General features: G+C 71.3%; 54 protein-coding genes, 2 tRNA genes, 1 pseudogene and 1 riboswitch (1 of these 58 running past the window's edge). Of the genes and pseudogenes, 21 read left to right on the forward strand and 36 right to left on the reverse strand.

Annotated elements, in window-relative coordinates; all coding sequences use genetic code 11:
* The 6 genes from ABZX11_RS42550 to ABZX11_RS42575 form a co-directional block, all read right to left on the reverse strand.
* Positions 1-599 (reverse strand): IS5 family transposase (locus tag ABZX11_RS42550; protein ID WP_354924204.1); only part of this gene is annotated, 599 nt, incomplete at its 3' end.
* A gap of 35 nt (positions 600-634) precedes the next feature.
* Positions 635-1,117: a hypothetical protein gene (locus ABZX11_RS42555; RefSeq protein WP_354924206.1), complete on the reverse strand. Its 483-nt coding sequence runs from the start codon at positions 1,115-1,117 to the stop codon at positions 635-637.
* Positions 1,118-1,132: 15 nt separating this feature from the next.
* A complete protein-coding gene (locus ABZX11_RS42560) occupies positions 1,133-2,008 on the reverse strand; it encodes a hypothetical protein (protein WP_354924208.1) in 876 nt (291 codons plus the stop codon).
* Positions 2,009-2,082: 74 nt separating this feature from the next.
* A complete protein-coding gene (locus ABZX11_RS42565) occupies positions 2,083-2,937 on the reverse strand; it encodes a ThiF family adenylyltransferase (protein WP_354924210.1) in 855 nt (284 codons plus the stop codon).
* Positions 2,934-3,371 (reverse strand): hypothetical protein, encoded by a 438-nt coding sequence (locus ABZX11_RS42570; protein WP_354924212.1) that lies wholly within the window; start codon positions 3,369-3,371, stop codon positions 2,934-2,936. The genes ABZX11_RS42565 and ABZX11_RS42570 overlap by 4 nt, the downstream gene beginning before the upstream one ends.
* The gene (locus ABZX11_RS42575; RefSeq protein ID WP_354924214.1) at positions 3,368-3,538 is read right to left on the reverse strand and encodes a hypothetical protein; all 171 of its coding nucleotides are present in this window, start codon (positions 3,536-3,538) and stop codon (positions 3,368-3,370) included. Before ABZX11_RS42575 ends, ABZX11_RS42570 begins: the two co-directional genes overlap by 4 nt.
* A gap of 680 nt (positions 3,539-4,218) precedes the next feature.
* Here ABZX11_RS42575 and ABZX11_RS42580 point away from each other — a divergent pair.
* The 3 genes from ABZX11_RS42580 to ABZX11_RS42590 all read left to right on the forward strand — a co-directional run bounded on the left by ABZX11_RS42580 (position 4,219) and on the right by ABZX11_RS42590 (position 5,699).
* Complete coding sequence (locus ABZX11_RS42580) at positions 4,219-4,590, forward strand: site-specific DNA-methyltransferase (protein ID WP_354924216.1); 372 nt, start codon at positions 4,219-4,221, stop codon at positions 4,588-4,590.
* Positions 4,587-4,796 carry a DNA-binding protein gene (locus ABZX11_RS42585; protein WP_354924218.1) on the forward strand — a complete coding sequence of 70 codons (210 nt, stop codon included), beginning with the start codon at positions 4,587-4,589 and terminating at the stop codon, positions 4,794-4,796. Before ABZX11_RS42580 ends, ABZX11_RS42585 begins: the two co-directional genes overlap by 4 nt.
* 546 nt (positions 4,797-5,342) lie before the next feature.
* Positions 5,343-5,699, forward strand: coding sequence for a tyrosine-type recombinase/integrase (locus ABZX11_RS42590; protein ID WP_354924220.1), 357 nt, complete (start codon positions 5,343-5,345; stop codon positions 5,697-5,699).
* 3 nt (positions 5,700-5,702) lie between these two features.
* Here the strand turns inward: ABZX11_RS42590 and ABZX11_RS42595 are convergent.
* A tRNA-Lys gene (locus tag ABZX11_RS42595) sits at positions 5,703-5,775 on the reverse strand.
* 165 nt (positions 5,776-5,940) lie between these two features.
* Between ABZX11_RS42595 and ABZX11_RS42600 the strand changes: the two genes are divergently transcribed.
* Complete coding sequence (locus ABZX11_RS42600; protein WP_354924222.1) at positions 5,941-7,128, forward strand: Ig-like domain-containing protein; 1,188 nt, start codon at positions 5,941-5,943, stop codon at positions 7,126-7,128.
* Here ABZX11_RS42600 and proP read toward each other — a convergent pair.
* The 3 genes from proP to orn form a co-directional block, all read right to left on the reverse strand.
* The gene (gene proP / locus ABZX11_RS42605; RefSeq protein ID WP_354924290.1) at positions 7,125-8,552 is read right to left on the reverse strand and encodes a glycine betaine/L-proline transporter ProP; all 1,428 of its coding nucleotides are present in this window, start codon (positions 8,550-8,552) and stop codon (positions 7,125-7,127) included. The genes ABZX11_RS42600 and proP overlap by 4 nt on opposite strands.
* 179 nt (positions 8,553-8,731) lie before the next feature.
* Positions 8,732-8,807 (reverse strand) — tRNA-His (locus ABZX11_RS42610).
* Positions 8,808-8,884: 77 nt separating this feature from the next.
* Positions 8,885-9,493 (reverse strand): oligoribonuclease, encoded by a 609-nt coding sequence (orn, locus tag ABZX11_RS42615; RefSeq protein WP_176175534.1) that lies wholly within the window; start codon positions 9,491-9,493, stop codon positions 8,885-8,887.
* 102 nt (positions 9,494-9,595) lie between these two features.
* Here orn and ABZX11_RS42620 point away from each other — a divergent pair, with 102 nt between their 5' ends.
* Both ABZX11_RS42620 and ABZX11_RS42625 read left to right on the forward strand, forming a co-directional pair.
* Positions 9,596-11,131, forward strand: a complete 1,536-nt coding sequence (locus ABZX11_RS42620; protein WP_354924224.1) for a helicase HerA-like domain-containing protein — start codon at positions 9,596-9,598, stop codon at positions 11,129-11,131.
* Positions 11,132-11,197: 66 nt separating this feature from the next.
* Positions 11,198-11,575 (forward strand): DUF3224 domain-containing protein, encoded by a 378-nt coding sequence (locus ABZX11_RS42625; protein WP_354924226.1) that lies wholly within the window; start codon positions 11,198-11,200, stop codon positions 11,573-11,575.
* Positions 11,576-11,689: 114 nt separating this feature from the next.
* Here ABZX11_RS42625 and ABZX11_RS42630 read toward each other — a convergent pair whose 3' ends face one another.
* Together ABZX11_RS42630 and ABZX11_RS42635 are read right to left on the reverse strand one after the other, a co-directional pair.
* Positions 11,690-12,700 (reverse strand): trypsin-like peptidase domain-containing protein, encoded by a 1,011-nt coding sequence (locus ABZX11_RS42630; RefSeq protein WP_354924228.1) that lies wholly within the window; start codon positions 12,698-12,700, stop codon positions 11,690-11,692.
* A gap of 98 nt (positions 12,701-12,798) precedes the next feature.
* On the reverse strand, positions 12,799-14,121 hold the full coding sequence (locus ABZX11_RS42635; protein ID WP_354924230.1) for a M20 family metallopeptidase: 1,323 nt from the start codon (positions 14,119-14,121) through the stop codon (positions 12,799-12,801).
* Positions 14,122-14,323: 202 nt separating this feature from the next.
* Here ABZX11_RS42635 and ABZX11_RS42640 point away from each other — a divergent pair, with 202 nt between their 5' ends.
* The 3 genes from ABZX11_RS42640 to ABZX11_RS42650 all read left to right on the forward strand — a co-directional run bounded on the left by ABZX11_RS42640 (position 14,324) and on the right by ABZX11_RS42650 (position 18,005).
* A complete protein-coding gene (locus ABZX11_RS42640; RefSeq protein WP_354924232.1) occupies positions 14,324-15,229 on the forward strand; it encodes a DNA-3-methyladenine glycosylase 2 family protein in 906 nt (301 codons plus the stop codon).
* A 367-nt stretch (positions 15,230-15,596) separates the two neighbouring features.
* Positions 15,597-16,382, forward strand: coding sequence for a M50 family metallopeptidase (locus tag ABZX11_RS42645; protein WP_354924234.1), 786 nt, complete (start codon positions 15,597-15,599; stop codon positions 16,380-16,382).
* 390 nt (positions 16,383-16,772) lie between these two features.
* Positions 16,773-18,005, forward strand: coding sequence for an aldehyde dehydrogenase family protein (locus tag ABZX11_RS42650; RefSeq protein ID WP_354924292.1), 1,233 nt, complete (start codon positions 16,773-16,775; stop codon positions 18,003-18,005).
* Between the two features lie 5 nt (positions 18,006-18,010).
* On the opposite strand, the gene ABZX11_RS42655 is transcribed toward ABZX11_RS42650, so the two are convergent.
* Complete coding sequence (locus tag ABZX11_RS42655; RefSeq protein WP_176175541.1) at positions 18,011-18,262, reverse strand: hypothetical protein; 252 nt, start codon at positions 18,260-18,262, stop codon at positions 18,011-18,013.
* An 86-nt stretch (positions 18,263-18,348) separates the two neighbouring features.
* Between ABZX11_RS42655 and ABZX11_RS42660 the strand changes: the two genes are divergently transcribed.
* Complete coding sequence (locus ABZX11_RS42660) at positions 18,349-19,440, forward strand: dihydrofolate reductase family protein (RefSeq protein ID WP_354924236.1); 1,092 nt, start codon at positions 18,349-18,351, stop codon at positions 19,438-19,440.
* Positions 19,441-19,452: 12 nt separating this feature from the next.
* On the opposite strand, the gene ABZX11_RS42665 is transcribed toward ABZX11_RS42660, so the two are convergent.
* From ABZX11_RS42665 to cobN, 5 genes are all read right to left on the reverse strand, one after another.
* Positions 19,453-20,664, reverse strand: a complete 1,212-nt coding sequence (locus ABZX11_RS42665) for a chitinase (RefSeq protein ID WP_354924238.1) — start codon at positions 20,662-20,664, stop codon at positions 19,453-19,455.
* A 79-nt stretch (positions 20,665-20,743) separates the two neighbouring features.
* On the reverse strand, positions 20,744-21,871 hold the full coding sequence (locus ABZX11_RS42670) for a HAMP domain-containing sensor histidine kinase (RefSeq protein WP_354924240.1): 1,128 nt from the start codon (positions 21,869-21,871) through the stop codon (positions 20,744-20,746).
* Positions 21,868-22,524 carry a response regulator transcription factor gene (locus tag ABZX11_RS42675; protein ID WP_354924242.1) on the reverse strand — a complete coding sequence of 219 codons (657 nt, stop codon included), beginning with the start codon at positions 22,522-22,524 and terminating at the stop codon, positions 21,868-21,870. Before ABZX11_RS42675 ends, ABZX11_RS42670 begins: the two co-directional genes overlap by 4 nt.
* A gap of 35 nt (positions 22,525-22,559) precedes the next feature.
* Complete coding sequence (locus ABZX11_RS42680; RefSeq protein ID WP_354924244.1) at positions 22,560-24,395, reverse strand: glycosyltransferase family 39 protein; 1,836 nt, start codon at positions 24,393-24,395, stop codon at positions 22,560-22,562.
* A gap of 39 nt (positions 24,396-24,434) precedes the next feature.
* A complete protein-coding gene (gene cobN, locus ABZX11_RS42685; protein ID WP_354924246.1) occupies positions 24,435-27,998 on the reverse strand; it encodes a cobaltochelatase subunit CobN in 3,564 nt (1,187 codons plus the stop codon).
* A 49-nt stretch (positions 27,999-28,047) separates the two neighbouring features.
* A riboswitch (cobalamin riboswitch) is annotated at positions 28,048-28,119 on the reverse strand.
* A gap of 142 nt (positions 28,120-28,261) precedes the next feature.
* Between cobN and ABZX11_RS42690 the strand changes: the two genes are divergently transcribed.
* Positions 28,262-28,435 (forward strand): hypothetical protein, encoded by a 174-nt coding sequence (locus ABZX11_RS42690; protein WP_354924248.1) that lies wholly within the window; start codon positions 28,262-28,264, stop codon positions 28,433-28,435.
* A gap of 3 nt (positions 28,436-28,438) precedes the next feature.
* Here ABZX11_RS42690 and ABZX11_RS42695 read toward each other — a convergent pair whose 3' ends face one another.
* From ABZX11_RS42695 to ABZX11_RS42710, 4 genes are read right to left on the reverse strand one after another with little or no spacing between them, the layout of a single operon-like run.
* Complete coding sequence (locus ABZX11_RS42695; RefSeq protein WP_354924249.1) at positions 28,439-29,446, reverse strand: NlpC/P60 family protein; 1,008 nt, start codon at positions 29,444-29,446, stop codon at positions 28,439-28,441.
* 7 nt (positions 29,447-29,453) lie between these two features.
* Positions 29,454-29,936, reverse strand: a complete 483-nt coding sequence (locus ABZX11_RS42700) for a poly-gamma-glutamate biosynthesis protein PgsC/CapC (protein WP_354924251.1) — start codon at positions 29,934-29,936, stop codon at positions 29,454-29,456.
* Positions 29,936-31,114 (reverse strand): poly-gamma-glutamate synthase PgsB, encoded by a 1,179-nt coding sequence (gene pgsB / locus ABZX11_RS42705; protein ID WP_176175551.1) that lies wholly within the window; start codon positions 31,112-31,114, stop codon positions 29,936-29,938. Before pgsB ends, ABZX11_RS42700 begins: the two co-directional genes overlap by 1 nt.
* 1 nt (position 31,115) lies before the next feature.
* Complete coding sequence (locus ABZX11_RS42710) at positions 31,116-33,398, reverse strand: HAMP domain-containing protein (protein ID WP_354924254.1); 2,283 nt, start codon at positions 33,396-33,398, stop codon at positions 31,116-31,118.
* 196 nt (positions 33,399-33,594) lie between these two features.
* Here ABZX11_RS42710 and ABZX11_RS42715 point away from each other — a divergent pair, with 196 nt between their 5' ends.
* The gene (locus ABZX11_RS42715; protein WP_354924256.1) at positions 33,595-34,497 is read left to right on the forward strand and encodes a hypothetical protein; all 903 of its coding nucleotides are present in this window, start codon (positions 33,595-33,597) and stop codon (positions 34,495-34,497) included.
* Here the strand turns inward: ABZX11_RS42715 and ABZX11_RS42720 are convergent.
* Genes ABZX11_RS42720 through ABZX11_RS42730 form a run of 3 tightly spaced genes read right to left on the reverse strand, consistent with a single transcriptional unit; the run spans position 34,494 to position 36,505 of the window.
* Positions 34,494-34,727, reverse strand: a complete 234-nt coding sequence (locus ABZX11_RS42720; RefSeq protein ID WP_176175553.1) for a helix-turn-helix transcriptional regulator — start codon at positions 34,725-34,727, stop codon at positions 34,494-34,496. The two genes, ABZX11_RS42715 and ABZX11_RS42720, sit on opposite strands and share 4 nt — an antisense overlap.
* Positions 34,728-34,730: 3 nt before the next feature.
* Positions 34,731-35,582, reverse strand: coding sequence for an ABC transporter permease (locus ABZX11_RS42725; protein WP_354924258.1), 852 nt, complete (start codon positions 35,580-35,582; stop codon positions 34,731-34,733).
* On the reverse strand, positions 35,579-36,505 hold the full coding sequence (locus ABZX11_RS42730; RefSeq protein ID WP_176175555.1) for an ABC transporter ATP-binding protein: 927 nt from the start codon (positions 36,503-36,505) through the stop codon (positions 35,579-35,581). Before ABZX11_RS42730 ends, ABZX11_RS42725 begins: the two co-directional genes overlap by 4 nt.
* A gap of 109 nt (positions 36,506-36,614) precedes the next feature.
* On the opposite strand from ABZX11_RS42730, the gene ABZX11_RS42735 reads away from it, so the two are divergent.
* From ABZX11_RS42735 to ABZX11_RS42750, 4 genes are read left to right on the forward strand one after another with little or no spacing between them, the layout of a single operon-like run.
* Positions 36,615-36,938, forward strand: a complete 324-nt coding sequence (locus tag ABZX11_RS42735; protein ID WP_354924260.1) for a DUF6191 domain-containing protein — start codon at positions 36,615-36,617, stop codon at positions 36,936-36,938.
* A gap of 4 nt (positions 36,939-36,942) precedes the next feature.
* Complete coding sequence (locus ABZX11_RS42740) at positions 36,943-38,016, forward strand: precorrin-3B synthase (RefSeq protein ID WP_354924262.1); 1,074 nt, start codon at positions 36,943-36,945, stop codon at positions 38,014-38,016.
* The gene (locus ABZX11_RS42745; protein ID WP_176175558.1) at positions 38,013-38,636 is read left to right on the forward strand and encodes a precorrin-8X methylmutase; all 624 of its coding nucleotides are present in this window, start codon (positions 38,013-38,015) and stop codon (positions 38,634-38,636) included. Before ABZX11_RS42740 ends, ABZX11_RS42745 begins: the two co-directional genes overlap by 4 nt.
* Complete coding sequence (locus ABZX11_RS42750) at positions 38,633-40,135, forward strand: precorrin-2 C(20)-methyltransferase (RefSeq protein WP_354924264.1); 1,503 nt, start codon at positions 38,633-38,635, stop codon at positions 40,133-40,135. Before ABZX11_RS42745 ends, ABZX11_RS42750 begins: the two co-directional genes overlap by 4 nt.
* Before the next feature lie 33 nt (positions 40,136-40,168).
* Here the strand turns inward: ABZX11_RS42750 and ABZX11_RS42755 are convergent, their stop codons facing one another.
* The 6 genes from ABZX11_RS42755 to cbiE are packed head-to-tail and all read right to left on the reverse strand — an operon-like array spanning position 40,169 to position 47,598.
* Positions 40,169-43,261 carry an arabinosyltransferase domain-containing protein gene (locus tag ABZX11_RS42755; protein ID WP_176175560.1) on the reverse strand — a complete coding sequence of 1,031 codons (3,093 nt, stop codon included), beginning with the start codon at positions 43,259-43,261 and terminating at the stop codon, positions 40,169-40,171.
* A gap of 18 nt (positions 43,262-43,279) precedes the next feature.
* Positions 43,280-43,939, reverse strand: a complete 660-nt coding sequence (bluB, locus tag ABZX11_RS42760) for a 5,6-dimethylbenzimidazole synthase (protein WP_176175561.1) — start codon at positions 43,937-43,939, stop codon at positions 43,280-43,282.
* Complete coding sequence (locus ABZX11_RS42765) at positions 43,936-44,655, reverse strand: cobalt-precorrin-6A reductase (protein ID WP_354924267.1); 720 nt, start codon at positions 44,653-44,655, stop codon at positions 43,936-43,938. Before ABZX11_RS42765 ends, bluB begins: the two co-directional genes overlap by 4 nt.
* The gene (locus ABZX11_RS42770; RefSeq protein ID WP_354924269.1) at positions 44,652-45,668 is read right to left on the reverse strand and encodes a Gfo/Idh/MocA family oxidoreductase; all 1,017 of its coding nucleotides are present in this window, start codon (positions 45,666-45,668) and stop codon (positions 44,652-44,654) included. Before ABZX11_RS42770 ends, ABZX11_RS42765 begins: the two co-directional genes overlap by 4 nt.
* Positions 45,665-46,426, reverse strand: a complete 762-nt coding sequence (cobM, locus tag ABZX11_RS42775) for a precorrin-4 C(11)-methyltransferase (RefSeq protein ID WP_354924271.1) — start codon at positions 46,424-46,426, stop codon at positions 45,665-45,667. Before cobM ends, ABZX11_RS42770 begins: the two co-directional genes overlap by 4 nt.
* Positions 46,423-47,598, reverse strand: coding sequence for a precorrin-6y C5,15-methyltransferase (decarboxylating) subunit CbiE (gene cbiE, locus ABZX11_RS42780; protein WP_176175565.1), 1,176 nt, complete (start codon positions 47,596-47,598; stop codon positions 46,423-46,425). Before cbiE ends, cobM begins: the two co-directional genes overlap by 4 nt.
* A gap of 68 nt (positions 47,599-47,666) precedes the next feature.
* On the opposite strand from cbiE, the gene ABZX11_RS42785 reads away from it, so the two are divergent.
* The 5 genes from ABZX11_RS42785 (at position 47,667) to ABZX11_RS42805 (ending at position 53,000) form a co-directional block, all read left to right on the forward strand.
* Positions 47,667-49,613 (forward strand): putative cobaltochelatase, encoded by a 1,947-nt coding sequence (locus tag ABZX11_RS42785; RefSeq protein ID WP_354924272.1) that lies wholly within the window; start codon positions 47,667-47,669, stop codon positions 49,611-49,613.
* A complete protein-coding gene (cobO, locus tag ABZX11_RS42790; protein ID WP_176175567.1) occupies positions 49,613-50,227 on the forward strand; it encodes a cob(I)yrinic acid a,c-diamide adenosyltransferase in 615 nt (204 codons plus the stop codon). The genes ABZX11_RS42785 and cobO overlap by 1 nt, the downstream gene beginning before the upstream one ends.
* On the forward strand, positions 50,221-51,552 hold the full coding sequence (locus ABZX11_RS42795) for a cobyrinate a,c-diamide synthase (RefSeq protein ID WP_354924273.1): 1,332 nt from the start codon (positions 50,221-50,223) through the stop codon (positions 51,550-51,552). Before cobO ends, ABZX11_RS42795 begins: the two co-directional genes overlap by 7 nt.
* The gene (gene cobC, locus ABZX11_RS42800) at positions 51,545-52,561 is read left to right on the forward strand and encodes an Rv2231c family pyridoxal phosphate-dependent protein CobC (protein WP_354924275.1); all 1,017 of its coding nucleotides are present in this window, start codon (positions 51,545-51,547) and stop codon (positions 52,559-52,561) included. The genes ABZX11_RS42795 and cobC overlap by 8 nt, the downstream gene beginning before the upstream one ends.
* A gap of 82 nt (positions 52,562-52,643) precedes the next feature.
* Positions 52,644-53,000, forward strand: coding sequence for a VOC family protein (locus ABZX11_RS42805; protein ID WP_176175570.1), 357 nt, complete (start codon positions 52,644-52,646; stop codon positions 52,998-53,000).
* On the opposite strand, the gene ABZX11_RS42810 is transcribed toward ABZX11_RS42805, so the two are convergent.
* From ABZX11_RS42810 to cobT, 5 genes and pseudogenes are all read right to left on the reverse strand, one after another.
* A complete protein-coding gene (locus ABZX11_RS42810; protein WP_254897212.1) occupies positions 52,984-53,670 on the reverse strand; it encodes a YafY family protein in 687 nt (228 codons plus the stop codon). The two genes, ABZX11_RS42805 and ABZX11_RS42810, sit on opposite strands and share 17 nt — an antisense overlap.
* 358 nt (positions 53,671-54,028) lie before the next feature.
* A pseudogene (locus ABZX11_RS42815) lies at positions 54,029-54,157 on the reverse strand (adenosylcobinamide-GDP ribazoletransferase); the annotation flags it as partial.
* Positions 54,158-54,235: 78 nt separating this feature from the next.
* Positions 54,236-54,352: an adenosylcobinamide-GDP ribazoletransferase gene (locus ABZX11_RS42820; RefSeq protein WP_354924278.1), complete on the reverse strand. Its 117-nt coding sequence runs from the start codon at positions 54,350-54,352 to the stop codon at positions 54,236-54,238.
* Between the two features lie 71 nt (positions 54,353-54,423).
* Complete coding sequence (locus ABZX11_RS42825; RefSeq protein ID WP_354924294.1) at positions 54,424-55,140, reverse strand: adenosylcobinamide-GDP ribazoletransferase; 717 nt, start codon at positions 55,138-55,140, stop codon at positions 54,424-54,426.
* Between the two features lie 23 nt (positions 55,141-55,163).
* Positions 55,164-55,670, reverse strand: the final stretch of a protein-coding gene (cobT, locus tag ABZX11_RS42830) for a nicotinate-nucleotide--dimethylbenzimidazole phosphoribosyltransferase (protein WP_354924280.1). It continues 507 nt past the right edge of the window; the window shows 507 of its 1,014 coding nt (coding positions 508-1,014); its start codon lies off the right edge, out of view — the gene reads right to left on this strand; the stop codon is at positions 55,164-55,166.

Raw genomic sequence — 55,670 nt, forward strand, 5'->3', positions numbered from 1 at the left:
ACCCGATCGGGCCGGGTGCGGGCCCGACCACGCCCGGCCCGGCGGATGCGCAGATGCCGCATCAGATGCGGGAACATCGGCGCGTCCCCGGCCTGGCCAGGACCGACCAAGGCCACCAGCGGCCGGCCGTTGCCGTCGACGAGGTGGTGCACCTTGGTGCTCCACCCGCCGCGGGAACGGCCGATCGCGTGATCAGGCGACTCGGTCAGCAGATCCGTGTAGTTCGACCCAGCCCCCTGTGGGACGAGTGATGTTGGTGGCGTGCTGATGCGCCCGAGCGATCGTGGAATCGACCGACACCGACCAGTCGACCAAACCGGCCGCATCAGCGGTGGCGAGCAGGCGTTGCAGCACGGTGTCCCAGGTGCCGTCACCGGCCATCCGGCGGTGCCAGTCCAGATCGTCTGCCACGGACCGAACACCGCCGGCACATCCCGCCACGCGATTCCGCACCGATACCGGTAAATGATCCCTTCGACCATCGCGCGTGCATCCGAGAAGGGTCTGCCTCGCTTACCGGTACGGACCGGCAGCAGATCCTCGATCAACGCCCACTGATCGTCTGAGAGCAACTGAAACCGCGACACGACCAGCAGCATCCCAGCAACCCACCGCAATGTTTGTCAGACGCGCCCTAGTCGTCGCGCACGGCGAATACGGAGTGGCCGTCGACAATGCCGAAAGTGTCGATCTTCCGCGGCTGCAGTCGTTCGCCGTCCGTCGACACCGATGCCACCACCGCCGCGAGTGCATTGGCCGGGAGGCTCACTTCGATGGCGGAATTGAGCGTGATCGGCTGCCAGCTTATCGCCGGTGGGTTGTCACCGTGCGCGTCGAGGATGATGCCGAGCACGCTCGTGTCGGCGTCGGTGTCACTTGCGAGGATGAATCGTCCCGGGATCGGTGCGATCAGCCAGTCGGCCGCGTCGATCGACGACCCGGACGCCGGCGGGTTGGGGAGCCGTTCGATGAAAACTGTCACGGGCTCCGCGGGGCTCTGCAGGGGGGTCGACGGCGGGCGTTTGCCAAAGCCGTCGACCACCCGTTTGGTGACGTGTTCCAGCACCTTGCTCTGCACGACGAATCCCCACACGATCGCCCACAAGAGATCCAGCATGCCGCTTCTTTCCGGTCAGGAGCGGTCGCGGGCGCGGCGCACAGCCGTTTCCAGGTCGCCCACCACCCGCAACAGCTCGGACGTCAATTTCCTCGCGCCCACGGTGTTGTGCACGCCGCTGGCGTCGTACTGCAGGGAAAGCTCCGGAGTCGACATGTTGACCGACAACGCGACATGCGGCTGCGCACCGGTGGTCATCGTCACGACGCCGAGGAATGGCGGACCCGATCTGCCCTCGACAACCCAGCTTGTCGATTCGCTGTCTTCCTGCCGCTCCCGGATGACGAAGGCGGTCGCCAGTGCGGATTCGAGCGGTGCCGGCCGTCTGCCGGACCGGAGTTCGTCCTCGGTCTGCTCGACGATCGCTTGCAGCGATGGAAAGCTGTCGTCGACGATGACCTGGTCGGTGGTCAGGCGCACCCGGCGGTGCGCTCCCTTGCGCGAGAACAGCTCGAAGAGCCCGAACGCCAGTCCGCGCTCGTCAACGCACAGTCCGGCGACGAAGTGATCGGGGCCGTGGTTCGGGTCGACGACGACGGACTCGTAGTGCCGAATGTCGCCACTGCTGAACTCGGACAGCCCGTTGGGGTGGTGGCTGTGCCAGGTCCCCAAGTGCTCGAGATCCGGTTCAAGACGTTCGATCGTCTGGAAGACCGCAGCCTGGAACTTGCCATCGGGTAGCAGGGATGTGTCTGTACAGCGAGCCAGGGGACCGGGCGAAATACTGCCGACCAGGAACAGACAACTGCGCCCCTTGGCGATCTCCTTGCTTATCCGGTGCCAGCGATCGGCCACCTGCTTGCCGTAGGTGGACCTGGGGGCCTTTGCCGGCGATGGTAGGACGTAGCCGATGAATTTCCCGCCCGTCTCCACGCGGCCGGCGTTCAGCACTTGACGTTGTGACACTTCGACGAGGTCACGGTGTACCACGACTAAGGGTGGTTCTCGGCCGACTCCGAAGGGACTCATGCGGAATTCCTGGTTGCGGCGGGGGCGACAGACTTTCCACACGAGACGCAACCGTCGATGGGGGGCAGCCGGATCTCGTCGACGTGCCAGTTCCACGTGTCCGGGAACCGGATGCGCACGGCCAGCCACGATGCTTCGAGCTGAGGAAGATTCGCGGTACCGCCGGTTTCCAGGGTGAGGAGTTCTGCGACGGTCAGCTGTGCGTGGAGTGCGGCCACCAAGCCGATGTCTGCGGACAGGCCGGCGGCGGCGTAGTCTTTGAGCCCGCGACCGTATACCATTTCCTGCTCGAGTCCGGTCACCGGCAGATCGGTGTCCGACGGCAATCCGTCCAGTCCTTCGGCGACGCTCTCCAGGCAGGCGTAGCATCCGGTGGACTCGGGCCGGTAGGTCAGCACTGTTCCGCCCGTGCCGCCTCGGTGCACGAGGCCGAGCGACATCGGCGAGGTAGTGGTGATGCACAGGTCGTTGACGAAGTGTCGCACGGCGTTTGAGTCGGTCGCCGAAACCACGTAGTCTGATTCTTCTGTGAGTCGGCGCAATTGGTGCCCGTCGATTTCCTCGATCGGTTGTCGGTAGGTTTCGACTTCGCAACCCGGTATCCGGTCGGCGAGCCAGTCGGCTGCGATGTCGACCTTGTGCCGGCCGATGTCCGAACGCAGGGCCGGATGCTTCACGAGGTTCTTCGCGTCGAGGGTGTCCGGGTCCACGAGTGCGAAGCGGCGCCAGCCTGACATCGCGATGTGCTGTAGGACAGGGAACCCGCCGGAGCCCAGCCCGACGATCAGTATCCGGCTCGTCCGTTCGCTGTCGCCGGTGAGGTGCCGTATCCGCTCGTCGTCGAAGGTCATGAGTGCCTCTGTTCGTTGCCTCGCCACGTCCCGGTGCTCAGATACTCCTCGTGTTTGTGGATCCACGTGAAGGTCTTCGCGACGGCGTAGGCCAAGGTGTGGTTCTTCTGCCACTGATTGCGTTGCCACAGACACATCTCGGAATCGCCCCAGCGGTGCGGACCGCTCAGCGTCCAGCCATGGGCGAACGCTTTCGGTGCTCCGTAGGGGTAGTTCGACGGAACGGTCAGGTAGAAGTCCCTGATACGCCCCGACGCCGTCCTGATCGACCCGGCGACGCTGACGATCAGGCCGCTGGACTCCCCGATCACGACCGTATTCCAGGCGGCGAGGAGTTTCGCCTTTTCGAGCTGATGGCGGTGGTGGGGGCTATGGACCGGTTCGTTGAGCCTGAACTCCGCCGAGTTCAGATCGGGGTCCCACGGCCACGTCACCGGGCGTACTCGCCCTTTGGATCGTGCAACACGGTGCGCTTGCCAGTGTGGCGCTGCGAGTCGGCCTTGCTCGCCAGGGAACCGTCGGCGTTGAGTTCGATCACCTGGCTGTTCTTCTGGCTTTCGAGGATCGCTCTAGCGCGCGCTCGCGCTTCCTCTGGTGTCACCCTCGTCCTCCTGCTCGCTTGCGGACAGCTCACGCCGGAGGGTCCGTCGCCGCAGTCCACGCCACTAGTCGTTGGGCAGCGAGGCGCTGTTACACCCAAAAGCGACGTTCAGTCGGAACGGGTGAGCGAACGGCGCAGGTTCGATGAGCGCTTCCTGAGAGCAATCGGATGAGCCGCAACCGCCGGCCGAGCCTGATCGATAAGCTCGTGAATCAGTACTATGGAGCGACCTCCAAGTCGGTTCGTGCTACTGACGCCACCGGTGCAGGACCGGTGATTCGGGTACTCGTCGGGACAGCCTTCTACGACGATGGGCAAGTCGCGCTCCATAGCGGTGACGCTGCGGGTGTCGTCGCGGAGTTGCCGGAGTCCTCTGTCGACTGCCTGGTGATGTCACCTCCGTGCTGGGGCCTGCGCGACTACCGGGTTACCGACCAGCGGGGTGCCGAACCCACTGTCGAGGCGTACGTCGATCGGCTCGCCCCGGTTTTCGACCTCGGAGACAGTTACGGCGGTTCGTGGGGTCACTACGTCGCAGCGGGATCGAGGACACGGACCGCGGCGAAGCGATCGCACACACGGTATGGAACGCATCGTCCGCCACAGGCTTCGCATCGGGCGAAGGATCTTGTCGGCGTGCCGTGGCGAGTCGCCTTGCTCTCCAGGATCGTGGTTGGGTGGTGGAACGCGAGATCATCTGGCACAAGCCGAACGCGCGGCCCGAGAGGCTCCGAGACCGGTTCGCGCGTCGACACGAGAACATCTTCGTCCTGCCCCGAGACCAGCGAGACCTACGCGAGACCAGCGAGACTGCCGTGTGGAGCATCTTGTCGGACCGTGGACAGCTCGGGCATCCGTCGAAGGGAACGCTCGAGGTGGCCCGCCGTTGTGTCCGGTTCGGGTGCCAACCTGGCGGGACGGTTTTCGATCCCTTCTGTGGTAGCGGCATCACCGGAATTGCCGCGCGAGAGCAACGTTGCCGATTCATCGGGATCGACCTCAATCCGGAGTGTCACGCGCTCGCGTTGCAGCGGCTGGGGTTGGACATATGACCGCTGAGCTGGGGCAAGAGATGACGCTGGCGGCGTTGCCGGCGGTCGTGGATCTGATGACGGTCGCGCGGGCGTTGGGTATCCGGCGCAAGGCAGCGTATGCGCTCGCCCGAGGTGGCTCTTTTCCTTGCCCAGTGTTCTGGGTCGGTGCAGGGAATCGGGTGCCGACGTCGGGCTTGTTGCGGTTGCTGGGTTTGGCTACCTGATCCGGTGATCTTTTCCCGGCCCGGGCTTCCCCGAGTGGTGGTCGCAGCGCGAGTATCGAGCCCGGAGAAGGCCCTGGTGGGTACTTGACGAACGAAGGCGCGACCGAGGCTGAGAAGGGCCTGCAGCGAGTGCGAGACCTGCTCGGGATCGTCGAGGAGGGCGACGACGAGACCGAAGCCGAAGTTGTGGACCCCGGGGCGTGTGGCGAAGTGGCGCCGGACCGGCGAGGTGCCCTACCTGGTGATGGTGTGGACGGCCGAGCAGACCGGGCAGTTCCTGGACTTCGTCGTCAACCACCGCTCTACGCGCTCTATCACCTCATCGCCTATACCGGTGTCCGGTGTGGCGAGGAATGTGGTCAGCGTCCGCTTCGATACCGATAGTCCCCGTCACCGGAAGGGATCGTCGCGCTCGACCTGGACACTGTTGGTCCTCGTCGCACACATCGCCCGTCAGGACCAGGCCAAGGCCCGCCTTGGTGCCGACTGGGTTGATCACGGCTTGCCCTTCACTGGGCCGGACGGCAGCCACTCCACCCGGCCGACGTGGCCGACGACTTCGCCCGGCCGATCAAGCTCGCCGGCCTGCCGCCGATCACCCTGCACGGCCTTCGCCACGGCGCCGCGACTCCGGCGTTGAGCGCCGTGGTGGACATAAAGGTGGTCCAGCACATGCTCCGACACTCGTCGATCAAGGTGACGATGGACCTCTACACAAACGTTGCCGAAGAAGTCGCCGCGGATGCGGCGCGGAGGGTAGCTGGGGCGATCCCGAGGAAGGCGTTGCACCCGGCTTGCACTCTCGGACTCAAAGGAGACCACAAAGGACAGTGTGGAAGTGGAGGCAATGATTCCAGATACCACAAATCCCCAGGCCGAAGAGATCTTCAACCTGGGGAGTGAGTGTGCGCCATCAGGGACTCGAACCCCGAACCCGCTGGTTAAGAGCCAGCTGCTCTGCCAATTGAGCTAATGGCGCCGGTGTCTGCCGGAGGCTTCCCTCGGCGACGTGGAAAAGATTAGCACCCCTCTCCGAGGCCGTTTCAGGGGGGTCCCCCAAGCCGGTTCCGGCATTGCTGCCCCGGCGTTGCGGCTGGTCGGGCACACTGTAGTCGGACATCGACGGCGAAACGGGCGGGTGGGCATGCGGGGTGTGACGGGGCGGCTGCTGGTGGTCGCCGGGGTGGTCGGGCTCTTCTTGGCCGGGTGCAGCAGTACCCCTTCGGGTGAACCTCCTCGGGAGACGGCGCCGCCGTCCAGTGAGAGCAAGCCTGCTCCGAAGCCCGCTGTGCTCGCGCTCACTCCAGCCAAGGATGCCAAGGACGTCGCGCCCGGGGAGCCCGTGAGCGTCACCGTCACGGACGGGAAGGTCGGGGACGTCAAGCTCGCCGGTGCCGATGGCAAGGTCGTCGGCGGGAAGGTGCGGGCCGATGGCTCCGGGTGGGATTCCGCCGAGCCGCTCGGCTACAACAAGACCTACCGGCTGACCGCGACCGCCACCGGGTCGGACGGCAAGCCGGTCACCGCGGAGTCGACGTTCAGCACCGTCAAGCCCGCGCGGCAGCTCGGCGTCTCGGTGAACCTCGTCGAAGGCGAGACCGTCGGGGTCGGGATGCCGCTGATCTTCACCTTCACCGGCAACGTCGCCGACAAGGCCGCCGCCGAGAAGGCGCTGAAGGTCACCGCGGAGCCGGCCACCGAGGGCGCCTTCCGCTGGTCCGGTGACAAGCAGGTCACCTGGCGGCCGAAGGACTACTGGAAGAGCGGCACGAAGATCAAGGTCGACGCCGCCGTCTACGGGAAGCCGCTCGGCAACGGCAGCTACGGCCGGGAAGACAAGGGGGCCAGTGTCACCGTCGGTGACAAGCTCGTCGCCGTCGCCGACGGGCAGACCCACCAGATGACCGTCACGATCAACGACAAGGAGGTCAAGACCATGCCGACCTCCATGGGCAAGCCCGGCCACAACACGCCGCAGGGCACCTACACCGTGATGAGCGAGCACACCGGCTACACGATGAACTCCGCCACCTACGGCGTGCCCGAGGACGCCCCGGGCGGCTACAGCACCTTCGTCCAGTACGCGGTCCGCCTGTCCTGGAGCGGCATCTTCTTCCACTCCGCGCCGTGGTCGGTGCGGCAGCAGGGGCACAGCAACGTCAGTCACGGCTGCCTGAACCTGTCCACCGAGAACACGAAGTGGCTGATGGACACGGCCAAGAAGGGCGACCTCGTCACGGTGCAGAACAGCGGCGGCCCGAAGCTCGAGCCGACCGACGGCTGGAGCGTCTGGCAGCTGTCCTGGGACGAGTGGCGGACGGCGGCGAACTAGCCCGAGTCGCGCACCAGCTCCCGGGCTTCGGCCTCGGTCGACACCGCGGGCCCCGAGCCCCAGAGCGGCTTGTTCGCCGTCTCGCGGCTGAAGTACACCGCGACGGCGCCGATCGCGCCCGCCGCCATCATGTACCAGGCCGGCCAGAAGTCGTGGCCGGTGGCGGAGATCAGCGACTGCATCACCAGCGGAGTGGTGCCGCCGAAGAGCGACACCGAGATGTTGAACGCGATGGACAGCGCGCCGTACCGGATCGCCGTCGGGAACAGCGCGGGCAGCGCCGCGGGCATCGACACCTCGAAGCAGAGCAGAAGCAAGCCGAGCCCCATCAGCCCGAGGAAGGTCAGGACGAGCCCGCCGTCGTGCACCAGCAGCATCAGCGGCCACGACAGCACGAGGAACCCGAGGCAGCCGGCCATCATCACGGGCTTGCGGCCGACGTGGTCGGTGATCCGCCCGCCGACCAGGATGATCAGCATCATCACGACCATGACGACGATGATCAGCAGCAGGCCGTGCGTGGCGTCGAGGTGCAGCTGCTCGGACAGGTACGTCGGCATGTACGACAGCAGCATGTAGTCGGTGACGTTGAACACCAGCACCAGGCCGACGCAGATGAGCAGCGCGGGCCAGTACTCGGTGAACATCTTCCAGAACGGCTCCCCGGAGCGCCCCCGCTTCTCGGCTTCCTCCGCGTGCTTCTGGAAGGCGGGCGTCTCCTCCAGCTTGAGCCGCATGTAGAGCCCGATGATGCCGAGCGGCCCCGCGACCAGGAACGGGACCCGCCACCCCCAGTCGAGCAACGTCTCGTGCGGCACCCAGGCCTTCATCCCGGTGACGACGGACGCGCCCAGCACGTACCCGGACAGCGTCCCGAACTCCAGCCAGGAGCCCATGAAGCCGCGCCGCTTGTCGGGCGAGTACTCGGCGATGAAGGTGGTGGCGCCCCCGTACTCGCCGCCGGTGGAGAAGCCCTGCACCATGCGGGCGAGCACGAGGAGGATGGGCGACCAGACGCCGATCGAGCTGTACGACGGGATCAGCCCGATGCACAGCGTGCCGATGGCCATCATGATCATGGTGACGGCGAGCACCTTCTGCCGCCCGATCCGGTCCCCGAGCGGCCCGAAGACGAGGCCGCCCAGCGGCCGCATCAGAAAGGCGGCCGTGAAGGCCCCGAACGTCCCGATCAGCCGAACCCCGGGAGACACGCTGGCCGGGAAGAACACCTCGGCAATGGTGTCGGCGATGTAGGCGTACACGCCGAAGTCGAACCACTCCATGGCATTGCCGAGCGCGGCGGCCCCCACCGCCCGCTTGAGCAACGACTGGTCGACGACGGTGATGTCCTCGTACCGCAGCTTCTTCTTACGACCCCGGACCTTCGGTGCTGAACGTGCCACCAGAACACCGTGCACCGGCATTCGGCGGCTCGCACGCTGAGCCATCCGGTCGTGAGGGTTGCCACCTACGGCCGAGGTGACCACGCGTGATGGGGGTCCGGGGGCTCGCCCCCCGGCGGGGGTGTGGGGGTTCGACCCCCACAAAAAGGCGAAACCCCAGCCTGCGGGAAGGGGCGCAAGCCCCGACCAGACTGGGGTGATGGGGTGAGCGACGGGTTTCGAACCCGCGACCTCCTGGACCACAACCAGGTGCTCTACCAGCTGAGCTACGCCCACCATCGCCGAGGGGATCCGCTTTCGATCACCTCGCTTGCAGTAATCGTAGCGGGTGCCCTCGACCGCTTTTCAGGGGGTCACCTCTGGTGGTGTTCCTGCACTTCAGCGGCAGCGGCCTTGGCTTCGTCGCTGGTCGGGCCGGGCTGGGGGACGAAGGCGACGCGCCGGTAGTAGTCGAGTTCGCCGATGGATTCGCGGATGTCGGCGAGCGCGCGGTGGGCGAGCCCCTTCTCGGGCTTGGCGTAGTAGATGCGCGGGTACCAGCGGCGGACGAGTTCCTTGACGGAGGAGACGTCGACCATGCGGTAGTGCAGGTGGGCGTCGAGGGCGGGCATGTCACGGGCGATGAAGCCGCGGTCGGTGGCGATGGAGTTGCCGGCGAGGGGCGCGGTGCCCGGTTCGGGGACGTGCTCGCGGATGTAGTCGAGGACGCGGCGTTCGGCTTCTTCGAGCGTCACCGTGGAGCGGCGGACTTCTTCGGTGAGGCCCGAGTGGGCGTGCATCTCGCGGACGACGTCCGGCATCCCGGCGAGTTTTTCCTCGTCGGCGTGGATGACGATGTCGACTCCTTCGCCGAGCACGTTCAGCTCCGCGTCGGTGACGAGGGCGGCGATTTCGATCAACGCTTCCTTGCCGAGGTCGAGCCCCGTCATCTCGCAGTCGATCCAGACTAGGCGGTCGGTCACCTGGTGACCCTAACCCGACACGGGGATGCGAAGGGCGTTACCTGCGCGTACGGCGCGTTACGCTCCCGGTGTGGTCCAGGACACACGATCGGGGAGCTGAGAGTGACCGAGCAGGGGTCGCCGGCGAGTGAGATCGCCGCTGGTTATGCGAGTGAAGGTGCCGCGCTGGAGCTGGGTGCGGTGGTGATCGACGGGCAGGCGGACGCGGCGGCGGCCGTGCGCCTGCCGTTGGCGACGCTGAACCGGCACGGCCTGGTCGCCGGCGCGACCGGGACAGGCAAGACGAAGACGTTGCAGCTGATCTCCGAGCAGCTGTCGGCGGCCGGGGTGCCGGTGGTGCTCGCCGACGTCAAGGGCGACCTGTCCGGGCTGGCCGCGGCCGGCGAGGCGAACGACAAGGTCACCAAGCGTGCGCAGGAGCTCGGCGACGACTGGGCGGGCACGGCGTTCCCGGTGCAGTTCCTCTCGCTGGGCACCGGCGGGAAGGGGTCGCCGATCCGGGCGACGATCACCAGCTTCGGGCCGGTGCTGCTCTCGAAGGTGCTGGGGCTGAACGAGACGCAGGAGTCGACGCTCGGGCTGATCTTCCACTGGGCCGACCAGCGCGGCCTGGCTCTGCTGGACACGAAGGACCTCCGGTCGGTGATCACGCACCTGACCAGCGACGAGGGCAAGGAGGACCTCAAGGGCATCGGCGGCGTCTCGGCGGCGACGGCCGGGGTGATCCTGCGCGCGCTGTCCAATCTGGAGGCCCAGGGCGGCGGGGACTTCTTCGGCGAGCCCGAGCTGGACGTGCACGACCTCATGCGGCAGGCCGGCGAGCTGGGCGTCGTCACGCTCCTGGAGCTGGACAACCTGCAGGCCAAGCCGGCGTTGTTCTCGACGTTCCTGATGTGGCTGCTGGCCGAGCTGTTCGAGGAGCTGCCCGAAGAGGGCGACCTCGACAAGCCGAAGCTCGTCTTCTTCTTCGACGAGGCCCACCTGCTCTTCTCGGACGCGTCGAAGGCGTTCCTCGAGCGCATCGAGCAGACCGTGAAGCTGATCCGGTCGAAGGGTGTCGGCGTGTTCTTCTGCACGCAGCTGCCCACGGACATCCCGAACGCCGTGCTTTCGCAGCTCGGCGCGCGGATCCAGCACGCGCTGCGGGCGTTCACCCCGGACGACCAGGCGGCGCTGGCCAAGACGGTGAAGACCTACCCGAAGACGAAGTTCTACGAGCTCGACACGGCGTTGACGTCGCTGGGCATCGGCGAGGCCGTGGTCACGGTGCTGTCGGAGCGGGGTGCGCCGACGCCGGTGGCGTGGACGCGGCTGCGGGCGCCGCGGTCGAAGATGGGCTCGATCGGGGACGAGGCCGTCGCCGCCGCGGTGTCCTCGTCGGACCTGCACGCGAAGTACGCCGAGACGATCGACCGGGAGTCGGCCTACGAGAAGCTGGCCGCGAAAGTCGCCGCTGCACCTGCTCCCTCGCCGTCGCCGTCGCCGGAGGCCGCTCCCGAGCCGCCGCCCGCGAAGGAGGAGCCGGGGTTCATCGAGTCCGCCATGAAGAACCCGGCCGTGAAGTCGTTCATGCGGTCGGCGGCGAGCGCGCTGGGCCGGGAGATCACGCGCGGGCTGTTCGGCAACCGGCGGCGGTGACAAAACCTGACGCAAGCTGTCAGGTATGGCTGGCAGGCTGGCGCCACCTTCGAAAGGAAACCAGTCATGACCAGCACTGCCACCGCGTCGTTCGTCGTCGACACCTGGGAACCGCAGGCGACCGACGAGGCCGCGGGCACCGAATTCGCCCGGGTGGCGATCGCCAAGACGTTCACCGGCGCGGTCGAGGGGACCAGCACCGTCGAGCTGCTCTCGGCGTCCAATGCGGCTTCGCGTGCGTACGTCGCCTTCGAGCGCCTCGCGGTCTCGGTCGACGGCCGCAAGGGCGGCTTCGTCCTGCACCACACGGCCGACGACTCCGGCCTGACGTTGAAGATCCTCGCCGGCTCGGGCTTCGGCGAACTCGCCGGGATCACCGGGACGGCGAACATCGGGATCGATGAGGCGAAGAACCACCACTTCACCCTCAGCTACACGCTCTGAGCAGCGCGAAGGCCGTTTCGAGAGCCCCCGATTGACTCTCGAAACGGCCTTCGCGTGTTCTCCCGCTCCCCGAAGCGGGGGGACGGGCCGCCCCGACCACGGCCCGTCCGCGTCCTAGTTGTTCACGATCTGGTCGACGATCTTCTTGGCGTCGTTGATCGGGATGGCGAACCCGATCCCGACGCTGCCCGCTGCGCCGTTGGCCGAGGCCGAGGGGCTGTACAGCGCCGAGTTGATGCCGATCACGTTGCCCTGGGAGTCGACCAGCGCGCCGCCGGAGTTGCCCTGGTTGATCGCCGCGTCGGTCTGGATCGCGGTGTAGCTGGGCGAGTCCTCGCTCTGGTTCGACGTGCGGCTGAACGGCGAACGCTGCTGCTCGCCCTGCCCGATGTCGGACAGGTTCCGGTTCAGCGCGCTGACGATGCCGGTGGTGACGGTGTTCTGCAGGCCCCCCGGCGAGCCGATGGCGACCACCGACTGGCCGACGACGAGCTTGCTGGAGTCGCCGAGGCTCGCCGCGGTCAGGCCGCTGGCGTTCTTCGCCTGGACCACCGCGATGTCGGCCTTGGTGTCCGCGCCGACCACGCCGGCCTGGTACTTCTTGCCGTCGGAGGTCGTGATGACGACGTTCTGGGCGCCGTTGACGACGTGGGCGTTGGTCAGGATCCGGCCGTCCGAGGTGAGGATGACGCCGGAGCCGATGGCCTCGCCCTGGTCGGTCGTGACGTTGATCTGGACGACGCTCGGCGTCACCTTCGCCGCGACGGCGCTGACGTCGCCGGAGGTCGGGTTCGCGACCGTCTGCCCGTTGGCCGCCGGCGTGCTGACCGAGGTCGTCGCGCCGTCCGCCGAGGTCGTCGTGAGCCCGACGATCGCCGCGCCGCCGACGCCGCCGACCAGCGCGGCACCGAGCGCGGTCGCGCTGACGAGCATCGCGACGCGGCCGCCCTTGCGCGGCTTGGCCTTCAGCGCCTGACCACCCGGAGGCTGCGGGGTGAAGAGCGGGTTCGGCGCCGCCTGCTGCTGGTAGGCGTACTGCGCGTACGGCCCGTACTGCTGGGTGCTCTGGTGCGGCTGGTGCCCACCGGGTGAGGCGGGGCCGGGCCGACTCTCGTTCTCGGTCATGTAGCAAGGTTCGCGCGCGCGCTTGTGAACAACCTGTGGAAACACCTCAGGCTTTGCTGAGAAGAATCAGCTGAGAAAACTCAGGAAATCCTCAGCTGTCAAACGAAGAACGACGGGACGTCGAGGGCACCTCCCGCCGCTTCGAACTCGTCGTGGACCGCCTGCCGCAGCTCGGCGTCGCCGAGGTAGTCGGCGGCGGTGAGGGCCAGGCCGAGTGCGCCGTCGCGGACTCCCGCGTCACCCGTCTCCGAGCCGGCCGCAGCCGCGAATTCCTTGGTGTGCAACGCCACCGTGGGACCGGAGATGGCCAGCATGGGGTGCAGCGACGGGACGCGGTAGGAGATGTTGCCGAGGTCGGTCGAGCCGGTGAGCGACTCCGGCACGATCCCCGGCGGGAGCGGCTTGCGGCCGGTGATCACCTGGTTGGCCGACCAGCGCCCGGCGAGCGCGGTGTTGAACCGGATCGGCAGGTAGGCCGGCTGTGCGTCCCAGATCAGTTCGACGCCGCAGCCGGTCATCGCCGCGGCGCCTTCGGCGATCGACGTCATGCGGGCGGCGAGGTCGCGCAGCGTTTCCGGGGACTGCGACCGGAGGTAGAACAGCAGCGCGGCGCGGGCCGGGATCACGTTTGGCCGGGCGCCGCCGTCGGTGAACACGCCGTGGACGCGGTCGCTCTGCGGGAGCTGCTGGCGGAGCGCCGAGACGCCTTGGTACGCAGCCACGGCGGCGTCGAGCGCGTTGCGGCCCATGAACGGCTGGGCGCTCGCATGCGCGCCGACGCCGTGGAAGACCATCTCCAGCTGGCGCCGCCCGAGGAACGGGTGCAGCGCGATGTCGTGGCTGAACGGGTGCAGCATGATCACCGCGTCGACGTCGTCGAACACCCCGGCGCGCGCGAGGATTTCCTTGCCGCCGCCGCCTTCCTCGGCCGGGGTGCCGATCAGGCTGACCCGGCCGCCGAGCCGCTCGGCGACGGTGGCGGCGCCGAGGAAACCGCCCGCGGCGGTGGTGCAGATGACGTTGTGGCCGCAGGCGTGGCCGAGCCCGGGCAGTGCGTCGTACTCGGCGAGGACGGCGATGTGCGGGCCCTCCTGCGGTGGCGTGCTGACGCGCAGTGCGGTGTCGAGCCCGCCGAGGCCGATCGTGGCTTCGTGGCCGTGGCGCTGCAGGAGGTCGGCCAGTGCGCGGACCGAGCGGTGCTCGGCGAACCCTTCCTCGGGGTGGGCGTGCAGATCTTGGCTCAACGCGACCAGGTCGGGCGAGCTGCGCTCGACCGCGGCGGTCACTTCGGCGCGCGTCGCCTCGTCCGCGCCGGTGTGCGGCGAGGACGGCGGTTCGGCGGCCGCGACGGCGTCGGCGGTGGCCTCGACCAGGGAGCGAAGGTAGCTGTCGTCGGGCGGGACGGGTTGCGCGTTGGTCATGGGGCGATGCTAACCGGGACCTCCGACAATTTGCGGTGCTCGGCGGCTCCTGTTCGGCTTTTGTCTACTGTGGACTGTTGCGGTGATGCTCCGCCTCGGCCACTCGATCGAGTGAACAAATCCGTGCTCAGGCGTTCGACGCCCGGAATTGTCGGTGCCCCTCCCTAACGTCGCAGCCAAGGTTCCGATCCGAGGAGGACAGATGACGACGATGGCCCGCCCGAGCGGCGAGATCACGGTGCCCGGCGAGTTCGACCTGGCCGCGGCGGCCCGCTTCCTGACCGGCTTCGCCCCCGCGGGGCAGCCGGACTCCGAGCCGGGAGCGCTGCGGGTGGCGTTCGCGCTCGACGGCGAATGGACGCCGGTGGGAGCGGTGCTGCGGCAGAGATCGCCGGGCGAGATCACGATCGAGGTCCACGGCCCGCCGGAGCACACCGAAGCCGTGGTGGCGCAGGTGCGGCGGATGTGCTCGCTGGACGTGGACGGCACGGCGTTCCCGGAAGCGGGCGAGCGTGATCCGGTGGTCTCACTGCTGCAGGGGATGCACGCCGGCCTGCGCCCGGTCCTGTTCGCCTCCCCGTACGAGGCGGCGTGCTGGGCGGTGCTGAGCCACCGGATCTGGATGACGCAGGCGGTCCGGCTGCGCCGTCGCTTGACCGAGCGCTACGGCACCGAGGTGCAGGTGGGCGGCAGCAGGCTGTGGACGTTCCCGGCGCCGGCCGTGCTGGCGAAGGCGGAGTACCAACCGGGGCTGCCGGGCCCGAAGCTGCCCCGCTTGCGCGCGATCGCCGAGGCGGCGGCCGAGGGGGCGCTGGACGCGGCGGCGTTGCGCGCGATGCCGGCCGAGGAGGCGCTGGCGCAGCTGCAGTTGCTGCCGGGAGTCGGCCGGTTCAGTGCGGAGCTGATCCTGATCCGCGGAGCCGGCCACCCGGACGTCTTCCCCCGAGCGGAGACGCGTCTCCACGAGATCATGCGGGAGGCGTACCACCTCCCGGACGCGGGAGTCGCGGAGCTGGCGGAGATCGCGGAGGCGTGGAAGCCGTTCCGGAGCTGGGTGGCGTTCTTGTTCCGGGTCGAGGGCGAGGCGCGGATGCGGGAGTCGCGATGACCTGATCCCACGAGCGCCGGCGGCACTCGGCGCTGGTTCGCGGCGGTGGAAGTCCCGAGGCCGGTTGGTCTTCGCCGGAAAGGAGGGCGGCCGCTCTGGAGCTAGTGACGCTCCTGTTCCCGGGCGAGGGCGAGTCGCCACGACTTGCTTTCGCGAGCACCGGTGGCGGTGCCTCCTCGCGGCCACAAGCCGTGGGCGGCACCCGGCGCCGGAAGGGGGTCCCCGTCGGTCGAAGTCCCGAGGTCGGCCGGCTCGCGCCGGTCGTCCAGACGAAAGGAGAACAGTCACGACCCAATACCGGAAGCCGTCAAGCGGCGAGCGTTGGGGACTCACAGTAGCCAGATGTCGCCTGTGGTGAGGTGTCCGGGTGAGCTCGCCCGTTCATCCCGCGCTCGGCGGCCCGGCCGGTGACGCGCTGTCAGCGTTCCGTGCGGCCGCCGCCACCGACAGTTCGACGGCCGGTTCGCTGCTCGAGCAGGCCCAGACACCCGCGGTGATCACCCTGGTCGCCGGCGGCGTGGCGCTGCTGGTGGTCCTGGTCGGCGGCACGCCGTGGCGGCGGGCGCGCAACGTCGTGACGATGGTGCACGAGGCCGGTCACGCGCTGGCGGCGGTGCTGGTCGGGCGGCGTCTGCAGGGCATCAAGCTGCACTCGGACACCTCGGGCGTCACCGTCTCGCGTGGCAAACCCGAGGGCCCGGGCATGGCGTTCGCCGCGATGGCCGGGTACCTGGCGCCGTCGGTGCTCGGGCTGCTGTTCGCGAGCCTGCTGGGCGCGGACCTGGTGGGGACGGTGCTGGTCCTGATCGCGCTGCTGCTGCTCGGCGTGCTGGTGATGGTGCGCAACGCGTACGGCGTGTTCACGGTGGTCGCCAGCGCGGCGGTGCTCGCACTGATCGCGTTCGTCGCGCCGGTCGAGCTGCAGGCGCCGTTCAGCTACCTGGTGACGTGGTTCCTCCTGTTCGGAGGGGTCCGCCCGGTGGCGGAGCTCCAGACCAAGCGCCGCCGAGGCCAGGCCCGCGACTCCGACGCGGACCAGCTCGGCCGCTTGACGGCGGTCCCGCCGGTGCTGTGGGTCCTGGTCTTCGCGGTGGCCACGATCAGCTGCCTGATCGCCGGCGCGCTCTGGCTCCTGGAGCCGGTGGCCAAGTAGGCCGTCGGCCCCGCGCGCGGACGAACGCCCGGACTTCGTCGATCGGCCACGGTCGAGCCATCCCGAGCTCGCCACGTGCGGCGATCGCGTTCGCCCTCGGCGACGGCTTCCACCCGGCCCTGGCCTGGCTCCGGCCGACCCGCTCCGGCCCCGCTCCAACCAGGCTCAGCGCTGCCCGGGCGCTCCTCACCTTGGCCGGGCCCTGCTCCGCCTTCGAGTCGGGTCGCGCGTCGCTTTGGTCTGGCCGGGCCCCGCCTCGCCCCGGTCTGGCCTGACCTGGCCCCGGTTCGGGTGGGCGGCCGGCACCTGCCGTGACCCGCGGTGGAGCCCGTGGCCGGTGACCGGCGTGCATGCGGCAAACTGGTGGTCCGCGTGGAGGGAGACGAAACGATGGACGAGGTCGCCAAGGCCGTTGAAGAGTGCGCACGGGCGGCGAAGCTGGCCGCGCCGTCGCTGGCTGCCGCGAGTGCCCAAGCCATCGATTCCGCCCTCACCGGGATGGCCGAACGGCTCCTCTCACACCGCGAGGAAATCCTCGAGGCCAACCAGGCCGACGTCGAGCGCGCCAAGGCCGACGGGATGAGCGCCGGTCTGCTGGACCGGCTCACCATCACCCCGGAGCGGCTCACCGGCATGGCCGAACAGCTGCGGCTGCTCGCCGGCGCGCCGCACCAGGAACGGTCCGTCGACGTCTCCACCCTGGACGGCGGGCTGCGGCTCGTCGAACGGCGGCGGCCGGTCGGTGTCATCGGGGCCAACTACGAGGCGCGGCCGAACGTCACCGTCGACGTGGCCTCGCAGCTGGTCAAGTCGCGCAACGCCGGCGTTCTGCGCACCGGCTCGGCCGCGCTCGGGTCGGCGCAGCGGCTGCGTGAGGTCGTCATCGCACCCGCGCTGTCCGAGGCCGGCATCGATGCCGACTGCGTTCAGCTCGTCCCGCGGGTCGAGCGGGAGGCCGCGTCCGCGCTCGTGCGGCTGCCCGACCTCGTCCCCCTCGTCATCCTGCGGGGCAGCGGGGACAGCACCCGCGCCCTCGCCACCGAAGCCGCCGTGCACGGGGTGCGGACCCTCGCCCACGCCGATGGCGGGGGCGTCCTCTACGTCGACCGCGGGGCCGATGTCACCAAGGCCCGCGACCTCGTCTACGCCAGCCTCGACCGGCTGGGCGTCTGCAACCGGCTGAACCTGCTGCTCATCCACGAAGACATCCACGACGACGTCTGGCCCGCGCTCTCGGACGCCCTCGCCGAGCGCGGTGTCACGCCGTCGCTGGCGCCGCACGAGCACCCCATCGGGTACGAGTGGGCGCTGGACTCCGACCGGGAAGCGACCGTCACCGTCGCCAAGGTCGGGTCGCTCTCCGATGCCGTCGAGATCGCGAACGAGCGCACCTCCGGCCTGGCCGCCGGCATCACCACCGAAGACCAGTCGGCCGCCGACGCCTTCTTCGACGGCTACACCGGCACCGGCGTCTTCTGGAACGCCCCGACCCGGCTCCTCGACGGCTTCAAGCTGCTCGCCGTCCCGGAAACCGGCATCAACCTCGACAAGGTCCCCGGCCCGCGCGGGCCGGTCACCTACACCGACCTCTACGTGCGCCAGTACGCCGTCCTGCCGGCCTGAACCGCTCAGCGGGCCGGCGGGACGCCGGCGAGCTTGCGGAGCTCCTTGACCGTCTCCGCGGCGTTGGTGACCAACTCGGTCGGCTCGCCGGCGTCGCCGGAATACCGGTAGATCGCCGTCGGGCCGTCGCTGATCGCGATCGCCGCGACCAGGCGGCCTTCGGGGTCGCGGGTGAGCCCGGTCGTCACCGACACCTCCCGGCCGACGGTGTCGACCGTGGTGAGCGTCCGCTCCTTGTACCAGCCTCGCGTGGTCATGTTCCGCAGCTCCGGGGGATGGGCACGACAGGGGGATACGTCTAGGACGCGGGGACCGCCCCCGGCGTTACGGCATACTGGGCCGGGTGATCTCCCGGCCGCACGTCCTGCTCTCCGCCGCGCAGTCGCTCGACGGCTACCTCGACGACACCTCGCCCGAGCGGCTCGTGCTGTCCACAGAGGACGATTTCGCGGTCGTCGACCGGTTGCGGGCCGAGGCCGACGCGATCTTCGTCGGAGCCGGGACGGTCCGGGCCGACAACCCGCGGCTGCTCGTCCGGTCTCCCGAGCTGCGGCAGCGGCGGCTGGAAAGGGGAAAGCCCGAACAGCCCGTCAAGGTCACCGTGACCACCCGCGGTCTCGACCCGGACGCGCAGTTCTTCACCGTCGGCGACACCGAAAAGATCGTCTACGCCCCGCCCGGCGCGGCGGACGCGCTCAAGTCCGTCGCCACCGTCGTGGACGCCGGGGACCCGCCGGACTTCGGGCGGATCCTCGACGACCTCGGCGCGCGCGGCATCGAGCGACTGCTGGTCGAGGGCGGCGGCGGGATCCACACGCGCTTCCTCACCGAAGGTCTCGCCGACGAACTGCGGCTGGCGATCGCGCCGTTCTTCGTCGGGCAGCCGGACGCGCCCCGGTTCGTCGTGCCCGGCCTGTACCCGCGGCCGCTCGTCCTGACCGCCGCGAACGCGCTGCAGGGAATGGCGATCCTCGAATACCGCGCCGCCGCCGAACCGACCGGCCGGGATGTCCAGCGCCTCAAGCAAGCTATCGCGCTCGCCGCCGAGTGCCCGCCCAGCCACACCTTCCGGGTCGGCGCGGTCATCACGGACGCCGACGGCGAGGTCGTCGCCACCGGGTACTCCGGCGAGGGCGAGCCGAACAACCACGCCGAAGAGGCCGCGCTGGCCAAGTGCGCCGGTGACCCGCGCCTGGCCGGCGCGACCGTGTACAGCTCCCTGGAACCGTGCAGCCACCGCAGTTCCCACCCGCGCAGCTGCACCCGGCTCATCCTCGACGCCGGGATCCCGCGCGTGGTGTTCGCCTGGCGCGAGCCGCCGGTCTTCGTCGACGCCCGGGGGACCGAGCTGCTGCGGCAGGCCGGGCGGCACGTCGTCGAGGTGCCCGCGCTGACCCCGGAGGTCCAGCGCGAGAACACCCACCTCGACTTCTGAGACGGCGGGGAGCTAGCAGGCGCCGTTGTCCTGCCAGACGCCCCATTCGCCGGTCGTGCCCGGCTCTTCGCCCTGCGTCCACCACTTGGCCGTCCACTTGTGGCTGTTGTGGGAGACGACGTTGTCCTTGACGTAGACCTTCGTCCGGTCCCACTCCGCCGCGGTGCACGAGCCGCCGCCCGGCGTGGTCGGGGTGGTCGGGGTCGTCACCGGCGGCGTCGTCTGCGGCGGCGTCGCACCGGCGAACCGGACGCTGAACTTCGTGAAGTCCCAGTCGTTCTGCGGGACGTTGCTGCAGACGCCGTTGTCCGTCGTGCCGACGCAAGCGCGGTCGCGGTTGACCGACCAGAACGTGAAGCGGCCGAGGCCGTGGCTGGTCGCGTAGTCGTACACCATCTGGAAGTCCGAGGTGTAGAACATCTCCGCCGCGTCGGACTTGCCGTTCATGCCGGAGAAACCTTCGTGCGCGTACGCCGTCGCGCTGTCCCAGCCCAGGTGCGACATCAGCAGGCCGTGCAGCGCTTCCAGCGCCGACACCTGCGACGAGCCGCCGTTGAACCCGCCGTCGAACGGCATGATCGAGAAGTTGTTCGGCGAGAAGCCGATCGACTTCGCCTGGTCGAGCAGCTGTGTGCCGAACCAGCCGGTGCCGGCCGCGGTGCCCGGCATGGTCACCGACACGAACAGGCCGGGGTTGTTGGCCTGCAACGTCTTCGCGGCACCCAGCTCGTTCGCGATCGCGGCGGTGTTCTCGTACTCGGGTTCTTCGAGGTCGAAGTCGATCGCCTTGAGCGAGTACTTCGTGATGACCTGCTGGTAGGCGGCGGCCGTCGCGGCCACCGTTCCGCAGGTCTGGCCGAGTTTCGTGCCGCCGTAGCCGCCGACGGACACCGAGACGTCGCCGCCCGCGCCGCGGATCCGCGAAATCACGTTCGCGACCGCGGTGTCGGAGGAGACCGCCGACGTGCCGTCCCAGGTCGGGCTGCAGCCGCCGCCGTTCGGCGCGAGGATGAACGCCAGCTGGAACGCCTTGAGCCCGGTCGCGTTCATCACGGTGACCGGGTCCGGCGGGTTGTTGCTCTGAGGCATCAGGTACGGCGCCGCGGCGTACCAGTTGTTGCTCAACGCCGCGGTGGCCGACGGTGCGCCGAGCACGAGGCTGACGGCGGTGGCGGCGAAAGTGGCGGCGGCGAGCCCGACGGCGGCCAGTCTGCTCCTGCGCATGAGCTGTCCTCCCGGTGGGGATCGAGGTGGACAGATCATTGGACTAGACCAATGCCGAAGTCAAGGCGCGAAAGTCGGTTCAGGGGGTACCGCGGGCGAAAAGCGCCGGAATATCCGAAATTCGTCCACGAGACAGGTCAGCCGGCAGTGACACGACCACCACCAGGCCGCCTTCCGCGCGGGCGGTCGCGGTCACGTCGCCGTCGTGCGCGTGCGCCACCGACCGCACGATCGACAACCCGAGCCCGGTCCCCTCCGCCGCCACCCGGGCCCGGCGGTGGAACGGGTCGAACAGCGCCGGCACCTCCTCCGCCGGGATCACCGGCCCGCTGTTGGCCACCTCCAGCTCCACCCGACCCGGCACCGACCGGGTCGTCACGCGCACCCAGCCGCCGGGCACGTTGTGGCGGAGCGCGTTCTCCACCAGGTTGCCTGCCAGCCGTTCCAGCAGGACCGCGTCGCCGCTCGTCACCGCTTCGGCCAGGGATCGCTCGACCTCCGGCGGCGCCACCTGCGCGGCCACCGCCGCCAGGTCCACCGGGCTCCGCGAGGTCAGCGCGCTCTCCGACTTGGCCAGCAGCAGCAACCCGCTGATCAGCTTCTCGTTCCGCGCGTTGATCCGCAGCAGCTTGCCGCCGAGCTCCCGGACGTCGGTGCCGCGGCGCATCGCCACCTCGACCAGCGACCGGTTGAGCGTCAGGGGCGTGCGCAGCTCGTGCGACGCGTTGGCGACGAACCGGCGCTGGGCGTCGAACGACCGGTCGAGCCGCTCGACCATCACGTCGAACGCGTCCGCGAGGTCCTTCACCTCGTCGTCGGGTCCGCGCAGGGCGATCCGCGCGTGGCCGCCCGGGTCGGCGGCCGCGGCGATGCGGCGGGCGGTCTCGGTGACCTGGCGCAACGGGGCGAGGGCCCGTCCCGCCACCAGCCACCCGAGACCGGCCGCCAGCACCGCGACCGCGCCGAGCGCGATCGCTCCCTGGGTCAGCAGCGACGTCGCCGCCGCCGCGCGCAGCTGCCGGGCCTGCTCGTCGAGCGCGTCCAGGGACGGCAGCGGCGGTGCCCCGGGCGGCGGGTCGCCGGTGAGGACCGCGACCCGCTGCCCGACCTGCCGGGTGAACAGCAGGTAGGTCACGCCCAGCAGGGCCACGCCGGCCAGCAGGAACAGGCCGCCGTAGAGCACGGTCAGCCGCAGCCGGAGGTTCACCGGAGCCGGTAGCCCACGCCGGTGACCGTCTTCACCAGCGGTGGCTCGCCGAGCTTGCGGCGCAGCTTGAGCACGGTGAGCCGGATCGCGCCGGTGAACGGGTCCGCGTGCTCGTCCCACACCTTCTCCAGCAGGTGTTCGGCGGAGACGGCGGCGCCGTCCGCGCGCAGCAGCTCGGCGAGCACGGCGAACTCCTTCTTGGCCAGCGGGAGGAGGCGGCCGTCGCGGAACGCCTCGTGCCGCGCGGGGTCGAGCGTGACGCCGGAGCGGCGCAGCACCGGCGGCGCGGCCGGACGGCAGCGACGGCCCAGCGACTGGATGCGCGCGGCCAGCTCGGGGAACGCGAACGGTTTCGTCAGGTAGTCGTCCGCGCCGAGCGAGAGCCCGGCGACGCGGTCGGTGACCGCCACGGCCGCGGTGAGCATCAGCACCCGCGTCGCCGCGTCGGACGCGACGACCTGGCGGCAGACGTCGTCGCCGTGCACGACCGGCAGGTCCCGGTCGAGCACGACGACGTCGTAGTCGTGCACCGCGATCCGCTCGAGCGCCGCGCCGCCGTCGTGGGCGATGTCGACCGCGTGGGCGTCCTCGCGCAGCCACTCCGCGATCGCGTCCGCGAGCATCGGCTCGTCCTCCACCACCAGCACCCGCATGCCCCGATGATCGCCGCGCCGGTGTTTCCTCACCGTTAGCGGCACCGGTAGAGCGTGTCCGCGCCGCCACCGCCGTAGGCCGCGGGGTCGACGGTCGTGCAGTGTCCCTCGATCCAGCGCTGCCGTCCGGCCTGGGCCGGGCTGGGTGGCGGTCCCGGCCGGGATCCGGCGTTGCTCAGCACGAACCGCAGCTTGCCCTCGGCGAGCCAGCGGTCGAGCTGCGCCACCGACGGCGCATCGTCCCGCCCGCCGAAGCCGCCCATGCCGATCACGGTCGCGTCCGAGTCGATCAGGTACGGCGCCACCGCGCCGGCCTCGGCGTTCACGGCCAGGGTGATCTCGGTGCCGTTGCGGCGGGCGTAGTCGAGGATGCGGCGTTGCCCGGCGGACAGCGTGGCGGCGCCGTCCCCGCCGGCGAGCATCAGCTTCGGCCCTGGTCCCGCTCCCGGCCCCGGCCTCGGCCCGCCGGGCGCCGGCGGCGGCAGGGCGCCCGGTCCGGCGGCGGGCCCGGCGGCGGGCAGCGTCCCGGCCGACGTGCTCTGCGCGGCGGCGTACGACCACACGGCGGGCGTGAGCAGCAGCGGCACCAGCGCGGCGACGAGTGCCCGTCGCTCCGGCGCGACGACCAGCCACGCGATCGCGCCGACGGCGGTGCCGATGACGGCCCAGCGCGTCCAGCCGTGGAAGGACGTGTCGCGTGAGGCCAGGACGAACGCCCAGACCGCGGTCAGCGCGATGACCAGCGGGAGCAGGGTGCGCCGGTACCGCCGCCACAGCAGCGCGAGCCCGGCGGCGGCGACCGCGGCGACGGCGGGCGCCAGCGCCGTCGTGTAGTACGGGTGCCAGATGCCGCCGGCGAAGCTGAAGACCGCGGTGGTCACGAGCAGCCAGCCGCCCCAGAGCAGCCAGCCGGCGTCTCGCCACCGGCGGCCGAGGACGGCCAGCACGACCAGGCACAGGGGCAGCAGCCAGGAGATCTGGCCGCCGACGACGTCGTTGAACATCCGGCCCGGGCCAGGGTCGCCGCCGAAGGAGCTCATGGTCTGCTGCCCATTGCGCATGATCATCACGCCGCCGCCCTCGCCGTTGCCGGAGAGGCGGCCGAAGCCGTTGTAGCCGAAGACGAGGTCCCACGCGGAGCCGTCGTCGCTGCCGCCCATGTACGGCTTGGCGCCGGGCCACCAGTCGTACAGCGCGATCCACCAGAACGAGGAGACGACGAGCACGAGCCCGGCGCCGAGGACGTCGAGCAGCCGTCGCCCGAGCGGCCCGGTGGTGCCGGCGAGGTAGGCGGCGACCAGGGCCGGGACGATGATCCACGCCTGCAGCATCTTGGTCAGGAAGCCGCAGCCGACGAAGAAGGCACACCACCACAGCCATTTCCGGCCGTCCCGCAGCGCGCGGGTGAGCGCGTACGCGGCGGCGACGAGGAAGAGCACGAGCAGGGTGTCGGGGTTGTTGTCGCGGTTGATGATCACGGTGACGGGCGTCAGCGCGAGGATCACCGCGGCGAGGAGAGCGACGTTCTCGCCCGCCCAGAGCCGGACGGTGCGGTGGAGCAGGAACACCGCCGCGACGCCTTCGAGGACCTGCGGCAGCAGCAGCGCCCAGCCGTGGTAGCCGAAGACCAGCACGGAAAGCGCTTGCGGCCACAACGCGAACGGCGGTTTGTCGACGGTGACGACGCCGTAGGGGTCGAAGGAGCCGAAGAGGAAGTTGGTGAAGCTCTCCGTCATCGACCGGACGGCGGCGGCGTAGTAGGTGTTCCCGACCTGGCCGTCGCCGATCTTCCAGGCGTAGAGGACGGCGGCGCCGAGGCAGACGAGCGGAAGCGCCCAGGGGCGGGTTCGCGGGGGAGCGGCGGTGATCATGCCCGCCACCCAACTCCGGCCCGCGTTTCCCGGGCGTTTCTACTCCGACTCGAGGTCGCCTTCCAGCGACAGGTACACCTCGCGCATCTTCTCCAGCAGCTCCGGATCCGGCTCGGCCCACAGCCCGCGGTCCGCCGCCTCGTTAAGCCGCTCGACGATCCCGCGCAACGCCCACGGGTTCGCCTGGCGCAGGAACTGCTGGTTCACCTCGTCCAGCACGTACGACTCGGTCAGCTTCTCGTACATCCAGTCGCCGACCACGCCGGCCGTGGCGTCGAAGCCGAACAGGTAGTCCACTGTGGCCGCCAGCTCGAACGCGCCCTTGTAGCCGTGCCGGCGCATCGCCGCCAGCCAGCGCGGGTTGACGACCCGCGCCCGGAACACGCGGGCCGTCTCCTCGCCCAGCGTGCGCGTGCGGACCGCGTCCGGGGACGTGCTGTCACCCACGTAGGACGCCGGGGCCGAGCCGGTCAGGGCGCGCACCGTCGCGATCATCCCGCCGTGGTACTGGAAGTAGTCGTCGGAGTCCGCGATGTCGTGCTCGCGCGTGTCCGTGTTCTTCGCCGCCACCACGATGCGCTTGTACGAGTTTTCCATGTCCTCGCGCGCCGGGCGGCCGTCGAGGTCGCGGCCGTACGCGAAGCCGCCCCACACCGCGTACACCTCGGCGAGGTCCTTGTCGTCGCGCCAGTTGCCGCTGTCCATCAGGGGCAGCAGGCCCGCGCCGTACGCGCCCGGCTTCGACCCGAAGATCCGCGTCGTCGCGCGGCGGTCGTCTCCGTGGGTGGCCAGATCGGCGGCCACGTGCGCGCGCACGTAGTTCTCGTCGAGGGGTTCGGCCAACCCGGCCACCAGCCGCACCGCGTCGTCCATGAGCGTGATCACGTGCGGGAACGCGTCGCGGAAGAACCCGCTGATCCGGATCGTGACGTCGATCCGGGGGCGGCCGAGTTCCGAAAGCGGGATGGCCTCGATGCCGGTGACGCGCCGGGAGGCTTCGTCCCACACCGGCTGGACACCCAGCAGCGCCAGGACTTCCGCCGCGTCGTCGCCCGAGGTCCGCATCGCCGACGTGCCCCACACCGACAGCCCGACCGAGCGCGGCCAGTCGCCGGTGTCCTCGCGGTAGCGCTTCAGCAGCGAGTCGGCGAGGGCCTGCCCGGTCTCCCAGGCGAGCCGGCTCGGGATCGCCTTCGGGTCGACCGTGTAGAAGTTCCGCCCGGTCGGCAGCACGTTGATCAGCCCGCGCAGCGGTGACCCGCTCGGCCCGGCCGGGATGTACCCGCCGTCCAGCGCGTGCAGCACCGAGTCCAGCTCGGCGGTCGTCCCCGCGAGCCGGGGCACGATTTCCTCGGCCGCGAAGGAAAGCACCTTCGCGACCTGCGCGTCCGGCGCCACCGAAGCGACCGCGGTCGGGTCCCAGCCGCGCATCTCCATCGTCCGGACGAGCTCGCGGGCCGTCTTCTCCACCGCGTCCACTTCGGACATCGGCGCGTCTTCCTTGAGTCCCAGCGCCGAGCGCAGGCCCGGCACCGCGCCCTGCTTGCCGCCCCACATCTGGGACGCGCGCAGCATCGCCAGCACCAGGTTGACGCGGGCCTCGCCGGTCGGCGCGGCCCCGAGGACGTGCAGCCCGTCGCGGATCTGCGCGTCCTTGACCTCGCACAGCCAGCCGTCGATGTGCAGCAGGAAGTCGTCGAACTCCGCGTCGTGCGGGCGTTCCTCGACACCGAGGTCGTGGTCCAGCTTCGCGGCCTGGATCAGCGTCCAGATCTGCTGGCGCACGGCGGGCAGCTTCGCCGGGTCCATCGCCGCGATGTTCGCGTGCTCGTCGAGCAGCTGCTCCAGCCGCGCCATGTCGCCGTAGGACTCCGCGCGCGCCATCGGCGGGATCAGGTGGTCGACGATCGTCGCGTGCGCCCGCCGCTTGGCCTGCGCGCCCTCGCCGGGGTCGTTGATCAGGAACGGGTAGACCAGCGGCAGGTTCCCGAGCACGGCGTCCGGCGCGCAGGACGCCGAGAGCCCCGCGGTCTTGCCCGGCAGCCATTCGAGCGACCCGTGCTTGCCCAGGTGGACGACGGCGTGCGCGCCGAACTCCTCCTCCAGCCACCGGTACGCGGCCAGGTAGTGGTGGCTCGGCGGCAGGTCCGGGTTGTGGTAGATCGCGACGGGGTTCTCGCCGAACCCGCGCGGCGGCTGGATCATGATGATCACGTTGCCGCTCTGCAGCGACGCCAGCACGATGTCGCCGTTGTCGACGTACAGTTCGCCCGGCGCCGGCCCCCAGTGCTCCTCGACGCCTTCACGCAGTTCGGCGGGCAATTCGGAGAACCACTCGCGGTACCGCGCGGCCGGGACGCGGATCGGGTTCCCGGCCAGCTGCTCCTCGGTCAGCCACTCCGGGTCCTGGCCGCCGGCGGCGATCAGGGCGTGGATCAGCGCGTCGCCGTCGGGCTGGTCGGTGCCGGTCGGGTCGACGCCGGGGAAGGCGTCCGGCCCCAGGTCGTAGCCCACCGCGCGCATCCGCCGCAGCAGCTCGATGGCCGACGCGGGCGTGTCCAGCCCGACCGCATTGCCGACGCGAGAGTGCTTCGTCGGGTACGCAGACAGCATCAGCGCGATACGGCGTTCCGCCGGCGGGGTGTGCCGCAGCCGGGCGTGCGCCAGCGCGATCTTCGCCACCCGGGACGCGCGTTCGGCGTCCGGCACGTACCGGGGGAGGCCGTCTTCGTCGAGCTCCTTGAACGAGAACGGCACCGTGATCAGCCGCCCGTCGAACTCCGGCACGGCCATCTGATTCCCGGCGTCGAGCGGTGAGAGGCCGTCGTCGTTGGCCGCCCACGTCTCGCGGTCGCTGGTCAGGCAGAGCGCCTGCAGGATCGGGACGTCGAGCGCGGCCATCTCGGCGACGTCCCACGCCTCGTCGTCCCCGCCCGCGCCCACCTCGGACGGCCGCGTGCCGCCGGCGGCGAGGACGGTGACCAGCAAGGCGTCGACCTGGCCCAGCTCGGCCATCATCTCCGGCTCGCGCGTACGCAGCGAAGCACAGTAGATCGGCAGCGCGCGCCCGCCGGCGGCTTCGATCTCGTCGGCGAGGGCGTGCACGAACGCGGTGTTCCCGGACAGGTGGTGCGCGCGGTAGTAGAGGATGCCGATGACCGGGCCGTCGCTCTTCGCGGGGCGCTCGAGGACGCCCCAGGCGGGCTGCTCGGCGGGCGGCTCGAAGCCGTCACCGGTCAGCAGCAGCGTGTCGGAGAGGAACCGGTGCAGCTGGGTGAGGTTGGCCGGGCCGCCCTGCGCGAGGTAGGCGTGGGCCTCGGCGGCGATCCCGGCCGGCACGGTGGAGAGCTTCATCAGCTCGGCGTCCGGCGTCTGCTCCCCGCCCAGGACGACGACGTGCGCCCCCGACGCCCGCAGCGTGTCCAGGCCGTCCTGCCAGCTGCGCGGCGTGCCGAGGATCCGGACGACCACGATCCGCACGTCTTCGAGCAGGCCCGGCAGCTCGGCGACGTCGATGCGCGACGGGTTCGCCAGGCGGAATTCCGCGTCGGCCGAACGGGCGCTGAGCAGATCGGTGTCCGAAGTGGACAGAAGCAGGATCACGAGGTTCCTCCTCGGGGTCCGCGCCCCGGGTAGACGGGCGCGCCGGCCGGAGTTCCTGGCTCCCGGGGATCACTCCCCGATGACAGTGGCGGGACCGCCCCGGACTTCCACCGGGTTCCTCCACCTGCCGACGCGTGGTATCGCACCCACTCTCCGGTGCGGCTGACCTGGCGTCAAGGTGACGTGTGCGGCTATCCTCGGAGCTGCGCAGTGACCGCCGCGCGGGGGGAGCATCCGGCAGCCGGGCGGTCGAAGGAGCTCGCGTGAGCACGTTGCCATGGGGGGCATGGCTGTTCCTGGTGGTGCTGATCCTCGGCTGGACCGCGAGCGTGGTCCTGCTGCTGGTGCACAAGATCCTGGCCGCGCCCGAGCGGAACATCCGGGTGCGGATCAGCGTCGTCCCGTGGCCGCGGATCGAGATCGAGACGCGCCGGTGACCGTCAGAGCCGCTTCGCCGCGCGGAACGCCTTCGCGTACGTCCCGGACCCGTCGATCAGCGACACCCCGCCGGCGTCGCCGAACGTCGGGCCGTTCGCGACCTTCCGGCTGGACAGCACCCGGTGGTGGCCGTCACTGTCGATGCCCAGGTAGATGCCCGTGTGCGACACCTGCGTGCCCAGCTGGGGCTCGAGGTTGAAGAACAGCAGGTCACCCGGTTGGAGAGCGCTGAAGTCCGTCGCCTGCTTCTTCTCGTCGTGGACGATCACCGTGCCCGGCCCGAGCTCCGAGAGCGCCCACGCGCGGCGCGGCAGGCCCGGGCCCTTCGTGTTCGTCCCCAGCAGCGGGTAGCCCGACCGGTAGCCGTACACCATCCGGACGAAGCCGGAGCAGTCCAGCGACCGCGCCCGCGCCGGCTCCGCCGCCTCGCGGACGCCGCCCGGGAAGTCCCAGCCGATGCCCAGGTAGTCGTAGAAATCCGACTTCTCCAGCCTGCCCTCGGCGCTGTCCGGGCCGAAGTCGGCGTCCCCGGCGATCCGCAGCTTCCTGGCGGTCTGGTCGGCCGCGCCGTCGGTGTACTGCAGGGCGATCGCGAGGATGTCCGGGTCCGGGTCGCCGACCGCCTTGGGCAGCCAGTCGGTGAACCACTCCTCCTTCTCCGCGCCCGCGTGCCACGCCTGCGGCGCGAGCCGGATCCAGGCCGTCGAGGTGATGCTGACCTTGGTGAACCTCGGCTCGGTGAACGTCCGCGAGCGGCCCGTCAGCATCGCCGTGCGGGAGCCGTCGGTGAAGGACGCGAGCTGCGCGCCCGCGCCGTCGCGGACCACCGTGCGGGCCGGGTTCTCCAGCCGCTCGTAGGTGTAGCCGCCGGTGACCGCGGCGCCCGAGGGCGCGGCCGACGCCGAGATGGCCGTGATGTCCTGCCGGTCCTGGGTGGCCACGTAGACCGCCGCCGTGCCCGACACGCCGATGACCGCGGCCAGCACGCCGATCCGGAGCGACTTGCGCATCGTCACCTCACACCGTCGGGACCAGCCCGACCAGCACCCCGCTGATCAGGACCGCGTAGCTGGCCAGGCTCACCCCGCCGGTGGCGAGCATCGTGGCCACCGGCTTCTGCCGCACCAGCTGGTAGGCGACCAGGCCGGGCACGACGAACCCGAGCGTCTGGTGCACGAACAACAGCGGGAAGTCGGCCTGCAGGAAGATCAGCAACGTCGTCTGCAGCACCACGCCGAGCAGCACGACCGCCGCGAACAGCCGCTTGCCGTACAGGATCACCATGCGCTGCAGCAGCTTCGTGCCGCCGAACGTCAGCGCCGTCATCAGCACGATGATCGCCGCGCGGCGGTAGTCCTCGACCATGGTCAGCGCGATCCAGCCGGGGGTGATCATGCCGCCCGGCGACAGGTTCGTCGTCAGGTAGCAGACCAGCGACAGCAGCAGGCCGATGGCCAGGCCGACGGTGGCGACCTCGGGGGCGAGGGACGTGGTGAGCATCAGGCGACCGGTTCCAGTTTGGCGAGTTCCTCGATGAGCAGTTCCCCCTGGCCGTGGATGTTGCCGATGGCGATCAGCGACGCCTGCCGCCCGACGCCGCCGACGATCCCGCGCAGCAGGTCACGCGGCGACCGCGAACCGCCCAGGTCGACGACGCGGTCGTGCCACTCGCTGGGGATGGCGGCGCGGGCACTGCGCGTCGGCTCGCCGATCAGCACTACCCGTTCCGGGGCGATCTTCGGGATGAGCGCGCCCATCTGGCCGTTGCGCTCGACCCGGTCGGGGCGGCAGTTGATGATCACGTGCAGCGGGTCGGTGATCGCGCCCTGGCGGCGGAGCTGGTCGATGTTCATCAACGTCGATTCGGGGTCGTTCGCGGCGAAGACGTTGGCGAAGCGCAGGAGACGGCGGCCGGCGCGGTACTGGTGGACCTGCAGCACGCCCGGGTCGGGCGGCGCGGCCCACATGCCTTCGAGCGCGAGCTGCCGGTTGACGTTGAGCAGCTCCGCCACGGCGAGGGCGATGGCGACGTTCTCCTTGAACGTGATCCAGCTGAAGCGGCGCATCTCCGCGTCGGTGACGGATTCGGGGTCGACGGCGATGAGCTCGCAGTCCCGCTTGTCGGCCTCCTCCTGCAGGATGTGCAGCCGGTCCTGCTCGGCGGTGAGGCAGATCCCGCCGACCGGCATCGACCGGCTCAGCGACCGGGCGACGTCGTCGAGCGTCGGGCCCATCTCGGCGAGGTGGTCTTCGCGGACGTTGCACAGCACGCCGATGGTCGAGCGGATGAGCTTGCTCTGGTTGATCTCCTGCAGGTCCGGCATGACGGCCATGCACTCGATGACCAGCGCGTCCGGCCGGTACGCCGCGGCGCGGCGGACGATCCCGATCTGCTCGACGACGTTGGCGATGCCGAACTTGCGGTAGACCGGCTCCTCGCTGCCGTCGGGGTGGATGAACCGGGCCGCGGTGCCGGTCGTCTTCGCCGTCGTGACGAGCCCGCCGCCGCGCAGGGCGCCCGCGCAGAGCCGGGTGATGGACGACTTGCCGCGGATGCCGTTGACCAGCACGCGCGTCGGGATGCTGTTCAGGTGCCGGTAGTGCCGTCGCTGTTCGGCGATCCCGGCGGCCAGCATCGCCGCCGACGCTGTGAGCAGCACGACGTAGAGGAACGTCACGTCAGACCCCGGCCCCGTCCAGCCAGCTGAGGTAGTCGTTCTTCGCCTTCTCCTCGGGCGTCCGGGCGGGCCGCCGCCGCGGCTCCGGCTCGTCCACGATCCTCTGGATCAGCTCGGTCTCGTCGGTCGCCGCGCCCGTCGGCCGCCGGACCTCGCCGAGCCGGTCGCGCCCGTCGGTCAGGGCTTGGCGGCAGATCTCGACGCAGGAGGCGATGGTGCCGATCTCGTCCTGGCGCTGCGGGTAGACGACGGCGCCGGTGTCGCCGGCCGCGATCCGCCGTGCCTCGTCGCCGACCCGCCGCAGCGGGCGCACGACCACCAGCAGGTGCCAGGCGAACAGCAGCAGCGCGACGACGGCGGTGAGCAGCGCGGCGACCCGCGCGCCCGAGCGCACCGTGTTGTCCGCGACCCCGAGCGAGCCGACCGGCTGCTCGGCGACGACGACCCACTTCAGCGCCGCGGCGGGACCCCGCTCGGCCAGGCGCTGCGCCGCGACCAGCGCGGACGCCGTCGTCTCGCGGGCGTCCTTGCCGGACTGCGCGGCATCGACGTTCTTGATCAGCGTCGCGTCGGTCAGCGGGGAGAACGCGAGGTAGCCTTCGGTGTCGGCGATCGTGTGCTTGCCTTCGTCGACGACCCGGACCCGGCCGCCCGCGGAGCCGAGCAACTCGGCCATCCGCGGCACGTCGTACTCGCCGACCAGGACGTTCTTCGAGTCCGGCAGCGGCGTGAACGCGTAGACGATCGGGACGCGCCCGCTCGTGTTGTGCTGGCGGAGGCCTTCGCCGTCGGGCAGCTTCCCGGGCTCGCGCAGCGAATCGCGACCGGCCTGCAGCCGGACCGCGCCTTCGGCGTCGGCGACGTAGACGCTGCGGAACCGGCTCTCGCTGCCGGCGAGCCGGTCGAGCATGCCGCGCAGCTGCTCCGGCTCCTTGCCCTTGCCCAGCCGGGCGACGGACTGCAGGTCGGAGAGGCCTTCGGCGAGGCTGCGGCGCAGGGTGTCGGCCGAGCGCGTGATGCGGACGCCGTGTTCGCTCAGCATGGTCGGCGACACCTCGGCGTGCTGACGGCCGAGCGTCGCGGCGACCGTCCCCGACCAGCCGAGCAGGGCCAGCGCGACGGCCCCGATGACGAGCTGGGCGGAGAGGAACGGGCGCAGCCTCGGCGCGGGCTTGCGGCGCCGCAGCTTGGACCGGGAGCGTTCGAGGGCGGCCGTGACGCGGTTGACCTCCCGGATCCGCGACTGCCGGACCGGCTTGCCGAGCACCCCGGCCGCGACGGCGAGGGCGTCGGTGCGCAGCCGCCGGATCGGCGCGACCACGGTCCGCCGCAGCAGGAGGAAGCCCGCCACAGCCAGCGCGAGCAGCGTGGCGGCGGGGACCAGGCCGGGCCAGCGCACCGGCACGGCCTCGACGGGGAAGCGGCCGAACGCCACGACGGACAGGCCGAGACTGCCGCCGATGCCGGCGGGGGAGACCGGTGCGTAGGCGACGACCGGGGCCCGTTCCTTCCCCTTCTCGGCGACGGCAGCCCCGGTGAGGACGCCGGTCTGCCCGGCAGCGGCCGCCGTGGCCGCGCGGGCGAGCAGCTCCTGGGCCGGGGTGTCGGTCGCGGCGACGTCGGAGCCGTGCGTGTGCAGGACCGCGCCGTCCGCGGTGACCAGGCGGATCTGCTGCTGGGTGTCCTTGTCGAGCTCGCGGGCGGTGGTGCGCAGGGCGGTCGAGACGACGAGGACCCGGCCGGCGCGGGGACCGGTGAGCGGGAGCGCGGTCAGCACGAGCGGCGTGTCGCCGGGACGGGCGACCGGGCGGACGGTGAGGTTCGCGACGGCGACCCCGCGCAGCGTCTCGACCGGCACCGGTTCGCCGCGGGTGGCCACCACCTTCTGCGCGGCCGGGTCGTAGACGGCGAGGCCGCGCCAGTCCTCGTAGGTTTCACCCAGGCGGGTGAGAAGAGCGTTGTCGTCCGTGGTGTCGAACACGCCGGATCCGGCGGCGACCTGGAGGTCAGCCGCGGCGGCCGTCGCCGAGGTCGCGACGCTCTGCGCGAGACCGGAGGCGATGCGCTCCCGGCCCGCGGTCACCTCGTCGGGCACCCGGCCGGCGTTGTCGTTTGCGCGGATCAGGGAAAGCGGGCCCGCGGTGGACAGGTACAGCGCGGTGAAGGCGGCGATGAGCAGCAGCAGGACGAACGCGGTCGCCGAGGCGACCCCGGCGCCGCGGGGGAACCCCGCTTCCGGGATCTGCGCGCGCAACCGCGCCGTTCTGATCTCGTCCTGTGTCAAGAGGGTCTCCCCAGGCCCGTTCGCCTCACGCGGTCCCGAAGGACTGCCGGCCACTGCGGCCGCCGCGAAGGACCCACCCGTTCGTGTTACGTGAAGGTATCAATGAGGTCAGCGGTGACGTTACAACTGTCCCCATTGGGGGACAAATGGCGCCTAGGACTCACCAATGGGTGACATCAGTACACTCCGGATGGTGATGAGCCGACCGCGGATGTTGCTCAGCGTGGCCGGCTTGGTCCTCGCGCTGGCCCTGGTCCTGACCTTGGTGCTGACCCTCGGTGACGACGCACCGCCGAAACCCGCCACGGAGGCCGGTGTGGATTCCCTGGTAACGGCCTTCGTTTCGAAGCTGTCCGCGGACCAGGAGTACCGCTCACCGAAATCCGACGAACGTCGCACGGCGGCGGCCGGATTCGCGGCGGTCCTGGACCGCCGGGGCGCGGCGGACCTCGAAAAGCTCGGGTTCTCGGTCCGGGACGGCGTCGACCCGGCAACCGGGCGGCCGTACACCGTCGCCGTCAACGAACCCGGCACCGAACGCGCGTGGGGGATGTACGTGATCGACCGGTCGGCCCCGCCGTCGCTGGCCGTCGAGGTGCCGCACCCGGCTTTCGACCTGCGGACGGAGCTGTTCGGCGTCGACCTGTTCCGGCGCACGCCCGGCGCGGTGCTGATGGTGGCGGGCGCGCACCGCAAGGCCGACGACAGCAAAGCCGATGTCGCGCACGAAGAGGATTCCGTGTTCCACGTCGTGGCCTCGGCGCTGGCCGGGCGCGGGCTGCCGCAGGTCCAGCTGCACGGCTTCCACGACGAAAACCTGCCGTCGACGGACATCGTGCTGTCGTCGGGAGCATCGGTGGCCGGCGACGCGGCCCGCCGCACGGCGACGCGCTTGACGGCGGACGGCTTCGCGGTCTGCCGCGCGTGGGAGGAACGCTGCGGCGCGCTGGAGGGGACGAAGAACGTCCAGGGCAAACTCGCGGCGGCGGACGACACGGTGTTCCTGCACGTGGAAATGAGCCGGACGGTGCGGGAGTCGCCCGAACGACGCGACGGCGTCGTCCGGGCGCTCACCGAGGCCGAGCTGGCCAAGCCCTAGGCGGACCGCTCACCCAGCCGCGGGAAGGGCTTCGTGGAGAACAGCACTTCCACGGACACCTCGAAGAACTCCGCGATCCGCAGGGCCAGGTACAGCGACGGGCTGTACTCGCCGCGTTCCAGGTAGCCGATCGTCTGGTAGTGCACGCCGAGCGCCTCGGCCAGCTCCCGCCGTGAGATCGACCGCTCCGCGCGCAGCATCGCGATCCGGTTGTAGACGACCTCACTCATTTGCTACCCCACACGCTGCATGGCCTTCTCCCGACGCTGGGCCACCGACGAACCCGCTTCCCGCCGCGCCATGCGGCGGAGCAGCACCGGGGCCAGCGCCAATCCGATCACGGACCACGCGACGAGCACCGCCAGGGTCGGCAGCGGACGCCACGACTGGCCGATCTCGACGACGACCGCGCTGTCCGGCAGCAGCGCCGAGCGCATTCCGAGGCCCAGCCAGTACATCGGGAACACCTGGGCGATGCCCTGGACCCAGTCGGGCAACGCGGTGATCGGGTAGAAGATCCCCGAGATCGCGCCCAAGCCCATCACCGGCAAGGTGATCAGGCCGACCGAGCGTGCACTGTTGGTCAGCGACCCCAGTGCCGCGCCGATCGGCATCGTCGCGAAGAAGCCGATCAACAGCACCGCGAGCAGGTGCAGGTACGACCAGACGCCACCGGGCGCCAGCGTCGGGAACAGGAACAGGCACGGGATCAGGACTGCGAGCAGGCCGGTGAGCTGGGCGAGCGACAGCGTCGTCGTCTTCCCGATCAGGTACGCGAGCATCCCGTTCGGGGTCGCCTTCGCCCGCAGCAGCGTGCCGTCCTCGCGGTCGATCGCGAGGTGGCCCGCCGCGCCGGTCAGGCCCTGGAACACGATGCCCGCGCCCAGCACGCTGGGCACGGTCGCCGCGCCGAGCGAAAACGACGTCCCGGGCAGGGTTGCGTTCCGCATGAAGAACAGGGTGCCGAGGAAGAGCACCACGAAGACGCACTGGCCGACGACGTCGTCGGCGTTGGTCCACGTCTGCTTGAACTCGATCCAGCCGCGGGCCAGCCCGGAGCGCAGGGCGGCGGTCCTGGCGTTCATCGCGCACCCGCTTCCTGGAGGCCGAGCTCCGTCTCGCCGCCGGTCTCGGCGCGGTGGACCAGCGTCATGTAGGTGTCCTCGAGCGAAGCGCGCCGGACCTCGAGGTCCGCGACGGCCTCGCCGTGCTGCTTGAACAGCTCGTACACGTACTTCGTCGCTTCGGTCGTCAAGTGCACGAAGCGCTGGCCGTCGATGCTCCAGCGGACCTCGGCCTCGCCGGAGATCTGCCTGCTCAGCGCATCGGCCGAGCCGTCGGCGACGATGCGGCCGCCGTTGAGGATGAGGATCCGGTCGGCCAGCTTCTCGGCTTCGTCGAGGTCGTGCGTGGTCAGCAGGATCGTCGTGTCGAGCTCGTCGGACAGCCGGTGCACGAGGTCGTGGAACTCGCGCCGTGCCTCCGGGTCGAAGCCCGCTGTCGGCTCGTCGAGGAACAGCAGCTCGGGCCGCCCGACGATGCCGATGGCGACGTCGAGCCGCCGCCGCTGGCCGCCGGAGAGCTGCTTGAGCTTCTTGCCCGCGTGCTCGGTGAGCCCGACCGTTTCGATCAGCTCGTCGGCGTTCCACGGCCGCGGGTGGGACGCCGACGAGTACGGCGCGTAGTACCGGCCGAGGTGCGCGAGCAGCTCGCGGACCCGCCATTTCCCGTGGTCACGCCAGGACTGGAGCACGACCCCCAGCCGTGCCCGCCAGTCCTCGCCGCCGTGGGCCGGGTCGGTGCCCAGCACGCTGACCTCGCCTGCCGACCGCATGCGGAAGCCCTCGAGGATCTCGATCGTCGTCGTCTTGCCCGCGCCGTTCGGCCCGAGCAGGCAGACGACCTCTCCCCGGTACGCCTCGAAGTCGACGCCGTGGAGCACGTCGTTGGTGCCGTACCGCATCCGCAGCCCGCGCACGCGGACGACGGGATCGTCCGGATCTCTCATCGTGGTTACCCCCATCTGACTGGTGCGATGAAATGTAGCACACCTACTACATCTCACGAGAGTTCTGCTGCCCCGGGAACTTGACCCGCGGTCACCCGGTTCGCCGGGCATGGGAACTTGGCTGGGGCTCGCCCTCCCGGGCGGCGTGGTGGTCCTGCTGATCATGGCGGCGATCGAGCTGCGCCCGCGCAAGGACGGCTCGCGCTTCAAGGCGCGGCTGTCCGCCACCTACATCGAGGAGACCACCGCCTTCCTCTACGGGACCAAACGGCGTGAGCTGGAACACCGGGAAACGATGTCGATGCTCGTCGAGCAGGACGCCGAAGGCGCGCCACCCTGGCGTGACGTGGACCTGGACGCCGGAACGGCCCGGATCCGGCCCCGTTCGGACCCGCCGGACCCGCCGGACCCGCCGAACCGCCAGCTACAGTGACCCCATGCCGACCCCAGCACGTGTGCGAGCCGACGCGTGCCCCGGTGTTTTCGCAACGCACGACGCCGCCGACGGGCCGTTGGCCCGGGTCCGGCTGCCCGGCGGCACGATTTCCGCAGTGCAGCTGCGTGCGCTGGCCGACGCCGCCGAAGCGTGCGGCGACGGCGACCTCCACCTCACTTCGCGCGGCAACGTCCAGCTCCGCGGCGTCACCCGCCCCGGTCTCGCGGCCCGGCTGACCGACGCCGACCTGCTGCCGTCGCCGTCGCACGAGCGGGTCCGCAACGTTCTCGCGTCGCCGCTGAGCGGGGTGCGCGGCGGCCTCGCCGACGTCCGCGGTCTCGCGGCTTCGCTGGATGCCGCGCTGTGTTCGACGCCGGAGCTGGCGGCGCTGCCCGGGCGGTTCCTCTTCGCCTTCGACGACGGCCGCGGTGACGTAGCCGGCGAAGGCGCCGACGTCTGCTGGCTGGCCACCGGTCCGGCCGAGGGAACACTGCTGCTCGCCGGCGGTGACACCGGACGGCGGGTGGCGCGTGCCGACGCCGTCGCGGCGCTCGTCGAGGTCGCGCTGGAGTTCGGCCGGGTGCGGGGTTCCGCGTGGCGCGTCGCCGAACTCGACGACCCGGCCTGGCGCGGGACACCGGTGCCGCATGCCGACGCCCGGGTCCCGGCCGGGCTGATCGAGCGGGACGGCGGCTTCGCGGCCGGTGTCGTGCCGCGCTTCGGGCAGCTGTCCGCCGCGCAGGCGCGGGCGCTGGCGGAGTTCGGGACCGCGGTGGTCACGCCGTGGAAGTCCGTGGTGCTGCCGGACGTGCCCGCCGACGTCTTCGCGCGGCTGGGCTTCGGCGGCGAGGCGTTGGGGACCACCGCGTGCACCGGCCGTCCCGGCTGCGCGAAGTCGCGCGCCGACGTCCGGGCCGACGCGGTGTTCCGGCCGGGTCTGCGTGCGCACTTCTCGGGCTGCGAACGGCGGTGCGGGAAGCCGTCGCAGTCCCATGTGGACGTTGTCGCCGAAGCGGGGGGCTACCGCATCGACGGCCGCTGGGTGCCGCTCGACGAGATGGAAGGGAAGCTGTGATCGACTACCTGCGGGACGGTGCCGAGATCTACCGGCACTCGTTCGCCACGATCCGCGAGGAGGCGGACCTGGCGATCCTGCCCGACGACGTGGCCGGCCTGGCGGTCCGGATGATCCACGCCTGCGGCATGGTCGATCTGGTCGACGACCTGCGCTACACGCTCGACGTCGTCGAGTCCGGCCGCGCGGCACTGGAGGCCGGCGCGCCGATCCTGTGCGACGCGCAGATGATCGCCAGCGGCGTCACCCGCCGTCGCCTGCCTGCGGACAACGAAGTGCTCTGCACGCTGTCGGACCCGGCGGTGCCCGGGCTGGCCGAACGCATGGGCACCACGCGTTCGGCCGCGGCACTGGAACTGTGGCGCGACAAGCTGCCCGGTTCGGTGGTGGCGATCGGCAACGCGCCGACGGCGTTGTTCCGCCTGCTGGAGATCCTCGACGAAGGCGTCGGCGCGCCCGCGGCGATCATCGGCGTCCCGGTCGGTTTCGTCGGCGCGGTGGAGTCCAAAGTGGAGCTCGCCAAGCGGGCGCCCGCGCCCTACCTGGTGGTGCACGGCCGCCGTGGCGGCAGCGCGATGGCCGTCGCGGCGATCAACGCCCTTGCGAGCGCAGAGGAATGACCGGCACGCTCTACGGCGTCGGGCTCGGCCCCGGCGACCCGGAACTGATGACGGTCAAGGCGGCACACTTGATTTCCGAGGCGTCGGTGATCGCGTACCACTGCGCGCGGCACGGCCGGAGCATCGCGCGTTCGGTCGCCGAGCCGTACCTGCGCGAGGGGCAGATCGAGGAGAAGCTCGTCTACCCGGTGACGACGGAGACGACCGACCACCCGGGCGGCTACGAAGGCGCGATCGCGGACTTCTACGAGCTGAGCGCGAAGCGACTGGCCGAGCACCTCGACGCGGGCCGCGACGTGGTCCTGCTGTGCGAAGGCGACCCGTTCTTCTACGGCTCGTACATGTACATGCACGAGCGGCTCGCGGGCCGTTTCGACGCGGTGGTGGTCCCGGGCGTGACATCGGTGAGCGCGGCGGCATCGGTCATCGGCCGCCCCCTGGTCCAGCGCGACGAGGTGCTGACGGTCCTCCCGGGCACGCTCCCGGCCCCGGAACTGGCCCGCCGCCTGGCGGACACCGAGGCGGCGGCGGTGCTGAAGCTGGGGCGGACGTTCTCGTCGGTGCGAGAGGCGTTCGCGGAGGCGGGAAAGCTGGACGACGCCGTCTTCGTCGAGCGGGCCACGTGGGGGCAGCAGCGGATCGAGCCACTGGCCTCGGTGGACCCTGCGTCCGTGCCGTACTTCTCACTGGCGTTGCTGCCTTCGCCGGCTTACGCGTCCCGGGTTGCTCCGCCTTCGCCTGCTCCGGTCCCTGCTTCCGGTGTCCCTGCGTCCGGTGGCGAGGTCGTCGTCGTGGGCCTGGGCCCGGCCGGCCCCGAGTGGCTGACCCCCGAGGCGGCCGCGGAGCTTTCGGCGGCCGAGCACATCGTCGGCTACGGGCCGTATGTGGCGCGGGTCCCGCAGAAGGCGGGCCAGCAGCGGCACGCATCGGGCAACCGGGTGGAAGCGGACCGCGCGCGCGAGGCGTTGTCGTTGGCTGCCGCCGGGGCCCGGGTCGCGGTGGTGTCCTCGGGTGACCCGGGGGTGTTCGCGATGGCGTCGGCGGTCCTGGAGCAAGTCGCCGCGGGCCACGGCACCGGAGTGCGCGTCCGGATCGTCCCGGGCGTGACAGCGGCCCAGGCGGCGGCATCCCGGGTGGGCGCGCCGCTGGGCCACGACTATTGCGTGCTGTCGCTGTCGGATCGGCTGAAGCCGTGGGAAGTCATCGAGAAGCGCTTGGAGGCGGCGGGCGCGGCGGACCTGGTGCTGGCGTTGTACAACCCCGCTTCGCGTACCCGGACGACGCAGCTGGCGGACGCGCGTGAGGTTCTGTTGCGCCACCGCGCTGCTTCTACGCCGGTTGTCGTGGCCCGGGACGTGGGCGGCCCGGAGGAGGACATCCGCATCACGACACTGGGTGAGCTCGATCCGTCCACGGTGGACATGCGTTGCTTGCTGATCGTGGGCTCGTCGCGCACCCGAGCGGAGAACGGCATCGTCTGGACGCCCCGCAGTTACTGACGTGAGGCCGGGCCCCGGCCCGGCCTCACCTCGTCAGCGCGTCGGGTCCTTGCCGTTCGGCTGCCGCGGCCCCGGACCCGGCGACCACCAGCCCGGCACCGTCTTCTCCCCGTGCACCACCGTCGGCGCGATACCCTCGGTGAACGGCTCGATCTGCAGCAGCTGCCCCCACGACTGGCTCGGCTGGCCGATCAGGTAGCTCGGCACCTCCGGCTCCTCCGCCAGCTCCTCCAGCCACCCGATCGGGCCGCCGTTCGTCGAGGACGCCCACTGGGCCTCGTCCGCCAAGCCCCCCGCCGTGATGCGGTAGTCCGGGACCTGGGAGATACCGTCGTGGGACGTCACCGGCTGGACGCACGGGTACACGAACGACGCCGGCCAGTCCACGTACACCGGCTTCGAGCCGATGCGGTCGGTCAGGGTCGTGAACGTCGGGACGCGCGGGGCCGACGCCGCGATCCAGCCGTCCTCCGTCAGGTCGTTGTCGACGATGTTGATGCGGACCGCGTTCGTCTCCGGCGGGAGGTCGCGCAGGTTGATGCGGGTGTCGTTCCAGCCGTTGGTGCCCGCGCCCGGCGGGAGCATGAACTGGCTGCGCAGGACCTTCACCCCGTCCGGGGTGTCGACGCCGTAGTCGAGGCTGACCGACGTCGGGCGGCGGGCCGCCCCCGCCGTCGCGACCACGATCTGGCCGTCCGCCGGCTTCTCCGTCAGCGCGTACCAGTCGCTGCGCAGCCGGCCGGCGCGCGTCTCCGGGTCGAGGTAGCTCGACCACATCGGCACCTTCTCCGGCGTGAACCCGTGCGGCGGCTCGGCCAGCGGGTCCTTGTCGTCGACCGGGCGCGTGTGGAAGCCGGTCTGGACGCGGCCGTTGTCGGAGTCCGGGTTCGGCAGCGGCGAGTCGGTCTCCTTCGGCTTCTCCGCCACGGTCCGCTGCTCGGCCTGCGGGTGCAGGATGCTCGTCGCCGCGTCGCGCTCGACCATCACGTGGTCGGAGAGGTTGCAGCTCTTGCCGAACAGGTGCCCGACGTTCGCCGCGCCCAGGCTGTAGCTGCCGGACTGGTTGTGGATCGCCCACGCCATCGTGACGAACTCGCCCGCCGCGACCAGGCCGCAGACCACCACCAGCGACAGCGACCCGAGCCGCAGCGCGCGCAGCCGGCCTTCCTGGGGCTGGGCCGGCAGGCCCGGCCGGTGCGCGCGGACGTTCTCGACGAACGCGTATATCCCGGCGATCGCGGCCGCGGCCAGCAGGATCGTCGACAGCGGGATGCCGCCGATCGACGGCGCCACGTTCGTCCACTGGACGCCGAGGCGGGAGACGAACCAGTAGGTGTTCGGCCCGGTCGCGGCCAGCGCGGCGACCACCAGCAGCGCGGCGAGGAAGGCCGCGCGGTTGCGCTGGGACCGCAGCACCGTCGAGCTGGTGGCGAGCGCGGCCAGTGCCGCCATCGAGGCGCCGACCGCGGCGAACGCGCCGAAGTGGTGCGTCCACTTCGTCGGCGTCAGGGCCAGGAGCAGGAAGAACAGTGCCGTCGTGCCGATCAGCCGTCGCGCCGGGCCCAGCGCCGCGCCGGGGATCCGGCTGCGGCGCAGCAGCACCACCAGGCAGGTGGCGGTGCACAGCACGACCAGCAGCACCGGGAACCGGCGTGGCGCCGAGCCGTCCGGCAGGTCGGCGAACAGCAGCTGGTAGCGCGCGAGTTCCTGGAACCACGACAGGTTCGGGCCCACCTGGGTGCGGATCCGGGTGGCTTCCTGGACGGTCGCGAACGTCTGGTCGGCGAACACGACGACCAGCACGAGCAGCCCCGCGGCGGCGACCGGCGCGAGCACCGGCAGCCAGCCGCTTTCGTTCGCGCGCTGGCGGACCAGCTTGAACAGCGGGCGCGCGGCGACCAGGAACGGCGCCACCGCGATCAGCCCGGTCGGCGTCGCGGCCAGGGTGAACCCGGCCGCGGTCAGGCCGAGGCACAGCGGCAGCAGCCGCCGCGTCACCAGCGTGCGCTCGACCGCGCAGATCGCCAGCAGCGAGCCGAGCGCGGCCACCGGTTCCGGCCGGACGCCGTTGTTGTAGGGCATCCACCAGATCAGGAACACCGTCGCGGCGGCCCAGCTGGCCGGGCGGCTGGTGCGGATCTGGCTGCCCAGCCGCGGCATCACCTCGCGGCTGATCAGCAGCCAGCTGAGCACGCCGAGCAGGAACGACGGCAGCCGGATCCACGGCGGCACCGTGCTGACGTGCGTCATCAGCTCGTAGACGTGGTAGAACCAGCCGAACGGCGCCTCCGCGACGCCGAACCAGCGGTGGTAGTTCGTCAGGTAGCCGGTCGCCTCGGTGACACGGGCCATGGTGAGGATGTAGCCGTCGTCCGAGGTCACCGGCCCGATGAAGACCCACGCGCCCAGCGCGACGATCACCGTGGCGTCCCGCGCGGTCAGCCGCCACCAGCCGACCGGCGCCCAGCGCGGCGCGCGCCGGGCGAAGCCGGAGTCGCGGCGCCAGACCGCGATCAGGCAGCCGATCAGCGACAGCACGGCGAGCACGCCGACGACGATCTTCAGCGCGGTCGGCGACGTCTGGTACCGCGTGTCCGGCACGACCGAGACGTGCAGGCCGGTGATCGGGTCCTTGCTCGAGTTGATCGACGAGTAGATGCCGACCAGGCGCGGGCGGACGTCGCCTCCGGTGTGGAAGATCGGCGTCCCGGCCACGGCCAGTGTCATCTGCGTCGCGTCGACGTCCAGCTCGACGTCGCACTTTTCGGCGGGCAGCGGCTGCTGGGCGATCTGCTGGCCCTGGCTGGAGGCGAACAGCACGCCGTTGTCGATGCGCAGCTGCAGGCCGACGCCCTTGCCGGCGTTCGGGTCGGTGCGGCCGTCCGGCACGGTGGCGAACAGCAGGCCCGGACCGTTCGTCCGGGCGTCGACCGAACGGATGGTCGCGCACGGCAGCTCGGCACGCAGGTCCTGCGCCCAGTACCCGGTCAAGGGCGCGTTGACGGAGCGGGTGTCGCTGCCGGTCGGCCAGACGACCTCCGCCGTGTCCTGCACCACCGGCAGGAAGGGGAAAGCCAGCGCGCACAAGGCCGAGAGCAACCCCAGCGCTACGGCAATCAGACGCATCGGCGCAACGCTAACGGGTCAGACGTCGGCGGCTGACGCAGCCCCCGGGTCACGCGGGGTGAACCGCCCGTGGTGTATCGCCGCGGACAGGGGACGGCGGCTCCGCCAACCGTGGCGCTCCAGGTCGGGCACGGTCTCCAGCTTGCTCACCGGTCCGGCGCAGAGCCACGCGACCGGGCGGACGCCGTCCGGGATGCCGAGCAGCTCGCCGAGGAACGGCTCGCGGTAGAAGCTGACCCAGCCGACGCCAAGGCCTTCCGCGGTCGCGGCCAGCCAGAGGTTCTGGATCGCCAGGCACACCGAGTAGAGGCCGGCGTCGGCGATGGCGTGCCGTCCGAGCACGTCGGGCGCGCCGCGCGCCGGGTCGTAGGTGACGACGATGCCGAGGCTCGACTCGAGGATGCCCTCGATCTTGATGTTCGCGAAGGTGCTCGCCCGGTCTTCGGCGAGCTGCCCGGCGAAGACCTCGCGCTCGTCGTGGACGTGCTTGGCGAACTTCTCCCGCGTCGCGACGTCGTCGACCAGCACGAAGTCCCACGGCTGGGTGAGCCCGACGCTCGGCGCGGCGTGCGCGGCCTCGAGGATCCGCGTCAGCGTGGCTTCGGGGATCGGCTCGCCGGTGAACTCGCCGCGGACGTCCCGTCGCTTGCGCAGGACTTCGTAGAACTCTTCGATCATCGGTGCAGGACCCATTCGACGGCGGCGGGGACGGTTTCGGCGGTCTCCGTCCGCGGCCGCGGCGGCCGCCGGACCACCAGGACGGGCTTCCCGAGTTCGCGGGCGGCGGTCAGTTTCGCGCTGGTCTGCGCGCCGCCGGAGTCCTTGGTGACCAGGACGTCGACCCGGCCGAGCAGCTCCCGCTCGGCGGCCACCTCGTACGGTCCGCGGGCGAGGATCAGCTCGTGGTGCCGCGGCAGCGGCGGCTCGGGCGGGTCGACGCAGCGGATCAGGAACCACAGGTCGTCGAGGTGCGCGAAGGCGGGCAGACCCTGGCGGCCGCTGGTCAGGAACACGCGGTTGCCCAGGTGGGGGAGCTGACGGGCGGCGTCGGCGAGGTCGTCGGCCCAGTGCCAGACGTCCTGCGGACCCGGTTGCCAGCCCGGCCGTGCGAGCCGGAGCAGCGGAGTCTTCGTCAGCTCGGCCGCTTTCGCCGCGTTCGCGCCGATGCGCTCGGCGAAGGGGTGGGTCGCGTCCACGACGGCGTCGATCCGGTTCTCGCGCAGGTACGCGGCGAGACCTTCCGGGCCGCCGAAGCCGCCGACGCGCACTTCGCCGACGGGCAGCTTCGGCCGCGCGACACGCCCCGCCAGCGAAGACACAACGCGCACTTCGCGCGTGGTGAGCGCTTCGGCGAGCTGCCGGGCTTCGCCGGTCCCGCCGAGGATGAGGATCACGAGGGACGCCCGTAGCCGACGGCCTCGCGCCAGCGGTCCAGCGTACGCAGGTTGGCGAGGGTCTCCGCCCAGGTCAGCTCCGGGGCCTGCCGGTCTTCGACGTGCGCGGCGACGTGGTCGGCTTCGCGCGCGAAGACGCCCTGGGTGGCTTCGACTTCGATGACCTCCGGCTCGCCGCCGGCCGGGGTCAGGATGATCTCCGAGACGCCGGGCTTGCGCAGCGGGTGGATCCACGCGGGCTGCGGGATGTGGATCTGCCCGGCCGAACCGAAGACGCGGATGCCGTCCTCGCGGGTCAGCCGGATGCCGCAGGAGATGGTCGCGAGGATGTCCCCGGGCAGCCGCAGCAGGCCGGTCGCCCACTCGTCGACGCCGGTGGCGGACAGGTGCGCCATCCCGCTGACCTCGGACGGCTCGACGACGTCCTGCCCGGTCGCGGCCTGCGCGACCAGCCGCGCCAGCGACGTGCAGTAGCAGCCGACGTCCAGGATCCCGCCGCCGCCGAGCGCCGGATCGCTCAGCCGGGCGGTCTCCTCCGGGTTGCTGTCGAAGGAGAAGGTGGTGTCCACCGCGCGGACCTCGCCGATGGCACCGGAGGAGATCAGCTCGGCCAGCCGCCGCGTCTGCGGGTGCAGCCGGTACATGAACGCCTCCATCAGGAAGACGTCGTTCGCGCGGGCCGCGGCGATCACCTCCTCGGCATCGGCGGCGGTGATCGTCAGCGGCTTCTCGCACAGCACGTGCTTCCCGGCTTCGGCGGCGGCGATGGCCCACTGCTTGTGCAGCGCGTGCGGCGTCGAGACGTACACGGCGTCGACGTCGGGGTCGGCGAGGAGCTCTTCGTAGCTGCCGTAGGCCTTCGGGATGTCGAAACGCGTGGCGAACTCCCGCGCGCGCCCGGCGTCCCGCGCCGCGACGGCGCCGAGGACACCGTGCTTGCTTTCGTCGACGCCCGCGGCGAAGTGGGCGGCGATCGTCCCGGCGGCCAGCAGGCCCCAGCGCAGTTCCGTCACAACGACTCCGGTTGGTTCGCCCGGTCACGGGCACTCGAGTAGAGGAAGCTGTCGGGGAAGTCCGTGGCGGCGAGCACCCGCCCCACGAAGATGGTGGCGGCGCGCGTCATCCCGGCTTCGCGGACCAGCGAGGGCAGCTCGCCGAGCACCCCGCGCACGACCGTTTCCCCGGCTTGGCTCGCCAGCGCGACGACGGCGACAGGGCAGTCATCGCCGTAGTGCGGCTTGAGTTCCCCGGCCACCCGCTCGACGTGGTTGATGGCGAGGTGCAGCGCGAGCGTGGCCCCGGTCGCGGCGAAGGCGGCGAGGGTTTCGCCGGACGGCATCTTCGTGGAGCGCGCCTGAACCCGGGTGATGACCAGGCTCTGCCCGATTTCGGGCACGGTGAGCTCCCGCTTCAGCACGGCGGCGGAAGCGGCGAAGGCGGGCACGCCGGGGACGACGTCGTAGGGAACCCCGGCCGCGTCGAGCCGCCGCACCTGCTCGGCCACGGCGCTGTAGAGCGACGGATCGCCCGAGCACAGCCGCGCGACCTCGTGCCCGGCCCGGTGCGCCTCGACCAGCTTCGCGACGATCTGCTCGAGGCTGAGGTTCGCCGTGTCGACGAGCTCGGCCCCGGGCGGGCAGTACGCGAGCAGGTCCGGAGGCGTCATGCTGCCCGGGTAGAGGCAGACACCACACCGGGCGAGCAGGTCCCGGCCGCGCACGGTGATGAGGTCGGCGGCGCCGGGCCCGGCGCCGATGAAGTGCACGGTCACCGGCTGCTCCACTGCGTCACGACCCGGGCCGGCGTCCAGCCCGTGAAGCCGCCCAGCGGCGCCGCCTTCTCCACACCGATCCGCAGCAGCTCCCCGCCGTACTCCTCGTACGCGCGGGCCAGGACCTGCTCGGCCTCCAGCGTCACCCCGTGCGCCACCACTCGTGCGCCGGTGGCCACGCAGGCGTCCAGTACGCCCGGCGCCGTGACGCCGCCTCCGATGAAGACCGCGTCCGGCGCGGGCAGCGCGCTCAGCGCTTCCGGTGCTTCCCCCGCCACCACCTCCAGTTCCGGTACTCCCAGGTCCAATGCGTTCCGGCCGATCCGCTCGGCCCGCTCCGGAGAGCGTTCGATCGCGACCGCACGGTTCAGCCCGTGCATCCGCGACCACTCGATGCCGACGCTGCCCGCGCCCGCGCCGACGTCCCACAACAGCTCGCCGGGACTCGGCGCGAGGCGGGCCAGCGCCGACACGCGGAGGTCGCGCTTGGTCAGCTGCCCGTCGTGGGCGTACACGTCGTCCGGGATGCCGATCAGCGGCAACGCCGGACCCGCGCACGCCAGCGCGAACACCGTCAGCGGTCCGGGATCGCCGGCCCAGCCGTCGGAGATGCGCTCGTCGGGCCCGCCCAGGTTCTCCAACGCGATCAGTTCGCTCTCGCCGTAACCCCGCACGGTGAGCAGGGAGCGCAAAGCGGGCGCGTCGGCACCCAGGACGAGCACTCGCCGGCGCGGCGCCAGTACCCGGGCGACGCGGGCCGACGACCGGCCGACGATGGTGACCACCTCGGTCTCCTCGGCGGACCAGCCCAGCCGTGCCCGGGCCAGTGTCACCGACGAGAGCGCGGGCAGCGCCTCGACCTCGTATCCATGGGCCACCAGTGTGGCACCCACCCCCGACAAAAACGGATCTCCGCTGGCCAGGACGCAGATCCGGGCGCCTTCGTGCTCGGCGATGACCGCGTCCAGGCCCGGCAGCAACGGCGTCGGCCACGCCCGCGCCGGGACGTCCTCGGGCAGGTAGCCCAGCTGCCGGGGCGCACCCAGCACGACGTCGGCGGCGAGCACCGCGGCCCGCGCCTGTTCCGACAGCCCGGACCAGCCGTCGGCCCCGATCCCGACCACGGTCAGGCGGTCCGCTCCGGCAGCCGGTGGACGTGATGTTTCGCGCACGATTTCCCACCCTAAGCGAGGCAGGCGCTGTGCGATGATCGGCCGGTCGCCGAGCTGGAGGAGCGCTGTTGAAGCCGTACCCGTTCACCGCCGTCGTCGGGTTGCCGGACCTGCGCCTGGCGCTGGTCCTGTCCTCGATCTCGCCCGCTGTCGGCGGGGTGCTGGTGCGCGGCGAAAAGGGCACCGCGAAGTCGACCATGGTCCGCGCGCTCGCGGGCCTGCTGCCGCGGGTCGACGTCGTCGACGGCTGCCGGTTCTCCTGCGATCCCGCGGCTCCCGACCCGCTCTGCCCGGACGGCCCGCACGACGCCGCGAAGAGCCACCGGCGGCCCGCGAAGCTGGTCGAGCTGCCCGTCGGCGCGGCCGAAGACCGCGTCATCGGCTCCCTGCACCTGGAACGCGCGCTCGCCGAAGGCGTCACGGACTTCCAGCCCGGCCTCCTGGCCGCAGCGCACCGCGGGCTTCTCTACGTCGACGAGGTCAACCTGCTGCACGACCACCTCGTCGACACGCTGCTGGACGCCGCCGCGATGGGCCGCGCGACCGTCGAGCGCGAGGGCGTTTCGGTGTCACACGCCGCACGCTTCGTGCTGATCGGCACCATGAACCCCGAAGAGGGCGAGCTGCGGCCGCAGCTGCTGGACCGGTTCGGGCTGGCCGTCGAGGTCGCCTCCAGCCGTGACCCGGAGCAGCGCGTCGAGGTCGTCCGCCGTCGCCTCGCCTACGAAGCCGATCCGGACGCCTTCGCCGCCCAGTACGCCGAGGAAGATGCCCGGCTCGCCGCGGACATCGAAGCGGCGCAACGGCTTCTGCCCGCCGTCAAGCTCCCCGACGAGGCTCTGCGGCAGATCGCCGAGGTCTGCGCGTCCTTCGAGGTCGACGGCATGCGCGCGGACATCGTCACCGCGCGCACGGCGGTCGCGCACGCGGCCTGGTCCGGCCGCGACGAGGTGACCACCGACGACGTCCGCGTCGCCGCGCGGCTCGCGCTGCCGCACCGGCGCCGCCGCAACCCGTTCGACGCGCCCGGCATCTCGGAAGAGCAGCTCGAGCAGGCCCTCCAGGACGCCCAGCCGGACCCCGGTCCCGAGGACGACGGCCCCGGCTCGGGGTCGACGCCGCCGGAAGCGCCCGAGCCGCCGCAGGGCAGCGAGAACGCACCCCAGGGCGAGCCGAAACCCAGTGGTGGCCGGCAGAAGACCGTCGGGGCCGGCGACACGTTCAAGGCCCGCGTCTTCCGCGTCAAGGGCATGGGCGAAGGCGAGCGTGGCCGCCGTTCCCGCGCGATCACCGACAGCGGCCGGACCATCGGCGTCCAGCCCGCCAGCGTCCGCGAAGGCCGTCCCCACCTGGTCGCGACCGTGAAAGCCGCCGCACCGCACCAGAAAGCCCGCGGACGCGCCGGCGCCGGCCTGAAGCTGCGGCCGGAGGACGTCCGCTACGCGCTGCGCGAAGGCCGTGAAGGCAACCTCGTCCTGTTCTGCGTCGACGCGTCCGGATCGATGGGTGCGAAGGCGCGGATGCGCGAGGTCAAGTCCGCGGTCCTGTCGCTGCTGCTCGACGCCTACCAGCGGCGGGACAAGGTCGGGCTCGTCACCTTCCGCGGTGACGCCGCGGAACTCGCGCTGCCGCCGACGATCAGCGTCGATGCGGCCGCGTCCCGTCTCGAAGGCCTCCCGACCGGCGGCCGGACGCCGCTGGCCGAAGGACTCCTGGAAGCCGCCCGCGTGCTGCGGGTCGAGGAGATCCGTGACCCGCGGCGCCGTCCGCTGCTGGTCGTCGTCACCGACGGCCGCGCCACCAGCGGCCCCGACGCCGTCGCGCGCGCCCAGGCCGCGGCCGGGCTGCTCAACGGCGTCACGACGATCGTCATGGACTGCGAGAGCGGCAAGATGCGGCTCGGCCTCGCCGCCGACCTCGCCGCCCACCTCGGCGCGGAACACGTCCCGCTCGCCGACGTCGCCGCCGAATCGCTGGCGGGCGCCGTCCGCGCCCGGACCGGAAGGGCCGCCTGATGCCGCAGGGGAAACCGTCGGTGGTGCCGGAAGACGGCCTGACCACGCGCCAGCGCCGCAACCGGCCGCTGCTCGCCGTGCACACCGGCGAGATGAAGGGCAAGTCGACGGCTGCGTTCGGGATGGCGCTGCGGGCCTGGAACCAGGGCTGGTCGATCGGCGTGTTCCAGTTCGTCAAGTCGGCGAAGTGGCGCGTCGGCGAGGAGGCCGCGTTCAAGGCGCTGGGGAAGCTGCACGACGACACCGGCCAGGGTGGGCCGGTCGAGTGGCACAAGATGGGCGAGGGCTGGAGCTGGGCGCGCAAGTCCGGCACCGACGAGGACCACGCCGCGAACGCCCGCGAGGGCTGGGCGGAGATCAAGCGGCGGCTCGCGGCCGAGGCGCACGACTTCTACGTCCTCGACGAGTTCTCCTACCTGCTGAAATGGGGCTGGCTCGAGGTCGACGACGTCGTGTCCGCGTTGGTCTCGCGGCCGGGCCACCAGCACGTCGTCATCACCGGCCGGTACGCGCCGCCGGAGCTCGTCGAGGCCGCCGACCTGGTCGCCGAGATGACCAAGGTCAAGCACCCGATGGACGCCGGGCAGAAGGGCCAGCGGGGGATCGAGTGGTAGCGCGCGTGGTCGTCGCCGCGCCCGGCTCCGGGCACGGCAAGACGACCGTCGCCGCCGGGCTGATGGCCGCGCTGCGCGCCGCCGGGCACCGGGTGTCCGGGCACAAGGTCGGGCCGGATTTCATCGATCCGAGCTACCACGCCTTGGCCACCGGGCGTCCCGCGCGCAACCTCGACCCGTTCCTGCAGGGCGAGGACCGGCTGGTTCCCTTGCTCCGGCACGGATCCCACGGCGCCGACATCGCCGTGATCGAAGGCGTGATGGGCCTGTTCGACGGGGCACTGGGCACCGAGGGCTACGCTTCGACGGCCCACGTGGCGCGGGTGCTGGACGCGCCGGTGGTGCTGGTCGTCGACGCCTCGGCCGCGTCCCGCAGTGTCGCCGCGACCGTGCTCGGCTTCGCCCACTACGACAACCGCGTCCGGCTCGCCGGCGTCATCCTGAACAAGCTCGGCTCGCAGCGGCACCGCGACGAGATCGCGTCCGCGCTGGAAGCCACCGGCGTCCCGCTGCTGGGCGCGTTGTACCGCAACGAAGAGATCCACGCGCCGAGCCGGCACCTCGGGCTCGTGCCGGCGGCGGAACGGGCCGCGGAGGCGCAGTACGTGCTGCCCGCACTGGCCGCGTGGGTGCGGGACGGCGTCGACCTCGAAGCGATCGTCCGGATCGCTTCCGGTGCGTCGCGGCTTTCGGTGCCGCCGTGGGAACCGTCCGGGGTGGACGGTCCACAAGTGACCGTCGCCGCCGCCGGTGGTCCGGCGTTCACGTTCCGGTACACCGAGAACGTCGAGCTGCTGGCGGCCTGCGGGGTTTCCGTCGTGGACGTCGATCCCTTGCGAGACCAGGCGCTGCCCGACGGGTGCGCCGGCCTGTACTTCGGCGGCGGGTTCCCCGAGGTGCACGCGGCCGAGCTGTCGGCGAACACGGCGTTGCGGTCCGCGGTCGCCTCGGCCATCGAGGGCGGCATGCCGGTGAGCGCGGAGTGCGCGGGGCTGCTGTACCTGTGCCAGTCCCTGGACGACGTGCCGATGGTCGGCGCGGTGCCCGCGGACGCCAAGATGACCGCCCGCGGCAAGCTCGGCTACCGGCGCGCGGTCGCCGTGGAGGACAACCTGCTCGCGACGGCGGGGCAGCGCGTCACCGGGCACGAGTTCCACCGCACGGAGGTGACGCCGTCGCACGGCGCTTCGGCGGCTTGGGGCTGGGACCGGCAGCTGGACGGCTTCGCGTCGCCGACGCTGCACGCGTCCTACCTGCACATCCACTGGGCGGGGTATCCCGAGCTGGCCCAGCGGTTCGCCGCGCAGGTGCGGGCGTATGCCTGATTACGACCTTCATCACCACGGCGATCGCGAAGTCGGTCCGGGGCTGGTAGACCTCGCGGTGAACGTCCGCCTGCCGCGGCCACCTGCCTGGATGCGGGACGAACTCGCGTCTGCTTTGGATTCCTTGGCGGCTTATCCATCCACTGTGGATGCGGTTTCCGCGGTGGCCGAGCGTCACGGTCGTGCTTCTTCGGAGGTACTGGTCACCGCGGGCGCGGCAGAGGCTTTCACGCTGCTGGCCTCGGCTTTCCTGCCGGATCGTGCGGTCGTCGTGCACCCGCAGTTCACCGAACCGGAGGCCGCGTTGCGAGCGGCGGGACACCCGGTTTCGCGGGTGATCCTGTCCGAAGCGGACGGTTTCGTGCTGGACCCCGGTGCGGTGCCGTCCGACGCCGACCTGGTGTTCGTCGGCAACCCGACGAATCCCACCTCGGTGCTGCACCCGGCTTCGGCCCTGCGTTCCTTGGCCCGGCCCGGGCGGCTGCTCGTGGTGGACGAGGCGTTCCTCGACGCGGTTCCCGGCGAAGTCGAGAGCCTGGCCGCCGGCCACCCGGGCGTGGTCGTGCTGCGCAGCCTGACCAAGACGTGGGGCCTGGCCGGGCTGCGGGCGGGGTACGTGCTCGCCTCGGCGGACGTCATCGAGCGGCTGCGGGCGGTGCAGGTGCCGTGGTCAGTGTCCACCTTGGCCGGAGTGGCGACGGTCGCTTGCTGCCGTCCGTCCGCTTTGGAGGAGGCGGAGAAGCTGGCGGTGGCCGCGGAAGCGGACCGCGAGTACCTGGTGTCGGGCTTGGCTGCTTCGGGTGTCGACGTGCTGGGTGATCCGCGCGGCCCGTTCGTGCTGGTGCGCGTGCCCGAAGGAGCTTCCGTGCGGGCGCGGCTGCGCGAGGCGGGTTACGCGGTGCGACGAGGGGACACGTTCCCCGGCCTCGGCCCGGACCACCTGCGGCTGGCCGTGCGCGACCGGGCGACCACCGATGCGTTCCTGGCCGCGCTCCGGAAAATCTTGTAAACACCGACAGGGGGTTGTCGCCACCGCCGCCGAAACTGGGCGAAGCCGGGAAACGCCCGGTGTGGCAGCGAGAGGAACGACAATGCCCGGGTTCAACGACGTCGCCTGGTTCGAGATCGGCACCGACCAGCCGGCGGCCGCCGAACGGTTCTACGGCGAGGTCTTCGGCTGGAAGGTCGCGCAGGACGATTCGGCGAGCACCGATGCCGCTTACCGCGTCATCGACACCGGCGGTTCACGCGGCGGCCTCTTCACGGGCCAGGAGAACTACGCGGTCTTCACCGTCCTGGTCGAGGACGTGGAGGCCACCTGCCGTCAGGTCGAGAAAGCCGGCGGGCAGGTGCTGCGGCCACCGAGCGTCAACCCCGTCGGCGTGACGTTCGCGCACGTGCTCGACCCGGCGGGCAACCACTTCTCGGTGTTCACCCCGCCAAAGTGAGCTGCTGGACATCGCCGTAGGGGATTTCGAGGTCCTCGGGGCGCAGCCGGCGAAGGGGCGGCACCTCGGCGGTCACGGTGAAGGAGACGATCCGGTCGGTGCGGAACGCCCGGATCTCCCCGCGCAGCCGGCACCAGGCCACGAGGTACCAGTGCTCGGGCTTGCCGACGTAGCCGAGCGGCTCGACCTCCCGCCGGGTGACGGCGCCCTCGCGGTCGGTGTACCGGATGCGCAGCACGCGGCGGATGTTGAGCACGGGCGGCATGGGCGGGATGGGACCGCTGCCGAGCAGGTGGACAGAGGCGGCGAGGTTCTTCGCCGCGTCGGCGTCCTCCCGCCGCATCGCGGCGACCAGCTTGCGCAGCGCCGAGCGGCCTTCCGCCCGGAACGGGGTGCCATCGAGATGCCTCAGCGCCAAGGCCATGGCGACGGCCTCGGCGGGCGTCAGGTTGACCGGCGGCATCGTGTGCGCCTTGTCGAGGCAGTACCCACCGGTCCGCCCGGCCTCGGCGTAGATGGGCGTGCCGGACTGCTGCAGGGCGCTGATGTCCCGCTCGACGGTACGAACGCTGACCTCGAACCGGTCAGCGAGCCACCGGGCACTACGAGGCCGCGGCGCAACGGCACGCAGCTCTTCGACGAGGGCGTAGAGACGATCGGTTCGGTTCACGGGGATCACGGTAGGGAGGGGGTACGACAATTTCGGTTACTCGTGGAGGTGCCCGAACGCCGTCGCGCCGGTCCGCAGGCGGAACCGGCCCACTTGGCCGGGGCGATCGCGGGACGTTGCGTCGGCTGGTGGGGTGAGCGTCATCGCACCTTCCTGGTGCGCGGTTGTCCCACCCGGGCTGCGAGCTCCGGCTCGGGCGGCGCGGCCACGAGCTCTGTTCGCGGCGGTCGCCATCAGCAGGGCGACCGGCCATCGCCGGGCTCAGGGCGCGGTGCAGGTCTCGACGATGCCGCGGGAGCCGCTGAGCGTCTCTGCCGCCGCGGCAGCCGGCACACCGATCGGGCGCCGGGCGGCGGCCTTAGGTCGACAGCGCCACCAGCGCGGTCGCCACGGCGGCTTCGACAGCGGCCCCGAGGACATCCCCGGTGATGCCGCCGAGCCGTTTGGTGCATCGCCACAGCTGCGCGCCGGCATAGGTGTAGGACAGGTGGGCCCAGCAGCGGAGCACGAGCACCTCCCGCTGCCGCCGCGGCAGGGCACACGGATCGGGCGCCGGGCAGCGGCCCTAAGTCGACAGCGCCACCAGCGCGGTCGCCACGGCGGCTTCGACAGCGGCACCGAGGACATCCCCGTTGATGCCGCCGAGCCGCTTGGTGCACCGCCACAGCAGCGCGCCGGGCATCGGCGTAGGAAAGGAGGACAGCGAGCGGCTCCCGCCACCTTGGCAGCCGACACACGGATCGGGCGGCGGCCCTAGGCCGACAGCGCCACCAGCGCAGTCGCCACGGCGGCTTCGACAGTGGCCCCGAGGACATCCCCGGTGATGCCGCCGAGCCGCTTGGTGCACCGCCACAGGAGCGCGCCGGCAACGGCGTAGGAAAGGAGGACAGCGAGCGGCCCCCGCCACCACGGCAGCCCGGGCAGCAGCACGGCCAGCCCGGCCGCGGCCAGGCCGACGGCGATCGCGGCCACGCGCGGCACCGAGCCGGCGACGGTCGCGCCGAGACCGTCCGGCCGAGCCGTCGGCACGCCCCGCGCGCAGGCCATGGAAAGCGTGCACCGGCCGACGAGCACGCCCGCGGCCGCCGTCACGGGATTGGCGGCGGTCAGGGCTCCGACCTGGACGAGGAGGACGAGCACGAGGGTGGCGACCCCGGTGGGCCCGGAGTCCCCGCGGCGCATGACGTCGAGCGCCTTGGCGCGGTCGTAGGACGCGCCGAGACCATCGGCGGTGTCGGCGAGCCCATCGAGGTGCAGCCCCCGGCTGCCGAGCGCGACGGCCCCGAGCGCGAGTGCGGCGGTGGCCAGCGCCGGGAGGTGAGCTGCTTGCCCGGCGGCGACGACGAGCCCGGCGGCCACGGCCAGCGGGAGGGCGGCCAGAGGAGCGAGCAGCATGGCGCCGCCGGCCACCCGCCGGTCGATGACGCGGGGCGCCGGGACGGGCACGGTGGTCAACGTCCCGACGGCCATCCGCGCGGAGTCCGGCCAGCGGCTCACGTCAAGTCGGCCAGCAGGCCCATGTCGGCCAGGATGGCCCGGGCCGCCCGCAGCGTGGGGACGGCCTGGACGGCTCCGCTGCCCTCGCCGAGCCGCAGGCCGAAGTCCAGGATCGGGTCCAGGCCGAGCGCCTTCAGCGCGAACGCCTGGGAAGGTTCCGTCGACCGGTGCCCGGCCAGCCACCACTGCTCGGCCCCGGGCGCGATGTCCCGCGCCACCAGCGCGGCGGCGCCGGAGAACACGCCGTCGAGCAGCACCGGGATGCCGAGGACCGCCGCCTGGACCAGGAAGCCCGCCGTCGCCGCGGCGCAGGCGCTGCCCAGTGCCGTCAGCCGCTCGAAGGGGTCCTCCGTCCGGCCCGCGGTCCGGGCCAGGGCGGCCGTGACCGCCGCCGTCTTGCGCTCGAGGCCCGCGGCGTCCACGCCCGTCCCGGTGCCGACGACCTCCGTCGCCGGCAGGCCCAGGGAGGCCGCCACCAGCGCCGCGCACATCGCCGTGTTGCC

Origin of the sequence: Amycolatopsis sp. NPDC004169 (assembly GCF_040610315.1) — a bacterium.
GTDB lineage: Bacteria > Actinomycetota > Actinomycetes > Mycobacteriales > Pseudonocardiaceae > Amycolatopsis.

What these genes read in the sequence shown, in the direction of transcription:
- ABZX11_RS42555 (WP_354924206.1), bottom strand. Translation starts at nt 1,117, where the DNA reads ATGCTGGATCTCTTGTGGGCGATCGTGTGGGGATTCGTCGTGCAGAGC.
- ABZX11_RS42565 (WP_354924210.1), bottom strand. Translation starts at nt 2,937, where the DNA reads ATGACCTTCGACGACGAGCGGATACGGCACCTCACCGGCGACAGCGAA.
- ABZX11_RS42585 (WP_354924218.1), top strand. Translation starts at nt 4,587, where the DNA reads ATGACCGCTGAGCTGGGGCAAGAGATGACGCTGGCGGCGTTGCCGGCG.
- ABZX11_RS42600 (WP_354924222.1), top strand. Translation starts at nt 5,941, where the DNA reads ATGCGGGGTGTGACGGGGCGGCTGCTGGTGGTCGCCGGGGTGGTCGGG.
- proP (WP_354924290.1), bottom strand. Translation starts at nt 8,552, where the DNA reads ATGCCGGTGCACGGTGTTCTGGTGGCACGTTCAGCACCGAAGGTCCGG.
- ABZX11_RS42625 (WP_354924226.1), top strand. Translation starts at nt 11,198, where the DNA reads ATGACCAGCACTGCCACCGCGTCGTTCGTCGTCGACACCTGGGAACCG.
- ABZX11_RS42630 (WP_354924228.1), bottom strand. Translation starts at nt 12,700, where the DNA reads ATGACCGAGAACGAGAGTCGGCCCGGCCCCGCCTCACCCGGTGGGCAC.
- ABZX11_RS42635 (WP_354924230.1), bottom strand. Translation starts at nt 14,121, where the DNA reads ATGACCAACGCGCAACCCGTCCCGCCCGACGACAGCTACCTTCGCTCC.
- ABZX11_RS42640 (WP_354924232.1), top strand. Translation starts at nt 14,324, where the DNA reads ATGACGACGATGGCCCGCCCGAGCGGCGAGATCACGGTGCCCGGCGAG.
- ABZX11_RS42650 (WP_354924292.1), top strand. Translation starts at nt 16,773, where the DNA reads ATGGACGAGGTCGCCAAGGCCGTTGAAGAGTGCGCACGGGCGGCGAAG.
- ABZX11_RS42655 (WP_176175541.1), bottom strand. Translation starts at nt 18,262, where the DNA reads ATGACCACGCGAGGCTGGTACAAGGAGCGGACGCTCACCACGGTCGAC.
- ABZX11_RS42665 (WP_354924238.1), bottom strand. Translation starts at nt 20,664, where the DNA reads ATGCGCAGGAGCAGACTGGCCGCCGTCGGGCTCGCCGCCGCCACTTTC.
- ABZX11_RS42675 (WP_354924242.1), bottom strand. Translation starts at nt 22,524, where the DNA reads ATGCGGGTGCTGGTGGTGGAGGACGAGCCGATGCTCGCGGACGCGATC.
- ABZX11_RS42680 (WP_354924244.1), bottom strand. Translation starts at nt 24,395, where the DNA reads ATGATCACCGCCGCTCCCCCGCGAACCCGCCCCTGGGCGCTTCCGCTC.
- ABZX11_RS42695 (WP_354924249.1), bottom strand. Translation starts at nt 29,446, where the DNA reads ATGCGCAAGTCGCTCCGGATCGGCGTGCTGGCCGCGGTCATCGGCGTG.
- ABZX11_RS42700 (WP_354924251.1), bottom strand. Translation starts at nt 29,936, where the DNA reads ATGCTCACCACGTCCCTCGCCCCCGAGGTCGCCACCGTCGGCCTGGCC.
- ABZX11_RS42715 (WP_354924256.1), top strand. Translation starts at nt 33,595, where the DNA reads ATGAGCCGACCGCGGATGTTGCTCAGCGTGGCCGGCTTGGTCCTCGCG.
- ABZX11_RS42720 (WP_176175553.1), bottom strand. Translation starts at nt 34,727, where the DNA reads ATGAGTGAGGTCGTCTACAACCGGATCGCGATGCTGCGCGCGGAGCGG.
- ABZX11_RS42725 (WP_354924258.1), bottom strand. Translation starts at nt 35,582, where the DNA reads ATGAACGCCAGGACCGCCGCCCTGCGCTCCGGGCTGGCCCGCGGCTGG.
- ABZX11_RS42730 (WP_176175555.1), bottom strand. Translation starts at nt 36,505, where the DNA reads ATGAGAGATCCGGACGATCCCGTCGTCCGCGTGCGCGGGCTGCGGATG.
- ABZX11_RS42735 (WP_354924260.1), top strand. Translation starts at nt 36,615, where the DNA reads ATGGGAACTTGGCTGGGGCTCGCCCTCCCGGGCGGCGTGGTGGTCCTG.
- ABZX11_RS42740 (WP_354924262.1), top strand. Translation starts at nt 36,943, where the DNA reads ATGCCGACCCCAGCACGTGTGCGAGCCGACGCGTGCCCCGGTGTTTTC.
- ABZX11_RS42750 (WP_354924264.1), top strand. Translation starts at nt 38,633, where the DNA reads ATGACCGGCACGCTCTACGGCGTCGGGCTCGGCCCCGGCGACCCGGAA.
- ABZX11_RS42755 (WP_176175560.1), bottom strand. Translation starts at nt 43,261, where the DNA reads ATGCGTCTGATTGCCGTAGCGCTGGGGTTGCTCTCGGCCTTGTGCGCG.
- bluB (WP_176175561.1), bottom strand. Translation starts at nt 43,939, where the DNA reads ATGATCGAAGAGTTCTACGAAGTCCTGCGCAAGCGACGGGACGTCCGC.
- cobO (WP_176175567.1), top strand. Translation starts at nt 49,613, where the DNA reads ATGCCGCAGGGGAAACCGTCGGTGGTGCCGGAAGACGGCCTGACCACG.
- cobC (WP_354924275.1), top strand. Translation starts at nt 51,545, where the DNA reads ATGCCTGATTACGACCTTCATCACCACGGCGATCGCGAAGTCGGTCCG.
- ABZX11_RS42805 (WP_176175570.1), top strand. Translation starts at nt 52,644, where the DNA reads ATGCCCGGGTTCAACGACGTCGCCTGGTTCGAGATCGGCACCGACCAG.
- ABZX11_RS42820 (WP_354924278.1), bottom strand. Translation starts at nt 54,352, where the DNA reads ATGCCCGGCGCGCTGCTGTGGCGGTGCACCAAGCGGCTCGGCGGCATC.
- ABZX11_RS42825 (WP_354924294.1), bottom strand. Translation starts at nt 55,140, where the DNA reads ATGGCCGTCGGGACGTTGACCACCGTGCCCGTCCCGGCGCCCCGCGTC.